The 56,802-nt window shown below is 59.7% G+C and carries 54 protein-coding genes and 3 pseudogenes (1 of these 57 only partly in view); 20 read left to right on the forward strand and 37 right to left on the reverse strand.

All coding sequences use genetic code 11. The features are described from left to right. Window positions 1-351 precede the first annotated feature (351 nt). On the forward strand, window positions 352-789 hold the full coding sequence (locus IB263_RS30685) for a DoxX family protein (RefSeq protein WP_192439450.1): 438 nt from the start codon (window positions 352-354) through the stop codon (window positions 787-789). Then, window positions 786-2,384: an MFS transporter gene (locus IB263_RS30690; RefSeq protein ID WP_192439451.1), complete on the forward strand. Its 1,599-nt coding sequence runs from the start codon at window positions 786-788 to the stop codon at window positions 2,382-2,384. Before IB263_RS30685 ends, IB263_RS30690 begins: the two co-directional genes overlap by 4 nt. 89 nt (window positions 2,385-2,473) lie before the next feature. Here the strand turns inward: IB263_RS30690 and IB263_RS30695 are convergent, their stop codons facing one another. The 14 genes from IB263_RS30695 to IB263_RS30760 all read right to left on the reverse strand — a co-directional run bounded on the left by IB263_RS30695 (window position 2,474) and on the right by IB263_RS30760 (window position 16,240). After that, window positions 2,474-2,725, reverse strand: a complete 252-nt coding sequence (locus tag IB263_RS30695) for a hypothetical protein (protein ID WP_234798841.1) — start codon at window positions 2,723-2,725, stop codon at window positions 2,474-2,476. Window positions 2,726-2,925: 200 nt separating this feature from the next. Then, window positions 2,926-3,309, reverse strand: a complete 384-nt coding sequence (locus IB263_RS30700; protein WP_029742663.1) for a RidA family protein — start codon at window positions 3,307-3,309, stop codon at window positions 2,926-2,928. Between the two features lie 11 nt (window positions 3,310-3,320). Further along, window positions 3,321-3,707 (reverse strand): RidA family protein, encoded by a 387-nt coding sequence (locus IB263_RS30705; RefSeq protein WP_029742662.1) that lies wholly within the window; start codon window positions 3,705-3,707, stop codon window positions 3,321-3,323. Window positions 3,708-3,733: 26 nt separating this feature from the next. After that, entirely contained in the window at window positions 3,734-5,194 is a 1,461-nt protein-coding gene (locus tag IB263_RS30710; protein WP_192439452.1) for an NAD-dependent succinate-semialdehyde dehydrogenase, read from the reverse strand. Window positions 5,195-5,208: 14 nt separating this feature from the next. Further along, entirely contained in the window at window positions 5,209-6,594 is a 1,386-nt protein-coding gene (locus IB263_RS30715) for an aspartate aminotransferase family protein (RefSeq protein ID WP_029742660.1), read from the reverse strand. 39 nt (window positions 6,595-6,633) lie between these two features. Continuing rightward, complete coding sequence (locus IB263_RS30720) at window positions 6,634-7,683, reverse strand: ABC transporter ATP-binding protein (RefSeq protein WP_029742659.1); 1,050 nt, start codon at window positions 7,681-7,683, stop codon at window positions 6,634-6,636. Window positions 7,684-7,698: 15 nt separating this feature from the next. After that, window positions 7,699-8,529, reverse strand: a complete 831-nt coding sequence (locus IB263_RS30725) for an ABC transporter permease (RefSeq protein WP_029742658.1) — start codon at window positions 8,527-8,529, stop codon at window positions 7,699-7,701. Next, window positions 8,526-9,377, reverse strand: coding sequence for an ABC transporter permease (locus IB263_RS30730; RefSeq protein ID WP_029742657.1), 852 nt, complete (start codon window positions 9,375-9,377; stop codon window positions 8,526-8,528). Before IB263_RS30730 ends, IB263_RS30725 begins: the two co-directional genes overlap by 4 nt. 131 nt (window positions 9,378-9,508) lie before the next feature. After that, entirely contained in the window at window positions 9,509-10,582 is a 1,074-nt protein-coding gene (locus IB263_RS30735; RefSeq protein ID WP_029742656.1) for an extracellular solute-binding protein, read from the reverse strand. A gap of 104 nt (window positions 10,583-10,686) precedes the next feature. Beyond that, window positions 10,687-11,658, reverse strand: coding sequence for a membrane dipeptidase (locus IB263_RS30740; RefSeq protein ID WP_029742654.1), 972 nt, complete (start codon window positions 11,656-11,658; stop codon window positions 10,687-10,689). A gap of 11 nt (window positions 11,659-11,669) precedes the next feature. Then, the gene (locus IB263_RS30745) at window positions 11,670-12,386 is read right to left on the reverse strand and encodes a hypothetical protein (RefSeq protein ID WP_029742653.1); all 717 of its coding nucleotides are present in this window, start codon (window positions 12,384-12,386) and stop codon (window positions 11,670-11,672) included. After that, window positions 12,383-14,119, reverse strand: a complete 1,737-nt coding sequence (locus IB263_RS30750; protein ID WP_029742652.1) for a hypothetical protein — start codon at window positions 14,117-14,119, stop codon at window positions 12,383-12,385. Before IB263_RS30750 ends, IB263_RS30745 begins: the two co-directional genes overlap by 4 nt. Then, window positions 14,120-14,839 carry an IclR family transcriptional regulator gene (locus IB263_RS30755; protein WP_029742651.1) on the reverse strand — a complete coding sequence of 240 codons (720 nt, stop codon included), beginning with the start codon at window positions 14,837-14,839 and terminating at the stop codon, window positions 14,120-14,122. Between the two features lie 840 nt (window positions 14,840-15,679). Beyond that, window positions 15,680-16,240 (reverse strand): hypothetical protein, encoded by a 561-nt coding sequence (locus tag IB263_RS30760; RefSeq protein ID WP_029742650.1) that lies wholly within the window; start codon window positions 16,238-16,240, stop codon window positions 15,680-15,682. A 751-nt stretch (window positions 16,241-16,991) separates the two neighbouring features. Here IB263_RS30760 and IB263_RS34335 point away from each other — a divergent pair. After that, window positions 16,992-17,177, forward strand: coding sequence for an alpha-hydroxy-acid oxidizing protein (locus IB263_RS34335; RefSeq protein WP_256386731.1), 186 nt, complete (start codon window positions 16,992-16,994; stop codon window positions 17,175-17,177). 78 nt (window positions 17,178-17,255) lie between these two features. Here the strand turns inward: IB263_RS34335 and IB263_RS30770 are convergent, their stop codons facing one another. The 6 genes from IB263_RS30770 to IB263_RS30790 form a co-directional block, all read right to left on the reverse strand. Continuing rightward, the gene (locus IB263_RS30770; protein ID WP_127890887.1) at window positions 17,256-17,513 is read right to left on the reverse strand and encodes a hypothetical protein; all 258 of its coding nucleotides are present in this window, start codon (window positions 17,511-17,513) and stop codon (window positions 17,256-17,258) included. 138 nt (window positions 17,514-17,651) lie between these two features. Further along, window positions 17,652-23,582, reverse strand: coding sequence for a putative Ig domain-containing protein (locus IB263_RS30775; RefSeq protein ID WP_192439453.1), 5,931 nt, complete (start codon window positions 23,580-23,582; stop codon window positions 17,652-17,654). 318 nt (window positions 23,583-23,900) lie between these two features. Continuing rightward, entirely contained in the window at window positions 23,901-24,884 is a 984-nt protein-coding gene (locus tag IB263_RS30780; protein ID WP_162728757.1) for a helix-turn-helix domain-containing protein, read from the reverse strand. A gap of 1,292 nt (window positions 24,885-26,176) precedes the next feature. Next, window positions 26,177-27,955, reverse strand: coding sequence for an SLC13 family permease (locus IB263_RS30785; protein ID WP_029742646.1), 1,779 nt, complete (start codon window positions 27,953-27,955; stop codon window positions 26,177-26,179). Window positions 27,956-28,119: 164 nt separating this feature from the next. After that, the gene (locus IB263_RS34530; RefSeq protein ID WP_029742645.1) at window positions 28,120-28,242 is read right to left on the reverse strand and encodes a hypothetical protein; all 123 of its coding nucleotides are present in this window, start codon (window positions 28,240-28,242) and stop codon (window positions 28,120-28,122) included. A 50-nt stretch (window positions 28,243-28,292) separates the two neighbouring features. Then, window positions 28,293-28,634, reverse strand: coding sequence for a hypothetical protein (locus tag IB263_RS30790; RefSeq protein WP_029742644.1), 342 nt, complete (start codon window positions 28,632-28,634; stop codon window positions 28,293-28,295). 881 nt (window positions 28,635-29,515) lie between these two features. On the opposite strand from IB263_RS30790, the gene IB263_RS30795 reads away from it, so the two are divergent. Beyond that, window positions 29,516-29,776: a hypothetical protein gene (locus IB263_RS30795; protein ID WP_029742643.1), complete on the forward strand. Its 261-nt coding sequence runs from the start codon at window positions 29,516-29,518 to the stop codon at window positions 29,774-29,776. Between the two features lie 235 nt (window positions 29,777-30,011). On the opposite strand, the gene IB263_RS30800 is transcribed toward IB263_RS30795, so the two are convergent. Continuing rightward, window positions 30,012-30,746 (reverse strand): NYN domain-containing protein, encoded by a 735-nt coding sequence (locus IB263_RS30800; RefSeq protein ID WP_029742642.1) that lies wholly within the window; start codon window positions 30,744-30,746, stop codon window positions 30,012-30,014. Window positions 30,747-31,667: 921 nt separating this feature from the next. On the opposite strand from IB263_RS30800, the gene IB263_RS30805 reads away from it, so the two are divergent. Beyond that, window positions 31,668-32,774, forward strand: coding sequence for an AI-2E family transporter (locus IB263_RS30805; RefSeq protein WP_029742640.1), 1,107 nt, complete (start codon window positions 31,668-31,670; stop codon window positions 32,772-32,774). Between the two features lie 176 nt (window positions 32,775-32,950). Here IB263_RS30805 and IB263_RS30810 read toward each other — a convergent pair whose 3' ends face one another. The 4 genes and pseudogenes from IB263_RS30810 to IB263_RS30830 form a co-directional block, all read right to left on the reverse strand. Beyond that, entirely contained in the window at window positions 32,951-33,253 is a 303-nt protein-coding gene (locus IB263_RS30810; protein ID WP_029742639.1) for a hypothetical protein, read from the reverse strand. Window positions 33,254-33,521: 268 nt separating this feature from the next. Next, a pseudogene (locus tag IB263_RS30815) lies at window positions 33,522-33,814 on the reverse strand (DUF892 family protein); the annotation flags it as partial. Window positions 33,815-34,077: 263 nt separating this feature from the next. After that, on the reverse strand, window positions 34,078-34,392 hold the full coding sequence (locus IB263_RS30825) for a hypothetical protein (RefSeq protein WP_029742638.1): 315 nt from the start codon (window positions 34,390-34,392) through the stop codon (window positions 34,078-34,080). Window positions 34,393-34,578: 186 nt separating this feature from the next. Beyond that, window positions 34,579-34,872, reverse strand: coding sequence for a hypothetical protein (locus IB263_RS30830; RefSeq protein WP_162728758.1), 294 nt, complete (start codon window positions 34,870-34,872; stop codon window positions 34,579-34,581). Between the two features lie 404 nt (window positions 34,873-35,276). Here IB263_RS30830 and IB263_RS30835 point away from each other — a divergent pair, with 404 nt between their 5' ends. Further along, window positions 35,277-35,873 (forward strand): cysteine hydrolase family protein, encoded by a 597-nt coding sequence (locus IB263_RS30835; protein ID WP_112975838.1) that lies wholly within the window; start codon window positions 35,277-35,279, stop codon window positions 35,871-35,873. Window positions 35,874-35,948: 75 nt separating this feature from the next. Continuing rightward, a complete protein-coding gene (locus IB263_RS30840) occupies window positions 35,949-36,566 on the forward strand; it encodes a flavodoxin family protein (RefSeq protein WP_112975839.1) in 618 nt (205 codons plus the stop codon). Window positions 36,567-36,754: 188 nt separating this feature from the next. Here IB263_RS30840 and IB263_RS30845 read toward each other — a convergent pair whose 3' ends face one another. From IB263_RS30845 to IB263_RS30855, 3 genes are all read right to left on the reverse strand, one after another. Continuing rightward, window positions 36,755-37,282, reverse strand: a complete 528-nt coding sequence (locus IB263_RS30845; protein WP_029742773.1) for a DUF4142 domain-containing protein — start codon at window positions 37,280-37,282, stop codon at window positions 36,755-36,757. 135 nt (window positions 37,283-37,417) lie between these two features. Continuing rightward, on the reverse strand, window positions 37,418-37,807 hold the full coding sequence (locus tag IB263_RS30850) for a hypothetical protein (protein WP_029742772.1): 390 nt from the start codon (window positions 37,805-37,807) through the stop codon (window positions 37,418-37,420). A gap of 392 nt (window positions 37,808-38,199) precedes the next feature. Continuing rightward, window positions 38,200-38,394 (reverse strand): hypothetical protein, encoded by a 195-nt coding sequence (locus IB263_RS30855; RefSeq protein WP_029742771.1) that lies wholly within the window; start codon window positions 38,392-38,394, stop codon window positions 38,200-38,202. Between the two features lie 382 nt (window positions 38,395-38,776). Between IB263_RS30855 and IB263_RS30860 the strand changes: the two are divergent. Then, window positions 38,777-38,965: pseudogene (locus IB263_RS30860) on the forward strand (hypothetical protein); the annotation flags it as partial. A 189-nt stretch (window positions 38,966-39,154) separates the two neighbouring features. On the opposite strand, the gene IB263_RS34810 reads toward IB263_RS30860, so the two are convergent. From IB263_RS34810 to IB263_RS30880, 5 genes are all read right to left on the reverse strand, one after another. Then, complete coding sequence (locus IB263_RS34810) at window positions 39,155-39,493, reverse strand: DUF6766 family protein (RefSeq protein WP_371814284.1); 339 nt, start codon at window positions 39,491-39,493, stop codon at window positions 39,155-39,157. Between the two features lie 129 nt (window positions 39,494-39,622). Continuing rightward, window positions 39,623-39,877 (reverse strand): hypothetical protein, encoded by a 255-nt coding sequence (locus tag IB263_RS30865; protein ID WP_029742769.1) that lies wholly within the window; start codon window positions 39,875-39,877, stop codon window positions 39,623-39,625. A 785-nt stretch (window positions 39,878-40,662) separates the two neighbouring features. After that, on the reverse strand, window positions 40,663-41,046 hold the full coding sequence (locus IB263_RS34815) for a hypothetical protein (protein WP_371814282.1): 384 nt from the start codon (window positions 41,044-41,046) through the stop codon (window positions 40,663-40,665). A 54-nt stretch (window positions 41,047-41,100) separates the two neighbouring features. Then, window positions 41,101-41,289, reverse strand: a complete 189-nt coding sequence (locus IB263_RS30875; RefSeq protein WP_060520213.1) for a hypothetical protein — start codon at window positions 41,287-41,289, stop codon at window positions 41,101-41,103. A 26-nt stretch (window positions 41,290-41,315) separates the two neighbouring features. Further along, the gene (locus IB263_RS30880; RefSeq protein ID WP_029742765.1) at window positions 41,316-41,498 is read right to left on the reverse strand and encodes a hypothetical protein; all 183 of its coding nucleotides are present in this window, start codon (window positions 41,496-41,498) and stop codon (window positions 41,316-41,318) included. Window positions 41,499-42,551: 1,053 nt separating this feature from the next. Between IB263_RS30880 and IB263_RS30885 the strand changes: the two genes are divergently transcribed. Beyond that, window positions 42,552-43,211 (forward strand): hypothetical protein, encoded by a 660-nt coding sequence (locus IB263_RS30885; protein ID WP_049810985.1) that lies wholly within the window; start codon window positions 42,552-42,554, stop codon window positions 43,209-43,211. A 91-nt stretch (window positions 43,212-43,302) separates the two neighbouring features. Here IB263_RS30885 and IB263_RS30890 read toward each other — a convergent pair whose 3' ends face one another. After that, a complete protein-coding gene (locus IB263_RS30890; RefSeq protein ID WP_029742764.1) occupies window positions 43,303-43,506 on the reverse strand; it encodes a CsbD family protein in 204 nt (67 codons plus the stop codon). 518 nt (window positions 43,507-44,024) lie between these two features. On the opposite strand from IB263_RS30890, the gene IB263_RS30895 reads away from it, so the two are divergent. Both IB263_RS30895 and IB263_RS30900 read left to right on the forward strand, forming a co-directional pair. Beyond that, complete coding sequence (locus IB263_RS30895; protein ID WP_049810984.1) at window positions 44,025-44,327, forward strand: DUF982 domain-containing protein; 303 nt, start codon at window positions 44,025-44,027, stop codon at window positions 44,325-44,327. Between the two features lie 255 nt (window positions 44,328-44,582). Then, entirely contained in the window at window positions 44,583-45,503 is a 921-nt protein-coding gene (locus tag IB263_RS30900; RefSeq protein WP_029742762.1) for an adenylate/guanylate cyclase domain-containing protein, read from the forward strand. A 204-nt stretch (window positions 45,504-45,707) separates the two neighbouring features. Here the strand turns inward: IB263_RS30900 and IB263_RS30905 are convergent, their stop codons facing one another. Further along, on the reverse strand, window positions 45,708-46,244 hold the full coding sequence (locus IB263_RS30905) for a YidB family protein (RefSeq protein WP_112975844.1): 537 nt from the start codon (window positions 46,242-46,244) through the stop codon (window positions 45,708-45,710). 825 nt (window positions 46,245-47,069) lie between these two features. After that, window positions 47,070-47,256: pseudogene (locus IB263_RS34820) on the reverse strand (cold-shock protein). Window positions 47,257-47,470: 214 nt separating this feature from the next. On the opposite strand from IB263_RS34820, the gene IB263_RS30915 reads away from it, so the two are divergent. Genes IB263_RS30915 through IB263_RS30925 form a run of 3 tightly spaced genes read left to right on the forward strand, consistent with a single transcriptional unit; the run spans window position 47,471 to window position 50,741 of the window. Beyond that, on the forward strand, window positions 47,471-47,929 hold the full coding sequence (locus tag IB263_RS30915; protein ID WP_029742759.1) for a (2Fe-2S)-binding protein: 459 nt from the start codon (window positions 47,471-47,473) through the stop codon (window positions 47,927-47,929). Between the two features lie 3 nt (window positions 47,930-47,932). After that, window positions 47,933-50,086 (forward strand): xanthine dehydrogenase family protein molybdopterin-binding subunit, encoded by a 2,154-nt coding sequence (locus tag IB263_RS30920; protein ID WP_029742758.1) that lies wholly within the window; start codon window positions 47,933-47,935, stop codon window positions 50,084-50,086. Between the two features lie 13 nt (window positions 50,087-50,099). After that, complete coding sequence (locus IB263_RS30925; protein WP_029742757.1) at window positions 50,100-50,741, forward strand: hypothetical protein; 642 nt, start codon at window positions 50,100-50,102, stop codon at window positions 50,739-50,741. A 234-nt stretch (window positions 50,742-50,975) separates the two neighbouring features. Here the strand turns inward: IB263_RS30925 and IB263_RS30930 are convergent, their stop codons facing one another. Further along, a complete protein-coding gene (locus IB263_RS30930) occupies window positions 50,976-52,004 on the reverse strand; it encodes a LacI family DNA-binding transcriptional regulator (protein ID WP_029742756.1) in 1,029 nt (342 codons plus the stop codon). A 286-nt stretch (window positions 52,005-52,290) separates the two neighbouring features. Here IB263_RS30930 and IB263_RS30935 point away from each other — a divergent pair, with 286 nt between their 5' ends. From IB263_RS30935 to IB263_RS30960, 6 genes are all read left to right on the forward strand, one after another. Beyond that, window positions 52,291-53,313, forward strand: a complete 1,023-nt coding sequence (locus IB263_RS30935; RefSeq protein ID WP_029742755.1) for a sterol desaturase family protein — start codon at window positions 52,291-52,293, stop codon at window positions 53,311-53,313. 119 nt (window positions 53,314-53,432) lie between these two features. Beyond that, entirely contained in the window at window positions 53,433-54,407 is a 975-nt protein-coding gene (locus IB263_RS30940) for a substrate-binding domain-containing protein (protein WP_029742754.1), read from the forward strand. A gap of 117 nt (window positions 54,408-54,524) precedes the next feature. Beyond that, window positions 54,525-55,547 carry an ABC transporter permease gene (locus tag IB263_RS30945; RefSeq protein ID WP_029742753.1) on the forward strand — a complete coding sequence of 341 codons (1,023 nt, stop codon included), beginning with the start codon at window positions 54,525-54,527 and terminating at the stop codon, window positions 55,545-55,547. Between the two features lie 8 nt (window positions 55,548-55,555). Then, on the forward strand, window positions 55,556-56,383 hold the full coding sequence (locus tag IB263_RS30950; protein WP_029742752.1) for an ATP-binding cassette domain-containing protein: 828 nt from the start codon (window positions 55,556-55,558) through the stop codon (window positions 56,381-56,383). 54 nt (window positions 56,384-56,437) lie between these two features. After that, window positions 56,438-56,749, forward strand: coding sequence for a MocE family 2Fe-2S type ferredoxin (locus IB263_RS30955; protein ID WP_029742751.1), 312 nt, complete (start codon window positions 56,438-56,440; stop codon window positions 56,747-56,749). A 4-nt stretch (window positions 56,750-56,753) separates the two neighbouring features. Continuing rightward, window positions 56,754-56,802: the 5' end (the start) of a TIM barrel protein gene (locus IB263_RS30960; RefSeq protein ID WP_029742750.1), read on the forward strand. It continues 731 nt past the right edge of the window; the window shows 49 of its 780 coding nt (coding positions 1-49); the start codon lies at window positions 56,754-56,756; the stop codon falls past the right edge of the window.

Raw genomic sequence — 56,802 nt, forward strand, 5'->3', positions numbered from 1 at the left:
GCGGCTGCGCCAGCGATTGCGGCGTCCATGGCCACGATCATGCCGGCGCCTGGACGTCGAAACTGCCGATCGCCGACCTTAAGGGTTTCTTCGGCGCGCTTGGATGCTCCTGCTGGGCGGTGTGACGGCACGCAAACCATGCATGAACACCAAAACGGGCAGCTCGGTCGCTGCCCGATTTGGTGTTTGGCTGGCTGGAGCACATGCAACGCAAGCTTCTGCTGTTGCGAAAAATGCAATTAAATAGCAAATATTGATGCAATTGTTGGTGGGGAACTTCCAGGTCAATATCGCTCTATCAGACGAACCACATAGCCGGTTTCAGAGACGGCGACGATTACAGGAGCTAAAATGATCCATCACCCGACCTCTTCAATCCGTGGGCTTTTTGCAGAAGTCATTGCGGCTCCCGCCATGCGGACCGCGGCGCTGCTTGCCCTTTGCGCCGCCTACATTCAGGGGCCGTTTGCCAAGATCTTCGACTTTGATGGCGCGATCGCCGAGATGGCACATTTCGGTCTTCATCCGCCGGCGTTCTTCGCGGTCGCTGTCATCGGCTTTGAGCTTGCGGCTTCGGCCATGGTGGTGTCAGGCGTCCTGCGTTGGGCTGGCGCGCTGTCACTCGCGGGCTTCACACTTCTTGCAACCTTCATTGCCCTTCGCTTCTGGGAAATGACACCTGGCATGGATCGCCTGATGGCCGGCAATGCCTTCTTCGAGCATCTCGGCCTCGCCGGTGCATTCGTCATTGTCGCCGCAATCGATCTGACAAAAGGAGATCGCAAATGAGCGACAAAAAATCTGTCGGCGGAAGCTTTGCTCCCCTGGCTCAACCGGTATTCGCGGTCCTTTGGGCGGCCACAGTCCTGGGCAATACCGGCAGTTTCATGCGTGACGTTGCCAGCTCCTGGCTCATGACTGACCTGTCTGCTTCACCTGCCGCAGTCGCGATGGTGCAGGCGGCGGGAACCTTGCCTATTTTCCTGCTCGCCATCCCGGCCGGTGTGCTCACCGACATCCTCGACCGGCGCAAGTTCCTGATTGCTGTTCAGATCTTGCTTGCGTCCGTCAGTATCAGTTTGATGGTTCTGGCGCAGACCGGAATGCTCTCCGTCAGCGCACTGATTGGTCTGACCTTCCTCGGCGGCATCGGTGCGGCACTGATGGGGCCGACCTGGCAGGCGATCGTTCCAGAACTGGTCAAGCGAGAAGACGTCAAAAGCGCCGTGGCGCTGAACTCACTCGGGATCAATATCGCACGATCGATCGGCCCCGCGGCAGGCGGACTTTTGCTTGCCGCGTTTGGCGCAGGCGTCACTTATGGTGCCGACGTGGCCAGCTACATCATCGTCATCGCCGCGCTTCTCTGGTGGCCACGGGCAAAAAGCGCCAACGATGCGTTGTCTGAAAACTTCTTTGGCGCATTCCGTGCCGGTCTCCGCTACACCCGCGCCAGTCGTCCACTGCATGTCGTCCTGCTGCGTGCCGCGATCTTTTTTGCCTTTGCGAGCGCGGTCTGGGCACTTTTGCCGCTGGTCGCCCGCCAACTCCTGGGTGGGGACGCAAGCTTCTACGGCATTCTGCTCGGCGCTGTCGGTGCCGGTGCGATCGCAGGAGCATTGGTCATGCCGAAGCTGCGTGACCGGCTGAGCGCCGATGGACTGTTGCTCGGGGCGGCCGTTGTCACCGCGATCGTCATGGCCGTACTTTCGCTTTCCCTCCCGAAGTGGGTTGCCATCATCGCCCTTCTGTTCCTCGGTGGCGCATGGATCACCGCGCTGACAACCCTCAATGGCGCAGCACAGGCCGTTCTCCCCAACTGGGTGCGTGGTCGCGGTCTCGCGGTCTACCTCACCGTTTTCAACGGGGCGATGACCGCCGGCAGCCTTGGCTGGGGTGCAGTTGGCGAAGCAGCGGGTATCCAGGGGACGCTGCTGATCGGCGCTGCCGGACTGCTTGCCGCCGGCTTCATCATGCACCGACTGAAGCTGCCAGCCGGCGATGTGGATTTGGTGCCTTCGAACCATTGGCCGGAACCGCTTGTTGCCGAACCTGTCGCTCATGACCGTGGTCCCGTCCTGATCCTGATCGAGTACCAGGTCGAAAAACATCACCGCCGCGCCTTCCTCCATGCGCTCGACACGCTCTCCCAGGAACGTCGCCGCGATGGTGCCTATGGCTGGGGCGTGACCGAAGACTCCGCTGACCCGGAAAAGATGGTTGAGTGGTTCATGGTGGAATCCTGGGCGGAACACCTTCGCCAGCATCAGCGGGTTTCCAACGCCGACGCAGACTTGCAGGGCAAGGTTCTGACCTATCACAAAGGCCCGGAGAAGCCAGTGGTTCGACACTTCCTGAGCATCAATCGGCCTGGTCAGGCCTGATGTGACGACATCGGGGAGGGGAGCGCAATGCTCCCCTCGTGTTCGTGGGGAACCGTTTGGTTCGGAGCGGCCGCCGCAAGACCCCTTGCTCAAAACCTCAGCCCACCTGTTCTGCGGCGCAACCGCACCGTCAAAGGTTTGAGCCGGCTTCCGTCGAGGGCATAGATCACGTCTAGCGCCTCTCGCACTGAGTTGCCGTAGGTGCCGCCTTGCGCCGCCCCGGCGCGGACCCTGAACTTGCCCTTCATGAATTCTGGCGTGTCGAATGACTTGGACGAACCGGTCACCCGAGCCGCCTCGTCTCCAATCTCCTTCTCGGTCGCCACCGGCACATCACGCATGAGCGCTCTGTGGTGGAAGCCAATCAACGGATGAAGAAGGAACGGAAGGCGGCGTTTCCACATACGTTCGTGGCATGTCTGTCATTGTTAAAAAGACTTGGTTAGGGACCAGGTCCCTTTTCTCGGTAGAGGCCGGTGCCGCCGGTTGCCGTCTTCTATCTCTTTTGGACAGACAGCGCCAAACAGGCGAGACACCATCGTCACGCCGAGGAGGAAAGGACAGCCGTTGCGAGTACCTCAAGGCGTATTCCGCTGGAGAGAAGATCGACTACGACGGTGGCACGAACCGGATAAGGTGCAGTAAAGAACTCCCGGTAAATCCTATTCATGCCGCCTGCATCCGCCTTATCCGTGAGATAGGCCTGGATCTGCACAACATCGGCAAGTGTTCCGCCGGCCGCTTCGAGCGCCTGTTGGAGGTTCAGGAACACCTGGCGTGCCTGTGTCTCGATGTCACCGGTAATGGGTTCGCCCGTCGTCGGATTCTTTGCAATATGCGCGGATCGCACGATGCGGCCTGCCTTGACCGTAGCGCTCAAAGGCGCCTTTGACGAAGCGATACCGGTTTCGACTTTCTCAAACATGATCGGCCACTTTAAGCTCTGTTGCCGAGAACGGCGTGGGCAAGGATTTCGATGCGAAGGCCTTCGGCCAAAAGCTCCTTTACCACCACGGTCGCACGCACCGGATAGGGCTCCTTGAAGAACTCGGCGTAGACCTTGTTCATTCCTGGTGCGTCCGATCTTTCAGTGAGGAAAACCTGAACCTGCACGACATCGGCCAGCGTGCCGCCCGCAGCACGGATCGCGATGTCGAGATTTCCAAGCGTTCGGCGCGTCTGGGTTTCGATGTCACCTGTGACGAGGTCGCCATTCACCGGGTCTTCGGAAATATGGACCGACCAGACGAGATTGCCGGCGCGCACGACCTCGCTGACTGGCGCGTCTGAGGGGTCTGATCCGGTATCGATGGCTTCAAACATTTTGTTCTCCAAGAAAGTAAGGCTGCTCATTCGGGCCGCGCGTCGAAGCGGGTCACGAATTTCGTGTTGAGATAGCCGTCAAAGGTTTCAGTCCCACCTTCGGTACCATAGCCGCTGTCCTTGATGCCACCGAAAGGCGTTTCGGGTAGCGCCAGGCCGAAGTGATTGATGCTGACCATCCCGGCGGCAAGCGCTTTTGCGGCGTGCTGGGCTTGACTGCTGGAGGCGGTGAACACGTAGGACGCAAGGCCGAAAGGAAGGCTGTTGGCGCGCCGCATCACGTCGTCAAAACCAGAAAAAGGCGTGACGACCGCAATGGGTCCAAAGGGCTCCTCGTTCATCAGCCGCAACGCGTCGGAACCACCGGCAACCACCGTCGGCGCATAGAAAAAGCCGGCGTCGCCGATGCGACTGCCGCCGGTCACGATCTCCGCTCCCCGTTCGCGGGCATCCTGTACGAAGCCTTCCATAGCCGTGACCCGGCGGGCGTGGCAGAGCGGACCCATCTGCACTCCTTCGGCAAAGCCATAGCCAACCTTCGTGGCGGCCACCTTGTCGGCGAAGCGCGCTAGGAAACGGTCATACGCTCCTGTTTGAACGTAGAAGCGGGTCGGCGAAACGCAGACCTGTCCGGCATTGCGGACCTTTTGCGCGGCAAGCGCGTCGGCAGATGCTTCAACGTCGGCATCGTCGAAGACGATAGCCGGAGCGTGGCCGCCAAGCTCCATCGTGGAGCGCTTCATATGGCGGCCTGCGAGCGAAGCAAGCAGCTTGCCGACTTCGACGGACCCCGTAAACGAGATCTTCTTCACCTCGGGCGCCGAAAGCAGCGTTTCGGAAATATGCGAAGACGATCCCCAGACGATATTGAGGCAACCGTCCGGCAGACCCGCCTCCTGCATAAGCCGGCCGATCGCGACCGTGGAGGAGGGCGATTCCGCCGGCCCTTTGAGGATTATCGTGCAGCCGCTTGCCAAGGCTGCCACGACCTTGCGCAGTGCCTGGCTAAACGGGAAATTCCAAGGGGTAAATGCGATGCAGACGCCGACGGGTTCGCGCGTGACCGCCTGCTGTACACGTGGATCTCGCGAAGGGATAAGGCGACCATAGATGCGCCGCGCTTCCTCCGCATGCCAATCGGCATGGTCGGCGGCAAATCGGATCTCACCGATTGCTTCCGTCAGCGGTTTGCCCTGGTCAAGCACCATGTTGCGGCCGACCTCCTCGGCGTGCGTGCGAGCAAGATCGGCGAAGCGCCGCAGGATCTGCCCGCGGTCGAGCGGTGAGCGATCCTTCCAGCTTCCGAACGCCCGCTGCGCGGAGGCGACGGCCGCCGCTAGGTCGGCGTCGGTGGCGCAGGGCAAATAGCCGATGACCGCTCCGCTTGCCGGGTCGATGACCGCGTCCTGCCGCTCCGTCTCATAGGTCCAGCGGCCGTCAATCAGCATGCCAAGCTGCCCATAGGAATGCGGCCGGGTGGTCGACATGGCGATCTCCGGCCTCACGCGACGTAGCCCCGGCTGCGCGCCCACGAAAGGGTGTCGTCGAGGGCAAGCTGCATGCGGGCCATGAGATCGTCGATCTGCTTCTCGTTGATGATCATGGCCGGGCACAGGCTCACCATGTCGCCAAGACCACGAGTAAGGACGCCGCGCTCGGTTGCGAACTTGCCGGCATGGTTGGCGACCTGCCAGGCCGGTGGAAAGTTCTCCTTCGTCACCTTGTCCTTGACGAACTCGAGGCCAGCGACAAGGCCGACACCGCGGGCTTCACCGATCAGCGGATGGTCTCCGAGCTTGGCGATGCCTTCTTGGAAGCGCACACTGACGGCGCGGACATGAGAGACGATGTCGGTTTCCTGATAGATCGTCAGGGCCTCCAGCGCGACAGCCGCCGCGACCGGATGACCGCCATAAGTATAACCATGCGAAAATGTGCCGATCTTGCGGCTCTGGTCGACGAGCACATTCGCGATCTTCTCGTTGATCATCAGCGCCGAGATCGGCATGTAGGCGGCCGAAAGCTGCTTGGCGCAACTGATCATGTCGGGCTTCATCCCGTAGGTTTCTGACCCGAACATGTTTCCGGTGCGCCCGAAACCACAGATAACTTCGTCGGCCACCAAAAGGATGTCGTACTTTTTCAGAACCGTCTGGAGCTTCTCGAAATAGGTCTTTGGCGGCGTGATCACTCCACCGGATACCATGACCGGTTCAGCGAAGAAGGCGGCCACCGTTTCCGGGCCTTCCTCAAGGATCATCTGTTCGAGGTTGCCGACTAGCCTGGTTGCGAAGTCTTCCTCGCTCTCTCCGGGTTCAGCAAACCGCCAGTAATGCGGGCAGTCCGTGTGCAGAATATTGGCGATCGGCAGATCGAAGTCGCGATGGTTGAACGGAAGGCCGGTGAGGCTTGCGGTCGCGACCGTCACACCGTGATAGGCCTTGCGGCGCGAAATGATCTTCTTCTTCTCAGGCCGTCCGACCGCGTTGTTGTAGTACCAGACCAGCTTGATCGCCGTGTCGTTCGCTTCGGAACCGGAACCGGCAAGGAAGACCTTCGACATGGGTACCGGCGCCATTTCGAGCAGCTTCTCTGCAAGGCGGATACCCGGTTCCGTCGATTTGTGGGCGAAGGAATGATAGAAGGGCATTGTCTTTAACTGGCGCGTCGCCGCTTCCACCAATCGCGGCTCGCTGAAGCCGAGCCCGGCGCAGAAGAGGCCGGCAAGACCTTCGATGTAACGCTTTCCCTGATCATCGACGACGTAGATCCCTTCGCCACCGGTAATGACATGCGGCCCCACCTCCTGGTGAACCGCAAGGTTGGTGTAGGGATGGATAAGGCTTTGCCGATCCAGGGCGTGAAGGGAGTTGGGACGGTCGTTCATGGCAGGCTCCAGGCTATGCTTGATTGCGCTTTGCGATTGTCAGGCGATGACGTGCACATCTTCGCTGCGCCAGGTGACGTGGCACTCGGAAGCACCGTCAAGCCTTCGTGCATCGACGCCGGGCACGCGCATGCGGATCGCTTGCGCGCCGAGTTTGCCGATGACCAGCAGGTTGTCACCATAGTTGATAGTGCTGTCGATCTTCATCGCCTGACGGCTTGGATCCGCTCCGTCGGCGAGGCGGATCATCTCCGGGCGCAACAGCAATTCAGCTTTGCTGTTGCGGTCACTGCCTGCGGCTTTGGTGTCGACGACGCCGACTGGCGTCTCGTAGCGGCCATCGCCAAGCGAGGAAGCGGCGAGGATGTTGCTGTCGCCGATGAAGGAGGCGACGAAGCGGGTCTTCGGCGCGAAGTAGATCTCGTTTGGGGTGCCGACCTGTTCGATGCGCCCCTCGTTGAAGACGGCGATCCGGTCCGACATTGTCATGGCTTCCGACTGGTCGTGGGTGACGTAGACCATGGTGACGCCGAGGTCGCGGTGGATGCGCTTCAACTCCACCTGCATGTGCTCGCGAAGCGCCTTGTCGAGCGCGCCGAGCGGTTCGTCGAGCAGAATGATGTCGGGCTCAAAGACGAGTGCGCGGGCAAGGGCCACACGCTGTTGCTGTCCGCCGGATAGTTCCGAGGGAATGCGCTTCTCGAAGCCCTGGAGGCCGACCTTCGCCAGTGCCTCCCGCGACCGCCGTTCTTTCTCGGCCTTTTCCACGCCGCGCATGCGCAGGGGAAAGGCGACGTTGTCGGCGATCGTCATGTGCGGGAAGAGGGCGTAGTTCTGGAAGACCATGCCGATATTGCGCTTGTGCGGCGGCAGCTTGTCGATGGCGCGTTCGCCGAGGCGGATTTCTCCGCTCGTCGGATGCTGGAAGCCGGCAATCATCATCAGCGTCGTGGTCTTGCCGGAGCCGGAGGGGCCAAGGAAGGAGACGAACTCGCCAGCCTTGATGTCGAGCGACACGTTGTCGGCCGCCATATGCTTGCCGTCGTAGCTCTTGTTGACGTTGCGGAGTGTGAGAGAACGGGCGTTCATGGCTGTGCTCCTTGATCAGGATGCCGCCGCAGCGGTGTTGGTGGCGCCGTTTTCGAGCGGCTGACGTGTGGTCCCGGACCGGCGACGCACAAATTGCGGCGCAAGCCAGACGCAGACGCCAGCCAGAACGAGGAGAAACAGGAAAGAGGATGCTGCCGAGATGGTCGGGTCTGCCTCCTGGCGGACGGCGTTGAACATCTGGCGCGGCAAGGTCGCCCTGTCGCGGCCGGAGATAAACAGCGCGATCACCGCTTCGTCGAAGGAAGCGATAAAGGCAAAGAGGCCGGCTACGGTGAAGGCGGGACGCAGGATTGGGAAGGTCACCAACCGGAATGTCGTGAAGGGCGACGCGCCGAGGTTCATGGCAGCCCGCTCGACGGACCGGTCGAACCCTTTGAGTGCCGCCGTCAGGATCAGGGTCGCCATCGGCATGGCGATGCAGCTATGGGCAAGGATGACGCCAAGGTAGCTCTGCACGAGGCGAAGTTGACCGAAGTACATGTAGTAGCCGAGCGCCATGACGATGGTCGGCACGATCATTGGCAGCATGATCAGGAGATTGAACAATTCACGGCCGAGGAAGATATGCCGCACCAGTGCGAAGGACGCGGGGATGGCAAGGCAGAGCGTCACCAGTACCGTTCCAAGACCGATGATGACGCTGTTGATGAGCGGCTCAGTCCAGTTGGGGTCCGAGAAGAAGTTGATGTAGTTGGCAAGCGTGTAGCCGGGCGGCGGGAAGGTTAGCGACGCAGCCGAGCTGAACGACATTGGGATGACGATGAACATCGGTGCAGCGACAAAAAAAGCGATGAGGAGCGCAAGCGCGCGAACGAACGGGTTCATCGGCCACCTCCTGCCCATAGCCGGTCAAGTCCGAAGAAGCGGTTGTAGAGCGCGTAAACTGCGAGCGTCAGACCGAGCAACACGATCGAGATTGCCGAGCCAAGCCCGAAGTCGAGTGTCTGTTCGATCTGGTCGCCGATGATACCTGCGATCATCTGGTCGCGCGGGCTGCCGAGCAGCACGGGCATCACATAGAAGCCGAGGCAGGAGATGAAGACGAGCGTGCAACCGTTGACGATGCCCGGTGCCGAAAGCGGCAGATAGACTGCGAGGAAGGCACGAAGCGGGCTCGCGCCGAGGCTTTCCGCAGCGCGAACATAGAGAGGATCGATGCGCTTCATGACCGAGAACAGCGACATGGTCATGAAAGGAATGAGCGCGTGGGTCATGGCAAGCGTTGCGCTGAACGTGGTGAAGAGTAGCTTCGGCGCAGGATCGAAGCCGAGCCAGGTAAGGAGTGCCGTGACCGGCCCCTGGTTGCCGAGAATGACCATCCAGGCATAGGTGCGCACGAGATAGCTCGTCCAGAAAGAAAGGGCGACCACGGTCAGGAGAAAGGTGGCGAAGCGTTTGGATCCGTTGGCGGCAGCATAGGCGAGCGGATAGGCGAAGAGGAGCGCAAGAGCGGTGACCAGGAAGGCGGTCCTGAACGTCTGATAGAGCACGGACGCAAACAGGCTCGAATGCAGAAGCCGTGCGAAGTTCTGCAGGCCGACCACCGGCTGCGAGATGCTCATCCAGCCGACATAGGCAAGCGGCACCAGGAAGAATACCGCAAGGAAGACCGCTGCCGGGGCCATCAGCGGTATCGGCCCCTCCGCAATGGGCGAAAACGATCTCTGTTTCATGTCAATGCTCCCTCAGTACCCTGATCGGTAAACCCCGATCTTCATGCCCGTGGCGTCGGGACGCCCCCGTGGCAATGCACCTGTCTTAAGATCCTCCCGGTTCCGTTTCTCACGGAACCGGGAGGCTTGCATCAAAGACCGACCCAGCTTTCGAACCGGCTGCTCAACTCGTCGATCTGTGCCGTCAGCTTGGCGCCATCAAGCATGACGGCGCGGGCGAGGTGATCGGGATAAGTCGGCATGGTCTTGGCCACCTCAGCTGGGATGAAATCGAACGATTTCGGGTTCATCGGGCCATTTTGGTCGGCGATGCAGAACTTCGCGAGGCCTTCGGCATTCTGGCCGATATGGCTGATCAGCTTGAAGCCGTTTTCGGCACGCGGGCTATCCTTGGCGACGATCCAGCACGCCTGATCGACGATCGCCTGGTCCCAGACGATCTCGATCGGCTCTTTCGAAGCCTTCTTCGCGCCGGCGGCATCGCTGTCCCAAAGGCCGGCCATGTCGACCTCGCCGTCGGTCAGGATCTGGCGGGCCTGCGGGCCTGCCGTCCACCAGACACGCACGTTGTCCTTGACCTTGTCGAGCGATGCGAAGGCGCGGTCGAGATCATACGGGAACAGCTGGTCGGGGGAAACGCCGTCGGCGAGCAACGCGATGGCGAGAACGCGGGCGGCGTGGCGCTGCAGGCTGCGGTTGCCCGGGAATTTCTCGACGTTGAAGAAGTCGGCCCAGTTCTTCAAACCATCCGGGTACTTCGTCTTGTTGAACGCGAGCTGCGTGGCAAAGCCGTGGGTCGAGAGGCCGTTCTCATAGATGGCGCCCTGCCAAAGTTTGGACGCATCGACATGGTCTCCGAGCGTTTCCAAGAGGCCGGCTGCATTCGCACGGGCGACGTCGGCCACGCCCAGTGTCGTGACGTCGAATTCGAAGACGCCGGTCGTCTTTTGCGCAGCAAGCTTGGCGAACGAGATCGGCGAGACCGTGCGGATCTCGATGCCGGTGTCGGCCGTGAACGGATCGAAGAGGAACTTCTTGACGGAAACTTCCCAGTCGCCACCCCAGGTGTTGACATAAAGTACATTGTCCGCAGCACTTGCGCGGCGCACGAGGGGTGAGGCAAGCATGGCGGCCCCAAAAAGGCCAGCACCGAGCACTGCGCGTCGCGACATCGGTATTACCGACGCTTTCTTGAACGTGTCCATTCGTTGTTCTCCTTAGTCGAACGGTCGTTGATTGCTGTTCCCCGTGGCCGCTCGCGAGCCTGGCGGCGGCCCTTCTTTCGTTGGAATTTCGTTTCCCTAATCGGTCAGTCGGCGCGGAAGACCTCACCGTAAAGACGCAGCCAGTTGCCTCTGAGGATCTTGTTCGCCTCTTCCTGATTGAAACCGACCCGAAGGAGCGCCGGCGCCACGTCCTGAAGGTTTTCCGGTTTGAGTAGCCATTCCGGCTTCGGCACCGCACCAGGCGTGGCCGCCGAACCCGCGCCGTACTGAACGGATCGTGTCCAGCGGCCCTTTCGCATCCAGTCGTAGTCACGCTGGGTGTGGTTGTGGGAAATGTCGGTGCCGATACCAACATGGTCGATGCCGGCGATATCGACCGTTCGCGCCACCATCTCGCACCAGCCGTCGACCGTGGCGCAGGCGCTGGCGGGCGTGATGTTGCGGTAGGCTACGCAACCGATCACACCACCGCGGGCGGCAAGCGCCTTGATTACGCGGTCGGACTTGTTGCGCTTGTGCTCAAAGAGCGAGGCGGCGTTGGCATGAGTGATGGCCACGGGCTTTTGCGACCATTCGATCGCGTCCAGCGTCGTCATGTCGCCGACATGCGACAGATCGACCAGTATGCCGACCCGGTTCATTTCGCGCACGACGTCCCGGCCGAACCGGGCCAGGCCGCTGTCATTTTCCTCGTAGCAGGACCCACCGAGTTCGTTCTGGTTGTTGTAGGTGAGCTGGACAACGCGCACACCAAGTTCGGCAAAGAACTCCACATAGGCGATGCGGTCTTCGAAGAGATTGGAGTTCTGATAGCCGAGCACGACAGCGAGCTTTCCTTCCTGCTCGGCGCGCTCGATATCGGCGGCGGTGCGGGCGATCAGGATGATGTCGGCGTTCTCACGCTCCATGTCGCGCCAGCGGGCAAGGGAATCGAGCGATTCCATTGTCCCCTCCCAGAAGCCGAGCGTCGGGGTGACGGCGCTGTAGCCGCCGCGTTTCAGGGCCTGGAAGGACGAGCGGTCAAAGTGGCCGCATTGCAGAGCATCGATGATCATGGTTATTCCATTCAGTGTTCGCCGGAAGCAGCGCTCTTGGGCGCGCCGGCCAGAAGCAGGGAAAAATCGGTCTCGTCTTCGTCCTGGCGGCCGACGACCTTGCCGTCGGCCTCGACGATGATCGGGCCGGCATGGCGACGCGAAAGATAGCTGTCGGGCGCCAGGGCTTCCGCCGAGCGATGGTAGAGTTCCCACCAAGTCGCGGCGTCGACGGCAACGCCATTGCGGCGGATCTTGTCGAGAAGGGCGATTTCATCGGGATCAGGCGCTTGTGTGACGGCGATAGCCGCGCGGTCGACGTCGACGGCGACTGTTGCCTTCAGGTTGAAGCGCTGCGCCAGTGCCTCGACGACTTTGAGTTCGCCGATGTCTTTGGCGTTACGCACGGTGACAACGCCGCTGCCGCCTGTCTTCATGTTTTCGACCGCGAGCTCGAGCGCGGCATCGGCGGCGAGCCAGGCATGCTGGCCGCCGCAGTCGATGACGGGGTCGCCCGATACGTCGAGTGACAGGGCCTTTGGGGTGGCCTTGCTGATCGTCTCGAGCGTTGCGGTGAGACGCGAAAAGCCGCCAAGACCGAGGGCCGCAGAGTAGACGGCACAATCCCTAAGGGCCGGGACGAGGCCGCTTTCGATGCGCGTGACCTGGAGGAGACGCTCGAACACCATGCGCATCTCGCGCAGGCTCACAGTCATCGAGTTCGAAAGGTTGGACTGGCAGGTGCTCACAGGCTTGGCTCCGCAGGATAAAACCACAGCGCGTCGGCGTTTCCAGAAGCAATGTCTTCGGGAAGAGGCGCGCCATGAAACAGGACGCCGCGCAGGTTGCGGTCGAGGAAGTCGCGTGTCTTGTCGATGCCGTGAATGCCGACATTGAGAAGGCGGGTGATATGGGCTGGCGTAAACGAGCCGCTCATGATGTCGGCGTGCGGCGAATGCAGGCTGGTGCCGGCAAGCGCCTGGACGCGGGTGACGATGGCGCGGTGCTGCGGATGGGCGAACAGGAAGCGCGCCGTGCTGAGGTTGGGGTCAACCGCAGAAAGGTCGTGGTCCAGCGCCACCACGAGACGGGGCAGGTCGAGGCCGAGATTGACGACATCGTGACCGACCTCCGTTGCAAGGCCGCGACGCGGTTCTTCCGCGGTCACTGACTTGTACCAGACGTAGCGCTCGCCGGCGGGCACCTCGAGATTAAGATTGAACGCCCATGCATAGTCATTGCGAACCAGGTCGCGCAGCCGGTGGACCGGCATCTCCGGGCGCCCCGTCAATTCCTCATCGATGACCAGGCCCCCGACCAGGGCGTCGGCTTCATCGGGCACGAGTTCGATCAGCAGCGAATGAAGGGTTTCCATCGCCTCCGCGTGCACGCGGCCCTCAAGCGAGGCCGCAAGCTCTGCGAAGGGCTCTACCTCGAAGCGGTTGCCCGCCTGCCAGCGTTGCAGAAGGTCGGCGACAGCGCGCCGGATGGTTTGCAGCTCTTCAGCAAGCACATCGGAGCGCGTGAAGTTCTCGTAGGCCGCGCGGTCCTGGCTGCGGAAAGTGATCGCCTTGTCGACGAGGGCAAGCAGCTTGGCAATCTCAGAACCTTCTACGTCGGGAAGAACCGCCTTGGCTCGTGCAATGGCCTCTTCGCGAATGAAGAGCCAGCGTTCGATCAGCCGCGGATGATTGTTTACGAAAAGCATCAGGCCTAGTGCCGAGCCATTGCCGACGCCGAGGAAGCGGCGAAGATCCTTGGCCATGTCGGGTGCCTGCGGCGAGCCGAGGCGGACAAGATGCTGCAGCAGGTCCTGGGCAAAGACGCGCATCATGTAGGCGCACAGCATTTGCGCGGCGAGCGACCAGCGCAGGGGGTGATCTTTTTCAAAGGCAAGGAATGTCTTGGTTCCAAACGTGCCGTTGCCGTCGAGACCTGTGTTGCGCATGAGGTAGCAGGTCTGCGCCAGCTCAGCGACGTCCGGCTGCCTTCCTGACGCAAGCGCCTGGCGTGCACTCTCGAAGAAGCGACCGCTTCGGTTGGAGCGGCACCAAATGAGCGTGCCGGCTGTGGCGCGTCCCTCATAGAGCTTGGGAAGTTCAGCGCGCGTCGTCTCGAAATCGGCCCGGCTCATATCGCCTTCGACCAGCGCGCCCATCATGTCCCAGGCCCGGCCAATGATGCGGCCGGTGCGGCCGTGGGGTGAGGGCTCAAAGGAATAGACGGGAAAGCTGAAGCGCCATCCGCCAATATCGATGCGGTATTCAGCGACACCGTTGCCCTTCTCATCGATCTCGAAGCGCTTGCACTGGATTTGCCAGCGACCGCGGATTGCCTGGCTGAGCAATCCGCGCGATGCGCTGACACGCGACGGCTGGATCGCGGCCAGGCGTTCGGGCGCCATCATTTCTCCGGCTGAACGCATTAGCCGCGCGATGCGGTGGGTGTCCGATTCCGGAGCAGGATTTCTAAGGGCAGTCATTTATTGGTCTCCTCGCATGCGTCCAGAGCTCGCCGCCGCTGCCGCGACGACGATCCCAGCGCATTTTTCAGTGTCAAAACCTTGGAACGGGCCCGAAAGGGCCAGTGCTCCAATGCACTCGCCCTGCGCATCCAGGATCGGGGCGGCCACAGCCGAGACAGTGCGCGGGCCCTCGACTTCGGAAATTGCGTATCCCTGCTGGCGAACCAGCGTCATCATCTCGTCATCGGGCAGGCTCACGCCCTGCACCCGAAGGCGCTCGATGATTTCCGGGCGTGCATGCGAAGCGAGGACGCGGCCAAATGCCGTGCGATCGAGTCTCAGATGCGCACCAACCTTGAGGTCGGCCCGAAGAACACCGCGCGATTCCACCCGGCGAACGATGACCGCATCCTTGCCATCGAGGACAGCAAGCGAAGCCGTTTCACCGCTCTGCGTCACCATTTCCTCGAGAACCCCCGCAAAGCGCGCGCCGAGATTGGACTGCTCCAACGCCATCGCTGCGTGACTGACGACCCGCAGCGTCAGCCGGTAGCGACCGTCCTGCGTCTGCTCGATCCAGCCCGCTTCGACCAGCGTGACGAGGCGCTGGTGGGCAGCGCCTCGGGCTTCTCCGAGCTGCTTGGCGACCTCGGCCAGCCGCATCGGTTCCGCGGCGGCCGCGACACAGTCGAATGCAGCAAGTGTCTTCAGCACGGATGAAAGGGGGCGGACTGCCATTCGAAATTTCTTCCTTTTTCCTACTGTCCAACATTAGAAGACGTTGTATATTTATGTTGGACGATATGTTGATAACTGTCAACTTGGGAATCGTGTGGCTGGGTGAAAAAATATCTGCGCCCGAGCGCGCTCGCGGCTGACCAGGCGCTAACAGTTTGAATGTGGCAACATCTTCGGCGAACCCACGCAATGCACCGCTCGTTGCTGGGCCGGGAATTGGGGCTGGCTTGTAGGCGGACCACTTCTCATAGACATCTGGACCGGTACCCACATTGGCAAGGCAAAGGCCACCCGAACCACCAGGTAAACTTCTGCGGCCGGTTGCGCCGCTTCCGCTGGAGCGAACTCAAAACTGGCTAGGACATTGGGGCAAGGTCAATCGTCGATGATCGGTCGTGAGTGCCGGGTGCCGGCGGCATTTGGGGTGCGCCTTTTGACGCGATCACAAAAGCGGCTCCGTGATGAAAAGGGATCCACCGCAAAGTAGAAGGGATCGACGTCCCCTCAGCAGTTCTATTGAGCAGCGGCCCAGCTCGAACTGCGGACAGAAGCAAGCTCGGCGAGGGATCGGCCTATAGGGACTGACGCAAAACCTTCGTCAGGGACGTCGGCCCCCTATGGATGATTAAGCCTCCGCGACGGGCGGAGGCTTAATCAAGGTGCGCGTTCGATAAATGGAGGAATTGCGCGGCAATAAGACCAGCACGAATCTCATTTTTAACGTGTGCTTTGTGGTTGCGCAATTACAGGTATATTGTTGCAAGTGGGGTGCTCAAAAGCAATGGATTTTTAGGGGGCCTGGCTAAGCAATTCGAGTTACGCAGCAACCTCAGGGCTATTTCAAGATTTCACGATCGGCCGGCCGGCGTCCAGCGGAGTCGGCATCATCGGTGAACTCCCAGGGGATGGAGAGGGGCCTCTGACTTCGGCAACATACACCTCGTGGCCGAAGTGTGGATCCTGGCTCAGGTCCTGACCGTCAAACCGATCTATGAATTCTTCAAGGTCGGTCTGGTGCGAGAAGCCCATCGCAACGGCAGACATGTTTTCGATTTCGCCGCCTTGATCCTCATAAGTCGCGCTCACTTCGAGGACACCTAGCCGATCGAAGTTTGCTTGCATGTGAAATGAAAGCCAAACTAGATATTCTAGCGGATAGCCGGGATTCCCTGCATATGTAGCGACATAGGGATAAGCCAAACGAAATCGTTCGGCCAACGCTTCGCCATCGGAGGCAAAGACGAGAAGATCGCTTTCCTCGTCGACGTCGTGAAGTTCGATCGTCAGATCGTGTTTGCGCAAAGCGACGTACGCGCCAAGTCGGTCAGATGGTAAGGATGTGAATATGATGTCGCGCCATTTTTGAACGGCTTCATCGAGATCGGTGCGGATCAAAAACATGAAGCATCCTTAGCAAAGCCATCCCATGATCAAGAGCTTGGAGCCGTGCATAGTACAATTCCAGCTAGTAGATATTAGTTAGATCTAAACTTCAAGCTTGGCAGGTTGTTTCCAGAGTGTGGACATTCAACAGTCGCTAGCGAGGTCGTGAATCGTATAAAACGTTACAGAAGATCGGATAATCGATCGACCGGAACCGCCGCGCGACTATCCGCACAAACCGTTTGCAATGCGCGGAGATCGGAAGCGGACACCCAGGCCGGGAAATCGTCGCCATTCCGCCATTCAGCGGAGCGGCTTGCCGGCGGTGGTCCCAGTCCCAATCCCCCTCGGCTGGCCGGCGCTGTGCTGTCCTGCGGCGACCCTTTTGACCGGTCAAGCCGCGCGCGAACTGGTTCTGGCCGCGCGGCGCGGAGGACGCCTGGCGCTAAATCTGGGGGGAGCTACGCAATCCCGCGTTCGCCCATAAATCAGCCGCTGCGTTTGATCGAGCGACATCCGTCATCGAGTAAGCCGGAATTCCCCGCTGAAACTGACTAGGTGTTGGTGAAGCCGGTCGATGACCGCTGCTCGAGGACTGGCCCGGCGCTCTATAAGGCAGATCTGGCGGTAGATTGGCGGCTCGCCAAAGGGCACCGCGACCACCTCGCCGCCGGCTTCTTTTAAGGCGCTCCAGGGCGCGATTGAAAACTCCGAGTCCATCGACCACGCAGGCGACGACCGCTGTGATCGTGTCGATCTCGGCAATGACATTCGTGACGATCCTTTTGTCGGGCGGCCCTTCCTCTACGCAGCGGTTGTCGCCGGCAGTCCAGCTATCCGTAAAGCTATCGACATCCTAAAATCGGAAATCCATCAGGACATGGCGCTCCTCGGAGTCGTGGCGATAGATGACATCGATGGCTGTTTTGTCGTTCGCCGTGATCGCCTCGCGTGACGGTTAACGCGTGATTGCAGTAAGCGCTGTAGGTGGCGGTCGGGGTCTTGCCCAACGCAGCCAATGCCGCAGCTGGAGTCAATTGACGAAACGAGGGCTTATATTAGTGAGCAACGTCACCACCTCGTCTTCGATGGCCTGGCATTTGTCGGTGTATTCAGCCTTCAGCGGTTCATCAGACATGGCATGCTCGCTCAACTCATTGCGAGTGACTACAGCTAGGCCGTAGGCTTCGATCAGAGTGCTCAATGCCAGAAATCGCAATTCTGAGAGCTGTTTGCGGTGTCGTGGCAGCCGTATCATGAGGCGTGCTCGGCCGATTTTCTCGAAGTCCAATGGCTGTCGCCTCTCAGATCCAGGATCCGTCATTGTCCTCCACAAAATTGCCGATAGCAACGTCAATCCAAGCACGTGGACTAATGCTCGCCGATCGCTTCAAGAGATTGGATGCAGTAGCGATGCCTGATAGCTTATTCAGAAGCGTCCCCTGACGCCAACCTTTGCGCCCGCAGATGTCTCGCCGTCGCCTTCGATGTTGAATAGCAGACCGGTGTCAATCGACCAGCTCTCCCCAGTTTGCAGCGACAGGGCGGCCGAGAACGAACCGAAGAGGCCCGCCCCATCAAGGCCGGAGTATCCGAGCGTGCCGCCGAGTTTGGGTGTCAGGATCCTGTCGTTATCGAGGGTGAACGGCCGGGCGATCTCCGCCCCCAGGCTCACCCTCAGCTGCTCTTCGGTAAAGCCCTTGAGGTCGATCTCGTCGCCGGTGCCATTCCTCACCCCGTAGTCATCAACCGTTTCAGAGAAATAGACGGCCCGCAGCGCCGGCGTAAACACCGTTGCATCATCAAGCTGCCATTGCCCCTTGACCGCCGTGTCCAGCAGAAACCGGCGCGTGTCGAACGTGCCGTCAAGGGCAGTCGTGTCGATGGTGTTGGACGAGCCGCCATAGAGCAGGCTCGAATCCCAGAAGATGCCCTTGCCGAGTTCGAAGGAGGCATAGGGACCGGCCAGCCAGCCATCGCCGAACAGCTCCGCGTCCTCGTCGGTCGGGTCGGTCATCCGGTCGTAATGGAAGGACACGCCGAGCAGTGCTTTCTCCGACAGCAGATAGTCTGCGCCAAGCGAGACCATGCCGAAGTTGCCCCACCTGTCGTCGTCGTCCTTGCGGCGGTGCATCAGGAACGTGCTGTCGAGCCAGATGTTGAAGGGCGAGGCTTCAGCCTGGTCAACCCCATCGGCCCTGTCGCGCGCGGCCTCCATTTGGGCAAGGCTGGTGGAAAAGCCGAGTGTGACGCCATCGGTGGAAGGTGTCATGCGCGTGGTGACCGTGTCCGTTCCTACGGCCATCCGCCGCCGGTCGAGCAGACCCGGCACCTTGATGGTCGAGGCGATCAGGTTCTGCCGCGTCCGCACGAAGTCACGCACGAGCGCATCGATCTCCGCGGCATGCCCGGACGCATCGAAGGCGAGATTGTAGGTCACGGTCCCGGTGTTGGAAGTACCGAGCGCACTGACCATGCGGAAGCCGACGCGCACCTGGCCGGAGTAGGCCCTGTTGGGCGTGAATTTCAGATACCAGCCAACCGGGGCGGCGACCGGACCGACCTGTGCCAATTCGCCCTGGATGATGGATGCCGTTCCGGCTTGGGCCGGCTCGACAAAGATCGTCTCGGCCGCTGTGAACGGGCCGCCGGTGGCGCCGCGATTGAGATAGACATCAGGCGGTGCCGATCCGGCCGGGACATCGACCACTTTGTCGGCGACCGTGATGGTGCGAGCTTGGACTTTCACGGTATAGCTGGCCGTTCCCGTTGCGCCGTTGGTGTCACAAACCTCGATCGTGAACGAGTAACTGCCTCCGGCGTCGGCGGCCAACGGGCCGGTCAGCTGACCGGTTGAAACGTTGAGGACCATGCCGTTAGGCAAAGCGCCGGATGCAAGGCGATAGAGCATTGGGCCGGTTCCGCCTTTGGCGGCGATCGGCTGGCTGTAGTCCTCGCCGGCCATGGCTTCCGCGAGCGCTCCAGCGGGTGGCTCGAAGGTGAAATCGACTGGAGCCGCTGCAACCACGATCGCATAGCGCGCGGTTCCCGCAGCGTTGTTGGCATCTGTCGCCGTCACGGTGAAATCGTGGTTTCCGGCCCGGGTTGGAGTGCCGCCGATCGCGCCGGTCGCGCCGTCGAGCTCGAGGCCCGCAGGAAGCTGGCCCGATGTGATCGCATATCGATAGGGCGCGCCTCCGGCCGAGGCGGTGACGGTGATGCCGCTATAGGCGCTTCCGGCGGTTCCACTCGCCAGTCCACCAGCCGGCGGCGAGAAGGTGAGCGTCGGTGCTGTCACTGTGATCGCCACCGTTGCGGCAGGGGAGGTGCCGGTGGGGTTGGTGGCCACATAGGTGAAGCTGTCGGAACCGGAATAGCCCGGTGTCGGGGTGTAGGTGATCGCCAGTTCCGACACGGCGGCCGTGCCGTGCGCCGGCTGGGCGCCGACGGCCACGGAATTCGCTGGGCCGCCGGTGAGATCGAGCCTGATCGGGTTGGCTGCGGAGTTTGCTGCGACAGTCGCCCGCACATCGTTGGCTGTCGGAGCCTGGAGGACGATGGCGATCGAGTAGCTTGCGGTTCCCGTTGCGTTGTTGGCGTCGGTCGCCGTCACGGTGAAATTGTAGCTTCCGGCCGTCGTCGGCATCCCCGAAATGCGACCGGTGATGCCATCGAGCGCAAGGCCTGCAGGCAGTGCGCCTGAAGTCACGGCATAGCGATAGGGCGCGGTGCCGGCCGACGCGACGAGGGTGACGTCATAGGCTGTCGCGACGATACCCTCGGTCAACGTGCCCGCTGAGGGCGAGAAACTGAGGGTGGGGGCGGTGATGGTGATCGTCACCGTCGACGCCTTGGACGTGCCGGTGGCATTGGTGGCGGTGTAGGTGAACCTGTCGGAGCCGGAATAGCCCGGTGTCGGGGTGTAGGTGATCGCCAGTCCCGACACCGAAGCCGTGCCGTGCGTCGCCTGCGTGCCGATGGTCAGAGTATCGGCGATCCCGCCGCCGAGATCTGGTGTGACGGGGTTGGCCGTGGAGTTCGCTGCGACCGTTGCGCTCACATTGCCGGTGGTCGGCGCCTCGACCGCAATGGCGATCGAGTAGGCTGCCGTCCCCGTGGCGTTGTTGGCGTCGGTGGCCGTGATCGTGAACGGGTAGTCCCCGGCGGTCATCGGCGTTCCCGATATGAGGCCGGACGCTGGATCGAGCGTCAACCCGTCCGGCAGCGTGCCGTTGACGGCGTAGATGTAGGGGGCGGTGCCGGCTGATGCCGCGACCGTGACGCCGCTGTAGGCGGTTTTGGCGGTACCGCCGGGCAAGGCGCCGGCCACGGGCGAGAAGCTGAGGGTCGGCGCAGAAACGGTGATGGTCACAGTCGCCGCATTCGACGTACCGGTGGTGTTGGTGGCGGTGTAGGTGAAGCTGTCGGAGCCGGAATAGCCTGGTGTCGGTGTATAGCTGATCGCAAGTCCCGAAACTGAAGCTGTGCCGTGGGATGGCGACGTCCCGATGGCCAGCGTATCGGCAACCCCGCCGCCGAGATCGAGCGCTACCGCGTTCGCCGTGGAGTTTGCCGCGACCGTCGCGCTCACATCGCCGACGGTCGGCGCCTGGACCGCGATCGCGATCGAGTAGGCCGCTGTCCCCGTGGCGTTGTTGGCGTCGGTGGCCGTGACCGTAAAGGTGTAGTCTCCAGCGGCCGTCGGCGTTCCCGAGATAAGACCGGACGCTTGGTCGAGTGTCAGCCCATCGGGCAGCGTGCCGTTGACGGCGTAGGTGTAGGGCGCGGTGCCGGCTGCGGCCGTGACGGTGGCGCCACCATAAGCGGTCGCGGCCGTTCCGCCCGGTAGGGTGCCAGCCGGCGGCGAGAAGGTGAGGGTCGGCGCAGAAACGGTTATCGTCACGAGCGCGGCGGCGGACGTGCCGGTGGTGTTGGTGGCGGTATAGGTGAAGCTGTCGGAACCGGAGTACCCAGGTGTCGGAGTGTAGGTGATCGCGAGTCCCGATACCGAAACCGTGCCGTGCGTCGGCTGCGTGCCGATGGCCACTGCGTCCGCCGCACCGCCACTGAGGCTGAGCGCAATCGGGTTCGCCGAGGAGTTTGCTGCAACCGTCGCAGTCACAGCGTCGGCGATCGGCGCAGGCTTCGGTGTGACCGAATTGGACGCATTGGAGGCCGGACCGGGGCCGATGCTGTTCGTGGCCGTGACTTTGAATGTGTAGGCCGTGCCGTTGGTAAGGCCCTTCACGGTGATGGGACTTGATCCGCCGGTTGTTGCGGCACCACCCGGATCAGCCGTCACGGTATAGCTGCTAATCGGTGTGGTTCCGGTATTCACAGGGGCGGTGAAGCTGACCGTCGCCTCGCCGTCACCCGACGCAGCGCTGACGGCGGTAGGAGCATCCGGAACTGCGCCCGCGCGATTGACGACGATGTCGTATGTCTTCTTGGTGACGGCGTCCTGTGCCGTAACCAAGATGCTTATGGCGTTGTCGCCGACTTGTAGGTTGACGGGAAGGCTGCCCGGCGCCGTGATGACGGTCCCGTTGACCGAGACGACGGCGCCGGGATGTGCGTTGGCCGGCGTGACGGTGATGGCGGAAACGCTATTGCCCACCGCGACAGTATAGCTGGTGGTAGCGGCGTCGAAGACCGGCGTGAGCGTGCCGCTCGAAACGCTGATGCCCGAGAGGTTGGCGTCGCTGGAGGGTGGCGCGACGGTCATCGGCGTGCCGCCGGTAAACGCACTGGTCATCTCGTTGCCGGCGCTATCCTTTATGCCCGTGCTGGGGGACAGGCTGAGAGCCAAGGTGCCGTCTCCCGAAACATCCGCCACACGCACTTGATAGGTCGATCCCGATCCCGACACACTGTCAATCGTGCCTTGCGCCGTTCCTGTTTTCACCAGGTTGAACTTGCCAATGTCTACGGCCGTGACCGGTTCGGAGAATACCACGTCGAATACCGTGCCCGTTGCAGCGGGATTGATTGACGCGACCGTGGGCCGGACGCCATCGATCCTGATGCCTGATGTGTCGGCAATATTGCGAAGTGTGATATCTGCATCCACTAGGCGGTTGTAGTCCGTGATCGTTGCCCCCCCGCGCGCCATTGACGAGATTGCGATTCCGTCTTCGTCGAGGTCGTTTTCGGCAACCGTGTAGGAAAACGTCATGGTGTTAAAGACGGCGCCGATCAGGTTGATCCGCCGCTCGACAGCCCCAAAGACAGCCTTCACGTACGGCCCCCCGTTGCTAGCGATGTGCTGATCGAACTCCACGTCGAACATCAGCGTGGCGCCGATCGCGTAGGTTCGTGCGGGCGTATTGAGCGGCTTGACGGCGGTGACAACCGGCGCGGCGACATAGGTATAGCCGTTTGCGCGCGTCACGGAACTGTTGCCCACGGTCGTCACGGTCACATCGGCCGGGCCGGCCGCTCGTGCCGGTGCAGTGGCGGTAATCCGGGTGGCACTATCGACGGTGAACGTGGTGGCGGGAACGCCGCCGAATGCAACGGCACTCACGCCGATGAAGTTGGTGCCGGTGATGGTCACGGATTGTCCACCGGCGGTGCTTCCGATGTACGGCGCAACGCTCATGATCGTGGGCGGTGCGGCGCGGGTGACGACCACCAAATAGGTCCGCTTGATCGTGCGGTCCTCGGTCATGACAGTGACGGTGAGCGTATTATCGCCAACATTGAGTGGCACCGCGGACGATGCACCCGACACAGCGCTGGCCCCGTTGATCTTCAACGTCGCAGTGCTTCCAGGGGTGGACGGTGTCACGCCAAGGGTGGACACGCTGTTGGCCACGGTGGCCCTATAGGTCGTTGTCGCGGTGTTGAAGGCCGGCTCGAGATTGCCGCTCGACAGCGTGAGACCGGAAAGAACGGCGTCCAGCGGGTTGCTCTTCGTGACGCAGACGACGTCCATACGCCAGGGAGAGGTCGTCTGGCTATAGTTTATGGCTTCGACATAAATGCCGCCTAGGACAAGGTCCTGCCCGGAAAACGACGCGGATTCATTGCCAGTTACAACGCCGCCATCATAACTGGCCTCGATATATGGGGTTCCACTTCCCGCAAGCGCATTGAAATACGCGCTCTCCCAAAAGGATGGATTGCGGATCAGATCGATATGAAGCTGATCCGTCGCATGAAAATCGCTATTGGGATAGGCCTTCGTGAGAAATCCGACGTCCTTCCCGTTCAGATCAGCAACGATATTCTCGCACCCTTTCGACCCGGCGAACGCTTCTCCCGCAACCGCCACGAGGCCGGAAAAAAGGAAGATGAGGGCTGTCAGCAGCCGAATTTGATTGCGCCGAAACCCCTGCGTCTTTTCAGCCTTCGGCACAGCCTCCACCGGCGTGCCGATGCACTTTCGCTCGCGGCTGCCGTCAGACGGCATCGTATCGTGGGTGATGCCGCTTGCCACACGAACGGCTCGGTTGCAGGAGCGTGCGGACGTGGCCGATCGATAGCTTGGCATGACGGATTTCTCTCAACAAAAACCGCGCCATGGCAGGCGCGCTTCGTGTTAGCTCGGAGAAAGTGCCGCCTTCAATTGTCGGAGGCGGGCAGACGTGGAAATGCGCACCCCGTGCCAATGACCCTGCGTTTACTGCCAGATCGGCTGTCTCGCCACCACACCCAACGCTTGTCGCAGAGGTCCCTATCGCCCGATCAGGCCGATCCATTGTGACCAGTCGGTCGCCGACAATCCGGGTGAGGATTTCAGCAGGGCCGGATGGTGCGCCGAAAGATGGCGTAGCTCCCGCGGCGACAGGCCGAATTCGCGGCGAAATGCGCGGCTGAAATTTGCCGCGTTGGTAAAACCATGGGCCAAGGCGAGGTCCGCAATCGCGACATGTCTATAATCCGGCGATCGAAGGTTTACGAAGGCGCGCCGCAGGCGCTGCTGCGCCAGGAAAACCGAAAATCCCCCAACCTGTTCCAGAAGGCGGTAGACCGTTCGGCGCGACAGCCCGAATGCGGCCATGACACGCTCTACGGTCAGATCGGGTTCGAGCAACTGGTCAGTTATGTAGCGCCTGACCGCGATCGACAGCGCATGGCCGACGCTTGCTGCATTGCCTTCGCTCGTCTGGCTGTTTATCGCAGCGCCGGCAAGATCAAGCAGCGGAGACAGGACCGCTTCCGCGTCGCCGACGGAGATATGATCCAGCTGCTTGTGAAGGCTGCCGAGCGTGTCCCTTAACAACGAAACGAGCGGCATTTTCGCCGGCAGGACCAATTCATGACTGTCGTTCGGGCGCTTCAGACGGGGAGCTAGCATCTGGCGAGGGATGACGAGGCTGAGATGCTCGTGATCGATCGTGGATGTGGCGAGGGGCTGAGCCATATCGATCACATAGAGGTCGCCAGGGCGGGCGACACTGCCGGAGGTTCGACGGCTTCCACTCTCACCACTGAGATAGAACTGTACGAGATACCCATCCATGCCGTCCCGGGCGATTTTGTAACGGGATCGATCGAAATCCTGGCTTGTTGATCGGGTGCGTGCAACGCCGACGCCTCCGATCAGGGCCGCATCGACACTGGCAAAAAATGGGTCTTCGGTCGGCGCCCGAAGCCGCGTATCGAACAGTACGCCGATCGACTCACGCCACATCAGATGGGCGTCTTTCTGCCGCATGGTGGTGGTGTCGAATCGAGACCGTGGCAATCCCAAGTGCTCGGTATGGGCGACCTCAGAGCTTGCAGTCGTTTCAAATGACGGGTTCATAGACTTCATTCATTGCGGCGCGGGCTTGCGTGCAAGGATCTGCACGTTCCGACTGATTTCTAATGAAATCGCAAGTTATTGAAAACTTCCGGCAAAGCAACCGCAGGCGGTGGCATCGCGGCTTGAACTCAGAGAGGGTTGGGTCGGCGTTCGCGTGACCAAGGGGTCGGGAGCCACTGACGCGTCCGCACCAGCACATGTGCTTTCAACGCACGTTGGGATGGTAGCAAACTGTGATCATCCGTGAAGAACAGTCTGTTTTGATGTGATCAAGCTCGTAACCGCAACTGAGATGCGGAGGCGAGAGCGTCGAGTCGCGCTCCCGGGATGCGATATCAATGATCATCGCCAGGTCTGGAGCCTGCGGGTCCCCACGAAGAACCGATCGCCCTATGGCCTTGGGGAGGCGCGGCCGTTCGTTTCGTCGCAAGGCGGAATTCCAGTCGATACATTGTGCGATCTCTCGTAATCGCCGCACAAACAGGGATTGCCTGATGCCGAAAGAAGGGCCTCCGCGAAGTGCGCCGCGGCTGCTTCCAACGCCTCCGAAGGCCGTCTCTGAAACGATCAGTTGCACCGCCACGCTACCACAAGCGTCGCGACCTCGCCGCTTTCGTTAAGATCTACAGCCTCGCCAAGAGAGTCCGCCGGCCGATTGTGCGATGTCCTGAAGGTGGGCCAGCGAGCTTGTCGCGTCCACGCCGTTCTTCCCTTTATAGAACGCCATATTACGCCTTTCTCTGCCGGAAGGCGATTCCTTCGAAGGGAACCTGGGCATGTCCATCATCGCTGCTCTGTTCATCGCCGAGCTTCTGACTCCGTCAAGCTTGGCATCCTCGGCGCTTCCGTCATCTCCGCAGCCCTGGGTCTCCTGGCGCTGATCTGGCTGACGTCTCCTGGCAGATGGTAGTAGCTCGCTCCGTCGGCGCCGCTCGGCGTTTTCCTGTCTGGATCGGCGATTGCTGGCCCCCAACTCGCGATAGACGCGGCCGGGAATACTAGCAGGCCGTCTACGCGATTTTCGAACAGCCACCGCCCCTCGAGCGCGGGAGTATGAGCGCGGTTCATTCGGCTAAACCTCAAAGAACCTCATTGAAAAGCGGACTAGAATTCCGCGTCTGACGTGCTGGCCTCCCGTGCCACCGGCAGACCTTGGGTGCCACCACGGTGAACCTGAAAGTGGAATTGAAACGACGCTTGCGCTAAAGCGGTGGCCAAAACCATAGGATCAGAGGCACGCCCAGCACGACCACAATGAACGAGAGCGGCAGCCCCAACTTCCAATAATCGCTGAAACGATAACCGCCGGGTCCCAACACCAAGGTGTTGCACTGGTGTCCAACAGGCGTAAGAAAATCACAAGCCGCCCCCACTGCGACTGCCATCAAAAAGGCGTCCGGATTGTAGCCAAGGCGCTGAGCAAGCGTAACAGCGATCGGCGCGACGACGAGAACGGTGGCTGCATTGTTCAGGAACGGTGTTGCGGCCATTGCGACCACCATGATCATTGCAAGGGCCCCATAGGGAGGCAACGTGGTAGCAAGTTGAGCGAGGCCGCCGGCGATTAGGTCGGCACCACCGGTCGCACGGATCGACTCGCTGACCGGAATGAGAGCGCCCAGCATTATCAGTATGGGCCAATCGACAGCCTCGTAAGCTTCCCGAAGCGAAAGTGAACCGAGCATTACCGTCAGCACAGCAGCCGTAACGAAGGCCGTGGCGACGGGCAGCAGGCCGAATGCCGTTAGCACCATGGCGCCAGCCAGGACCACCACCGGCATCAGGCCTTTTCGGGGGTTCCCCAAGCGGATTTCGCGCCCGACCAACGGAAGAAGACCGAGTTCCATCAACCTGGTCGGGAGAAGCACGAGATCGCCCTTCAAAACGAGAACGTCGCCTGGTCTTAAAGCGATGTCGCGCAATCGATCAGTGAATCGTTCGCTGCTTCGGCTTACCGCGAGTAGATTGATATTGAAGCGATCATGCAGTGCCAAACGCTTGGCGGTTTGCCCGATCAAGACTGATTTCGGGCCGATCACTGCTTCAATTCCGGCAATCTCCTCATCGGCTCCCTTCGCTTCCGTCGGGCGGTCGTGCCCCTCAAGTTCCAAACGCGCACGACTGATGCCCCGTTCGAGCGCCTGAGGGTCTCCTTCCAACAAAACGATATCGCCTTGATGGAGAATGACCTCCGGCAGGGGCATCAGCGGTTCGACCCGATTGCGAATGAGGCCAGTGACCAGAACCTCCTCGTCCAACAAGATCGACAGGTGACGGATTGACTTGCCGATGACGGACGAAGTCGCAGTGATGCGGGCCTCTGTCATGTAGTCGTTAATGTTCAGCGCCTTCTCCATTGTCGCGGCCGCCTTGCGCTCCTTTGGAAGCAGCCGGTAACCAAACGCCAGAAAGATCACGCCCGCTGCGGCAAGCCCTACGCCGACGGGGGTGAAATCGAACATGTTGAAAGGGCGCCCCGTCAGTTCCTCGCGCATCCGGGAGACGACGATATTTGGCGATGTTCCGACGAGAGTCGTGAGACCGCCAAGCAAGGAACCGAACGCCATAGGCATCAGAAAAGACGACGGGGAGGCTTTCGAGCGGCGCGCCATCTGGAATGCGACTGGGATCATCATCGCCAAAGCGCCGATGTTCTTGATGAAGATGGAGAGAACCGAGACAGTCGTCACGAGAATGACAACCTGACCCTGGACAGAGGTCACGCTTGGCGCCGCCCGATGGAGGAGTGCCTCTATGACGCCACTTCGCTCAATCGCGGCGCTGACGACCAGCGCGCTGGCTACAATGATGACAATGTCGTCGCCGAAGCCGGAAAACGCTGCCTTGTGGGGCACTAGCCCGGTGAAAACTGCGGCAAGCAACGCGAGAACGGCAATCAGGTCATAGCGGAGCCGTCCCCAAATGAATGCGGCCATCAGGCCGATCAGAATGGCGAAGGCGAAAGCCTGAGCCTGTGTCATGGATAAAGTCCCGACCAACTCTTCCCAACGCCGGTTCCATTTTACTCGCCTGAAAGATCTAATGTCTGGATTGCTTACCAGCTTTTTTCAAAGGCGCGGCACCCCGAACGTCCATCCAGGACGTTTTCCCGCCTCGTAGCCCGGATGCACGCATGATCAGGCGACTACAGGATGCTTCCGAAGAGGACCGAATACACAATCACTGCAATCGCCAGCGTAAACGCAAGCGATACCAACAAGCGCGTGAAGTCGTACGTAGAGAAGCGGGCGGGGATGAGGTTTTTCATAACGATCTCCTATGTTTCGTCGAGATGCCCAACGAGCCGCGTACCGCGCTTCACGATAGTGCGCGACTGCAACTCGTGCTGACCTTGCTGACGACGTCAGCTGGAACTTGGATGTTGGCCATAATGCTCGCTACGAGTTCGTCACGCTTCGCACGATTGGCGTAGCCCTGAAGCGTTGCGAGATCCGTGCTGGTGGCAGTAGCCATTCGTCCAGCGGTGTCTGAACAGATGCCGGCAAAGGCGTCCACTCTGGCCGTTTCTGCCGCCAGATTGCTGGCAGTCGTAGTGGTGAGCCATCCCGCATTGAAGCCGATGATTGGGCTGAAGAAAAGCCCGACCACCAAACCAATGGCGTAGGGTTTTGCATGTTCAAGGATTTGTCCGAAGGTCATGGATTAATTCCCTTTAATCAGGTGATTATCGGGATCGTTGCGGGCCCGCGCTCCGACCAGGAGCCAATGGCAATCCAGATTTACTACAGTGCGCTTTAAAATATTTAATGTAAACAACCAATTGAAATGTTCATTCAAAAGTACGTTTCAAATAATTATCGTGCATAATTTTGAGCCTAAAACCACCGTATCTCGATTTATCAGTGCTCGTATATTTATAGAGTCTGAACGTATTTTTCGATAAAACAGATTCGCAATTAATAGACAAAGTAAAGCCGTATTCAAGGCATACAGACTTTTGATTGTTTTTGGCGACAGATTGGCTTTTTGCTTTACCAGGGTTATCGATCTAGATTTCGCATATTCACCTGCGGCCCCGTCGTTATGAGCTTCGTGCGAGTACGCTGAAGCGATGGGAGCTGTTTGCGCAGTGATTGGCGCCAAACGGCCGATCCCGGCTGAATCTCGCTCACGTATGCCGCAGAAAAGGAGGGCAGCGTGTTGCCCGGACGAAACATCGAACAGTCCATTTCGACCCACCATTTTGGATGCTAGACCTCGGCGAGATAGTGGCACCTGGCGAATAGCCGCAATCTTCCCGTCACCCTAACCGCATTGGCAACGTTAAAGTGTCACCATCGATCCCGACCGGTCTGTCAGTGCGCCATGGAGATCGCGCAAATATTTCACCCCGTGCGGCGGAAACGATCACATCGCTAAATCCGCTTCAGGTACATCTCGCCTCGGTATCGCATCCGCAATGATGAACTCGGCCACGAGCAAGAGAGCAACGAAAGACAATCCGCAGCCGATGAACAGGGCATGACGCCCGATAGCAGAGCAGTGTCGCCGTACATCGGCTGCCGCAAGGATGGCTGCAGATGAAAAGCAAACACGAAGAACACGCGTTCGTCATCAGCGAATGGGAATCCGAAGGGGGGGCGCCGAACAGGTCTGAACAGCTCGGTCAGTATAGTCGCCGTTTCGACGGAGACGGAACCTATTCGATCTATCACCTCTTCACGGGAAAGACCGCAGAAATAGGCACCTGGAAGATGGAAGGGCTCAGCCCTAAAAATGCAGCGCGAGCGCTGCGTATTCTCAATACCCCCAAGCTGGCCGGCAGTCGCCTCCGCCCCTGAAGAAACATTCGCAGCGTGCGTTGATAGAACGCGCTGCGGCCCGGCGCCTGCCCAGCCTTCCATCGGCCGAAGCCCTACTACGTTCGGAGATCGCTACTCCATGCTCAGAGCCCGCTGCGGACCGCTGCCGCCGGTTGCACTCCCAGGCGTTGCCGGAGCTCTGAACACGGCGACGTCACCGGCTGACTGTCTGTTGCGAGTCTTAGGTTGGAGGGGCTTATGCCTGCAATCGTTACTATGCCTTGGTGCCTTGCTTCAGGCGAATGCTGACGGGCCGGCCCTCCGCATGCTGAACCTCGAACTTGTTGGTCTTTCGGATGAGGTCGCTAAGCTTTCGAAACCCGAAGGTACGCGGATCAAAGTCTGGTGCCAAGTTGAGCAGTTGTTTGCCAACAGTACCGAGGTTTACCCACCCTTCTTCGGTTTCTTCTTGGGAAAGTACTTTTTTTATCAATGGCACGGCGGCGCTCGCCGGTTGCAAGGACTTTGCCGCTGATGCGGTATCCTGTTCGTCTTTCCCTGCGTCTGCGAGCAGGTTCTCAGTGTAAATGAATCGGCGGCAGGCCTGCCGGAAGCTCTCCGGAGTCTTTTGTTCGCCAAAGCCAAAAACGTCGATGCCCTGCTCGCGAATACGGGCGGCCAAACGCGTGAAATCGCTATCGGACGAAACGAGGCAGAAACCATCAAAACGACCACTATGCAGCAGGTCCATGGCGTCGATCACAAGCGTGATATCTGATGCGTTCTTGCCGGTCGTGTAGGCGAACTGCTGCTGAGGAATGATCGCGTGTTTCGCGAGCACATCCGCCCAGGCCTTGGAACGCGTGCCCGAGAAATCGCCGTAAATGCGGCGGACACTCGCCTCCCCGATCTTTGCCACCTCTTCGAACAACCCGTCGGCGATCTTTGCCGAGGTATTGTCCGCGTCGATAAGGACTGCCAGGCGTGGTGATCGAGGCTCAGACGGCATGCTTTGCTCCTCTTGTCCAATCATCAAAGCTTAGCAGCCGCTTCGCTATCGCACTATCCGGCTTTCCAGCCAGCACTCTTTTTCACCCGCATCAACGCCATCAGCATCGGGCCGAGGGAGAATTCTCCCGCCGCGCCTTGCCGATCAGATCCCTGAGATAGCCGGCTGGCGAAACTTATATTCCCCGCGCCAAGGGCGATCACGCTCTCATTTATGGAGGCGTAGTCCGGCAATTGGAGATTGCTGGTCCTTTAGAGACGCGAAAGGTCATCGAAGATGATTGTGCGGCTCCACAGAGGGCCTATGGCGGCAAGCCGCTAAGAGAAGACGGGAGACGTCATGGGCGATGGTCAACGGCGTCTGGCGTCGCGCCAAATAACAGCTCTGAACAATGGCGAGCGGGTTTACCGTCGCCCACCGCTGGGGCCGGAACGAACGCGCATTTGGCGCGTTACATCCTACGTTGGAGTACGGCAGGAAATAGCATCGTCAATCATCCTGATCGACGATAACCAGGTACTCCCAAGAGGCCCCGATGGATATCACCACACTACTCATCATCGTTCTCGTTGTTCTCTTGCTGGGGGGCGGCTGGTACGGTCGCGGTCGCTGGTATTGAGCCGTTCGTCACGGGCGGGCACTCCCCTATCCTGGACTGATCGAATTTCTCGAAGCGATCCCTTTGAGGCCCATCGTGACCGGATCGCAGCCTTATGGGTCAGTGAATTCCTCCTATTGCGGTCACGCGCATCCCTAGCTCCGAGAGTGTTTCAGCAACGCTCGTCGGAGCTACTCGTTCTGAACCTCTGACCGCTGCCAGGTTTCAGCGTTTCCGCAGTGTCCGTCCAATGCGACTTGCCATGCGAGGCGTCGCCCCGCTTTCTGGCAAAACGCGATCGGTCCAGAGGAGGCGGATCGGTAATGTTAGATCTTCGCAGCTGGATAGGCTCTTTACTCGCTCTCGGTGCGCTTACACTTCTATTTGTCGGCTGCGCGCTGGTCCTTTGGCCCTTCCTGTCGGCCTTGCTATGGGCTGCGGTTATCTGTTTTTCGACGTGGCCTCTCTACCGCCAATGCGAACGTGCCGTCGGAGGATACCGTGCCGCTGCCGCGGCGATAATGACGATGGTGGTGGTCTTTGCTTTGGCAGCACCGCTTGCATTCCTTGTGACCGCGCTCGTGGACGACATAGAGAACCTGGCAGAAGCGATTACGCAGGTCCTGGAGGAAGGGCCTTCGGCGCCACCCAACTGGGTCAACGGTCTACCCATCATCGGCGAAGGCGTCGCGGCCTACTGGGAGAACCTCGCTCACGATGCTCCAGCGTTCATAGCTGAGCTCAAGAAATTAACAGGCCCAATCACGGATATCGCGCTTTCAGGCGGAGCGGCCCTCGGCGGCGTCCTGATTGAACTTGCCCTCAGCATATTCATCACCTTCTTTCTGTTTCTGCATGGTCGTCGCATGATCGGCTTCATGCGCCAGATCAGCGAGCGCGTTGCTGGCCCGCGGTCCAAGAGGCTGCTGACGGTCATCGGTGCGACCGTAAAGGGGGTCGTCTACGGGATGATCGGAACCGCGCTTGCGCAGGGCTTGCTTGCCGGTACCGGCTTCTGGATCGCCGGTGTGCCCCAGCCCGTATTGTTGGGTTGCCTAACTTTTGCGCTGTCATTCGTGCCGGGTGGTCCACCGTTTCTTTGGGTGCCGGTGGGGCTTTGGCTTCTGCTCCAAGGTTCCATGGGCTGGGCGATTTTCGTCGGCTTGTGGGGTTTTCTTCTTGTCAGCAGCATCGACAATTTCCTGCGGCCGTACCTGCTCAACCAAAACACCAATCTGCCGGTGTTGCTCAGTTTGTTTGGACTGGTTGGCGGGGTGCTCGCCTTCGGGTTGATTGGGCTCTTTCTTGGACCCACATTGTTGGCGGTCGCGTACAATCTGTTTCTCGAGTGGGTGGCAGCCGAGATCGAGGGACGGGTCCAAGCAGCCTCCGGCTTGCCCGTGGATTTGGAAACCAACTCGAATAACTGAGCAACGTTGTAAATCTGGCCTTGCTGAAGTTCCTGTCTGGCTGGGCGCTTCTCACCGGCGGCCCGGCGATAGCAATGGCCTGGCAGTGACCTCATGCTTTGCCTGTCGAGGAGATAGCGGCTACCGGCACCAAAGTGAGCAATGCAGAAGAAAACGGCAATTGGTGCCCCATCCGATCAATGGACTGTCTCCGGCGCTGCAGCGAGATCAGGCTGTACGCCGCCACCTTCGTTTTCCCAGCGGTCGACATCTTCACACGGGAAAGGTGGCGAGAGCATTTCGATCTGGCTCATCAGAATGGTGACGAGAGCTGCTTCGGAGCAAGTGCCGCGTTGAAAAGCCGAGATCAGCAATCGAGCTGCGGCTCGTCTTTTCGCGCGGTGCCACGCACTCCCGACATCGAATATCCCGACGGTGTCGAGCACCCGTTTGAGCATATCGAGGGGAACGGGGACATGGGAGGCTACGTTGGAAGACATCTTGTCCTCCTTTGGTTGGAGGCATATCCGCAGACCGAACTTGAGGGCTGCTTAAGAGTTTGCCTGCCATCACTGTGATCCCGCTGCAAAGATATGGGAAGCACTTTCGTGATCGCAGTCTGATATCATGAGTTGGAGACGACAGACTGGACCCCCGGCTTTAGCCGGGAAGCTTTGCCAGAGTCCCGGTCCCGACGCCAAGCTTGAGCCCGGAGCCTTTGCCCGGCTCGATAAAAGGATCAAGCCGGGCTGGTGTTTGCGTCAGGCCGCTTTCGGCGGTCTGATTGACGACCTTGGTGGCGGTCGCGGTCAGGGCGATCTCCGTCGCCTGCTCTTCGTCAAGCGTCGTCATAAGCAGCTTGGCGTCTTTCATGCCCAGCTGCAGCGCCCAGGTCCTCAGCGAGCCCTTCGTAGTGTTCGACAGCCTGTGCGGCTGCAAGCAGTCCGGCGTCGAGCGCGGGCGAGCCTTGATACACTTCCATGATCGAGCCGCCTTCCCATGATTGCGCCACATCTTTTTTCAGGCTTTTTGCCGATGATCCTGAACACTTCGTCAAGCCGCTAGACATCCTCCTTCAGCAGGGGCTACGGGCTAACGATGTCAGGCTTGTTCGCAGTTCCGTAGTGGTCGTGAAGCCCCCACCACTTGTATGGATCTCCCTGCGTACGGCCGGACGGCACGTCCTGCCAGGTTTCCTGTCGGCCAAGTGGCGTGAGGTCCAGGAGCGTAAAGATCGGACCGATCGCTTTACGCGATCCCAGTCCATCATGTTTTCTCCTTGAACGTTACGTCCCACACCGGCACCCGCCGCCTGTGTCGTGGATCAATGATGGACGCTTTCCGCGTTGCGCTTACGGGTTGCAGCCGCCTTTTTTGCGGAGGCCGATCGCTCTGCTTTAGGTCTCGAAGCAGCGGCTTGTCCGCCTTTTCTTCCACCCTTTTCAGACGAGGCGTTGCTCTCCGGGTGCCCACGGCCCGAACCGGACTTGTTGCCGCCGCCGCTTTCCTTATTCACCGTGGCCCAGGCTCGACGCTCGGCCTCCTTTTTCGGAACGCCACGGTCTTCATAGCCCTCCTCAATATGCTCGGCCTTGCGCTTTTGCTTGTCGGTGTATGCGGACTTGTCACCTCGAGGCATGGTTTCGCTCCTTCTCGCTACCTCGCGTTCAAACTCTCGATAACAGGCAAGGTTCCGCTTAGGCGCGCCCTTGTCTGCCCACGTGGATCGCGGCCCCGCCGCGTGTTCTTCGCACCTTCGGTGTCGCTCACGACGACGGAGAAAATCCGGCCCTTGAGATGCCGCGGGTAAGCCCAGCCGTCCATCTCAGGGCCAATGACAAAGTGCTGGCGAGGTGGAGAAGCAAGCCGTGCGGGGGTGAATGCTTCGACCGTACTCAGAGGCTATCCGGTCGAGCGACAGGAATTCGACGTCAACATCGCCTCTTTCTTCAATCGACGCCTTAGCCAACTCCAGCATGCGATAGAACTTGGATTCTCCCCCGGACAGGTGTGCTCGCTTCGCGCGGATGCGTTGACCAACAGAATTCCAGATGGCCGACGTATTGTCGTCATGACGTACTTTCGCCTCATCGATCGCTTTTCGCGGCAATCCAGTCAACACAGAGTTCGTAGGCTGGATCTCTATAGCCGGGTCCCGCACTGCGGGTGTAGGGGCTCATTCTGGACTCATATAGGCATCCCATGCGGCGTTGGCGATGTCACTAAGCTGGGCCTTCAGGTGTTCAAACGCTGGGGGCCTCTCATTGTGTGAGATATCGTCGCGTGAATTCTCGTTTGTTGAGCCCAGGACTGGTCATGCCCGTTCGTGAGGTGAGAATCGGGTCGAAATCGGTGTGTCTGCTTGTGAGGCTATTGATGCTCTCGTGTCTCAGGAGAGAACGCGGAGCCTGCAAGAAGGTTCTGTGTGCCTGTGGTGATTGGCCTGTGGCAGAAAACTCCGGGCATCCGGGAACCAGTCACGCCGTTCGCGGGTTCGGTTGATCTTGAAGGAGGCACCGGGGCATGAAAGCAGTCGGCAAGTGGCGGCATATCTGCGTCGATGCCCAACGCATGTTTTTGGAGCAGACGCCCTGGCACGTGCCGTGGATGAAAAACGTACTACCGCAACTTTTCGAAATATCGGAACGCCATGCGAGCAACACAATCTTCACCCGATTTATGCCACCCCAGAATCCACGCGACGCGGCGGGAAGTTGGAGGGATTACTATCAAAAATGGTGGATGATGACCGGCGAGCACCTGCCTAAAGAAATGCTCGAGCTGCCGCCCTCGTTTCAAAACCTTGTGCCGCCAGCCCGCGTCTTCGACAAAACGACCTATTCGCCCTGGGTTGATGGCCGGTTGTTTTCGCACCTTCGACAAGAAGGCGTGGAAACCCTCGTCGTTACCGGCGGCGAGACGGATATCTGCGTCCTGGCGACCATCCTCGGCGCGATCGATCTCGGGTTTGGCGTCACCGTGCTTTGCGATGCGGTTTATAGCGGCGCCGACGAAACGCACGATGCCGCCATGGATCTGCTCAGCGATCGGTATTCAGTCCAGCTCGAACTCGTGAAGACCGAAGAATTCTTAGCGGCGACGCCTCGCCGTGAAGCGTAACGCAGTCCGGAGCGTCAACGACATCTGGTCGTTTGAACAACCCGGTTACCCGTCCCGAGTGAGAAGGATCCGTCGATGCCCCTGAAAGCGCTTGCCTTAAACTGCACCTTAAAATCCTCCGCAGCCACCGAGGCGTCGTCCACCGATAAAATCCTAAGTCTTATTGCGGCGGAATTCGAGAAGCATCGCGTCGACACTGAGACGGTCCGCCTGGCCGATCACAACGTAAAACCAGGCGTGACTTCCGATGAAGGTGAGGGGGATGATTGGCCCGATATACGCAAGAAGATCCTCGATGCCAACATCCTGCTCATCGGCACGCCCATCTGGCTCGGGCAGCCATCGAGTGTCTGCAAGCGTGCCCTGGAGAGGATGGACGCATTCCTTGATGAAACCGACGAAAAAGGGCGCATTGTTTCTTACGGCAAGATTGCCGTCGTTGCTGTCGTCGGCAACGAAGACGGCGCCCATCACGTTTCCGCTGAAGTTTTTCAGGCACTCAACGACGTCGGCTTCACCATTCCGGCAAATGCGGTCGCTTACTGGGTTGGCGAAGCGATGGGCTCTACCAACTTCGTCGATCTGAGAAAGACCCCTGAGCCGGTAAAAACGATGATTGCAATGCTTGCCCGCAATGCATCCCATGTTGCCACCCTGCTGAAGAACTCTGCATATCCGGGTGACGAGAACTAAGGCCCTCCAACAAGCGCCAAAGTAAGCCCCATCGGTACCGGGTTTAAAACCTGGATGATGCTGCGGCTCAATCGATCAAAGCGCAATTTTGCGCCCCGCCAGTTAGACCCGGACGCTCGCACCGCGATCCTCGTCACATCGAGCTTCATCTCGGATAGTCGCGGCCGTGCCCTCGAACCGCCATTGCGCTATTTGATAAGGTTCTCCGCCATTTCTAGATGGTGCTCCAGGGCCGGAAGCGTTTTTGCAGCCCAAGCCTTCAACTCAGCGTTTTCTCCGCCTTCGCTGTAGCGCTTGAACAGGTCCACCGCATCTTCATGCGCTTCCTGCTGATCGGAACGGTACTGTTTCCCAAAGTCTTCGCCCTTGAGATCGTTCAGCTTGGCGAGCATGTCCTTTTGAGCGGTCGTCATGGTCTTCGGCAGGGTCGCCTTGACCTTGCCACTGGAGACGAGGCCACTGAGGTCAGCAGTCGTCTTTTCGTGGTCTTGGACCATTTTCTGAGCGAAGGCCTTCGTTGCGGCATCGCCCTTTTCCAAAGCAAGCCTGCTGGACTGAACTTCGAACAGATCGCTTGTCGCCGCTTCCTGGACGAAATCCTGTGTTTTAGGTGCAGCGCCGATCAGCGAGTTTATGCCGGACTTTTCCATTGCGGACTGGGCGAGGGCCGAACCGGCCAGAGTGAGCACGAGTGAAGCAAGAACGAGCTGTTTCATGATAGGTCTCCTGTCGGCAGGTCCAACTGCCAAGTGGAAAGAGTTAAGCCGTATGCGGGATCCGGGGTGCAGCCGAGCGCCCGCTGGCAACGCGCTGGCGATCGAGCAAAGAAGACGTGCGCGCGGGCCGAGTGTCTAGCTTTCGTTCTTCGTGGGATCGGAGCGTCCGGTCGGAATAGAGCTGGTGGTCGCGGCAACCGGGTCGCTTGCGGGAAACGAACTCTCGAGACCTTCGTCGAGCTGTTCTTCCAGAGTGCCGGTATCCTTTGCGCTGCGCGCGCTTCTCAAAGACTCCACCGCCGGCGATCCCGTTTCATCGCCACCGACGATTTCGCGGTCATCCCCCTCTTCGAACGCGGCTACTTGCACCATCATAGCTTTGGCCTTGGTCACGGCCGCATCGACGCCAAGGTCTCCGCCAGTGCTTTGTAGGCGAACGGAAATCACATCTCCGCCTTCTGCAACCCATTCGACGGTCATCACGCCTCCGGGATCTGTGAGCACCTGTTGTGCGATGATGTTCATGGTTCCTGTCTCCTGTCTCGTTGGTACACGCCAACGCAAAACACGGTTCGGCGACCGGTGGTTCCGAAGATTGTCAACGCTTTCATGCAAAAAGGACCGCCCGCCGGGATGGCGGACGGTCATCATGCTAAACTAGGATGAGCCAGCCCGTCCGGTATGCTAAACCAGGATGAGCCAGCCCGTCCGGTTAGCGAGTGGACAAATCGGCACTCGCGACCTCGCCTGGAACCGGGCAGACAGTCCGCATTTCGTCCTCAGTCTCCAGACGGACTTCCGCGTCATCTGATCCCGGGAAGGGCTCGAGGCACTGTGACCTGCCGACTTCCCGAAACCTCTGGGTTCGGTCGACGTCATCGAGTCGTGCACGTCCTTGGCCGCCTTTCCATGGAACCTCAGCTCTTGCGGTCGGTGCCGCGACCGCCGCCCGTGGTGCCAGCGCCACTCTTAGCCCCGCCCGAACCGGCACTCTTGCCAGCCCCGGTTTCGCGACCGCCGGATTGTCGCTGCTTGTCGTCGTTCTTATGGCTTTGTTCGCCAGCCTTGCGATGCTGTTCGCTGCTGCCGCCCTGGCTGCGTTGATTTGCCATTGTCGTTCTCCTCGGTTGGTCCCGCCCTAGAGTCGGCGGGGACCAACAGAAGCGTGGGGGATCGATATGGTTCCCCGCCGAGCAAAAAATCGCCCCGCGACGTTGGGTGTCGAACCCGCATACGTGCAGCGCGCCTGCCTGTGCGGATGCATCCCGATGGGAACTTCAACGCGCATCGCCTGTTCGGCCTTTCGAAAAGGAGGCAGAAATGTCGATTACCAAACCGAACGATGGCGCGCCGGGCAGCGCTGACCAGTCACCGCGATGGGAAGGGCCGGAGAAAACGAGGCCGAATGATCCCGAAAAGGATCGGGATGCGGCCGGCGAAAACAATCGGGAACCCGCGAGAAATCGCCCTTCTGACGCGACCAAGACCAGGGCCGACGCGAAGGGCCAGTTTGCGGAGCCCCAAGGCAACCGCAAGAGCACGGGAGTATCGAGCGCCAAGCCGACCGTGATCACCGGGTCTGAGGATATGTCGGGTCACCGCAGTCCGCCAGGAGATAGGGAACCTCCGAAAGACTGGGACGTGGGGTTCGATCAGGCCGCACCGGACCGGTCGAAAGAATAGTTCGCTCGGCGAGTGGGCGCGGTTGGAGCGGTCGTGGGAACGACCGTCGCACCCGCGAGATTTTCCAAGACGAATATCCCGGCGCTCAATCAACGAAGCTCAAGAACATGCGTCAACTGCCGCAACAACCACGAGAATGTTCCTAACGCGTTGGTTGAGTTGGGAAATCAGAACCCGCTCCCGCGCCTCTCAGCGAGCAGCGTCGATGTCCTCTCCGGCCACGCTATAGGGGCCTGCCCTCCGGTCGCGGGCCAGTTGAGGTGCGCGGGCTTGCCGCTGTCGAATACGCCCTGGTAGCCATCTCCAAGGTGTCCTTATGCCCCATTGCGGGGGGCAGAAAGAGGAACCACGGACCCTAGGGAAGATCGAGAGAGTAACGAGAACGGCGGTCGATAGAAATGCACTTTGCCAGTTCTGAAGGACGCGAATCGGAACTGAGAGCTGGCGAGGTGATCGGTCACTGAAACAGAGGATCCCCGTGGCTCGAGACTTCCGCGTTCTCCGCCTGACTGCTTCGTGTTGGGCTATCGCCTTTCAGGTGGCGCGAGAGGAATTGATTCCGACCGTAACATCATCCCTCAAGCGGTGATGGCATTCGGTGTGAGCTTCGCTGAGGCGATCAGACGTATCACGTTTGTGAATGCAATTTGCGTCTGACTACCAGCTCTCCTCGTGCAGCCGGTCAAGCACGACGACGACCTCAGCCTGTAAATCCAGGCAAAGCTGCTGAAAATCATGGATTCGCTCCTCCCGTCGGGGCGTCTCGCGCTGAAGAGCATCGAGTCTATTTGCCGCCAACGCATATTTTTCGAAGAGGTCGTACAAACCATGATCTTTGACTGAACGCAATCGTTCGCGATGAGCGGGCAGAGCCATTGCCAAGCGCGCCCGTCCGAGGTGAACTAAACCCATGTAGCCTCCAGATTACTCATGTGCCGGGCCACGAACACGGGATATTTCACCCAGCCCACGACGAGACGAGAACTCCGATTGTCGCGTATCCCGCTTTGTGAACCAGAGAGCGCACTCCAGGAGGCAAGCCTCGTCGGTATGGCCGACACGGAACTCGTCAATCAGGAATCTTGCCAGTTGATTGCCTCGCTTGGAAAGTTTGGGAAATCCCGCTAAGAAGCAGGTCCTCTCAAATACTCGATGCAGCATTTCTACGTCTTTAGGGCCGAGAGCGCAGTTGAGATCATCCGAATGAAAGTACATTTGGGACCTCCCATGAAGGGCGGCAAAGCGTTCGTGGTATTCGCGTCCACAAAACGTCGGCAGGGCTTGCCTGGTTCCACCGGGGAAATACCCATTTCGGGCTATTCGGGCACGTGATGAAGGGGATTCTGGAGGGAGGTCGAGGGCGGGCAGTTGAGGACATATGAAATTATGGCGCCAGGGCTAGGGCGACCAGCCAACCTCCAAGGCGATCAAGACCCAGAGGCGTGCGTGCCTAAACCGTTCCCATATGGCCCTCTCCCAATGGTAGCTCAGGAAGCGAAACTTTTCATGTCGGCGGGAGCATGCACTTCCATTCGGGTGAATTGTCGCCCCGCCCTCCATCTGTAGCTTTTGAAGCGTGCTCCATCCGTTCAGACGAGCCGCTTGCACCAACGTGCTTTGGCCTCTGCCGATCCCGGCAGAGGCCTTTATTCTACCCGTAGCCTCGGCACTGTGTCTGCCCGCGGGAGTTTGCGAAACTAGTGACGGGTGATTTCGGACGCAAGCTCTAGGAACCGGCCAATCGACCAAAGGTAGGCGACGATCTCCCACCTCAGGGCGTCGCGATTGCCGTACTTCTCTACTATTCGGTCAAGCTTTTCCTTAGTTGCAGTCTGCTCCTCAATTTCGCTAATCACGTAGCTGTCATGCCCCACGGCGCAGATGTCGCAGCCTGCCTCGATGACGTCGTCGACGAAGGCCGGGATTTCACCGGGGTCCATCTGACGTCGATTGTTTTCAGTCGAGCCGCTCCTCCATTGAGGCCGTGAAGCCCTACTGCGACCCACTTCGCTATCAGGCGCAAAACTGTCTCCGCCCTTATCGGGGATACTGGGATAACGCTTGCGCTTGGCCATGCTCATGGAAATAGTAGCTCATCGGTTAGCGTGAGTAGGCGACGACTCTGCCTTGTCGGCCTAGATCTGTTGGCGTTCGGCAATCTGCTCTTTACGGGCCGGGTATTCCCGCAGAAGCTCGCGTTGAGGAGACGAACGCGTAAGCCTCGAAGAGATCGAGTAGGCAGCGCTCTCTGGCTTGGCGTCGCTGAGGGCGATATCGTGGCAGAGCATTTCAAGGCGGGTTCGCCCTAAGTGCATCAGTCTCATGGCTGCTTTCCTGTTTCAGTCGAGAACTACTTCGAGGATGCCAAAGGTGTCGGAAGGACGATGGCGACGGATTGTTGAGGTTCGTGCGATAACGCGCTGTTCACGACGAGGTATCCGCCGATGACGAGCATCGCCAAGAGCATCACGCCGATAAGAAACCCTGTCGAGAATTTTTTCGGTGGCCCGCCGTAGCGGTATTGTTCGTACATAGTCCATTCCTCCGGTCGGCAACGACACCAGAGCGAACCGAAGGGACGGGCAGGCTGCCCTGGTGTCGTTGTCGGCCTATGCCGAATAGTTCGCCATAGGCTGAGGTTTAGAAATAGCGTATCGGGGTCAGTTCTCCACGGGATTAGGACCATTGCGCCGGGGTTATGGGACTGAAGTCCCATGGTGGAACCGTTGGCGCTTTCCTACGTTCTAACGTGTTGCTCGACCGCCGCTTGGTGATCGAAAGCGCCTCTAGGCCCCACCTTCAACCTCAACTCCGCAGATGGGGCCTATCGAGCGCGGTTTGCCTGCGGACCGTTCAACAGAAGCGTCAGATGTTTTACCTCACGGCCCCAGCGATGGGGCTGTCTTTTTTAATGGACGCACGCAGGAAGCGACTAAAAAGGAAAAGGCCCCTTCCGTCGACAGAGCCAACAGGCTGTGTTGGAACGGGGTCCACTCCCACGGCGCCGCGCCGATCCTGCTCAATGCATTCGCCGCTAAATCGGGCGCCTTCGTCCACCCACGACGATAATCCTCATCGGCGACCGCGGGCCCCGTCGTGGTAATGGCCGCGGCGACTAGGGATCATAAAAGAAATGGCCCCGTCGGGACGAGGCCAGAGGCAATTATCGAGAGAGAGTACTTCACTTCCGGGCGGATTGTGAAGGTGTCACCCTGATCGGGGGCTCAGGGTCTCACGAAGCCAGAAACGTCGAGACTTCGTATCGGTTCCATTACACCGTAAGAAATGACCAGGCGGCGCGCTGGCGCGTGCGGCTCATCCGTCGGGCACCTAGTGGGCCAAAGCCATCGCAGGTCCGGGAATCCCCTGTCGATCAATTCATAAAGAAGTGGCCCCGTCGGGCGCGACGAGGCGAGGGGCTACTTCGGGGGACACTTGCATCAAGACAAGCGAAAAAACGCACGGGGCTGAACAGGTTCCTGTCGGCAGGGAGCGAACACAAAAAAATGGCCCCGAAAGGCGATAACGGGGCCAAGCGAGCGTGTACCTGGCGGGTTCCGCACGCCTTCGCGTCGCAGCCCGGTCGATGATCCGGCGTCGGGATCATCGGCAAATCACAAACGGCCATCGATCCGAAAAGTTCCCTATTCGTCCGCACCGCGTCGGGGTGCTCGAGCCACATGGCACTCTCGAACAGTGCACCCTCGTCGAGTACATCCACGATCGAACTGGATACACGACTGTTTTTGTCACGCACGACCAGGGGAAGGCGCTTGAGCTAGCCGACCGTATTGTGGTGCTGAACAACGGCTCAAACGAGCAGACGGGTACGCCGGACGAGATCTCCGCTCACCCGTCTCAGTTCGTTTACGGGTTCATTGGCCAGTCGAACTGCCTAAGCGTCAGTGTTTCCGGCCGCGAGATCTGGCTTGAGGGCCGATCTACGGGGCTACCGACAACTGAGCACGATGGTCAGGCGGCCCTCTACTTTCGGCCCACGATATACAACTCGTCATGGGATCCGAACACGGTCTTGTGGGGTCTATCACCGGAAGCCGGCGCGTGGCAGGCACTCGGGCATCTTGAGGTGAGGTTGGAGAAATTCGCTTCAGTTGTGCAGCTCGAACTGCCGCCCGATCGAGCACCCTTTCCCCCCGAGAGTCGTATCGCCTTCAAGACAAAATGGATGCTCTTTCGCGGCGAACAGCTAGCGAGTTTATCTGAAGCAAGTTTTCCCGACCGGTAGCTGGAGGGCAGTTTAGCGGCCCGACGCGCCGTAGCCGTCGGGCCGCTTGGGGCACACCAGATGCTCCGCCTGGGGCGGGGCGCTCTGAAGATTACCAGGTTTGCCGGCCGAACCAGTCATCCACGTCTTGTCGTGCCCGATCTTTTTCGAGGCCATACCGTTCCTGTATCTTGCCTTCGAGCTGATCGCGTTTGCCAGCGATTTGGTCCAAGTCGTCGTCGGTCAGTTTCCCCCACTGTTCCTTGATCTGTCCCTTGAATTGCTTCCAGTTACCTTCAACACGGTCCCAATCCATGTCATTTCCTCCTGTGAATTGTGGATAGCAGCTAAACGCCTTGGCTACGCATTTGTTCAAATGTGCCTGCTGCGATGGTTCCGGGGACAACGGTGCGACGACTCCACGGGCGGCCGATCCCGCCACGGGAAGAGTTTGCCCGTCGACGATCCCGCGCCCGTAGCTTTATGGCCTCAGCGGAGAGCAAAGCAGTGCTAAAGATACTCGGCGCCAACTGGACGCCGGCGAAATCCCGACATTCGTCACTCGGGGGATAGAAGCAGTCTGCGAGATCAGCGGTGGGCCACCTACAACGTCCTGACGCGTTGAAAGACGCCGCGTGAAAGTGCGGGGGGGGGGGCTGTCGCTTCGCGACCCCATCAACAGTTTCCGAACAAGGAGCCTTGCGGGGGCACCTCGATAACGGGAAGAAGGCAGACCGGCTAAAAAAGGGGGCGGATCCGTGCCCAACCTCGTTGCTCGAACTGGGAACACATTCCTGTTTTTCCGGTTTGAAGGTGTTCGAGAAGGAGAACGCCATGGCAGAGGATCGGTGGGAACGCGAGGAACGCTACGGACGCGATCTAGCGAAAGCAAAACAACCGGCACCCTGGAACGAAAGCGTTGTGATAAGCCTGCTCAATGCGGATCACGAGGTGTTGGTTGGATCAGCCAGTGAAGCGGTAGCGGTTTTGCGAAACGATTGGTCCGGATCCAGATCCGGTCCAGCATATCAGGCTGCTTTGACCACCTGTCTCGAAGCCATGAATGGTCACTTGCCTGGTTACATGGCCCGATTGGCCTTTGAAGAAGCTGCCCGTGAAGCAGGAGTCCTGCGCTGAGGCTTGTAGGACGTCAACTTTGAAGCCTTTCACCCTCTGGCCGATGCCTTGGTGCGAGGGGAAGCGGAGTGGAACTACCCTGTTAGAACCCTCGCGGCACTCCACCTCGAGGCAGATTTCGGTCGAGCAAAATTCGGCCTTTGGGTGATACGCCCGCGGATGAGATCAAACGTTTACGGAAGGAACAAAGCCGCGTGCTCATCGGTTGATGATCGACTGCACATCGAAACGCAGGCGTTGGATCGGATCGTTCACATGGAGGCGCCACCACTTGAAAGAAAGCTTGCAGCGATCCTGGCTGCCGATATCGAAGGTTACTCGCGGTTGATGAATGCCGACGAAGAGCAGACCCTGGCGACCTTGACATCACATCGTACTATCATCGACGGCCTTATTGAAAGTGCTCATGGAGAGATCTTCGGGACCGCGGGGGACAGCGTGTTGGCGGAATTCCCATCGATTGTGCATGCCTTCAACTGTGCGATCGCCATCCAGCAGGCCATGTGGCGTGCCAACCGGCCGCTTGCCGACAAACACAAGATGTACTTCCGCATCGGGATAAACGTCGGCGATGTTCTGGTGAAAGACGGCGATATCTTCGGGGATGGGGTCAACATCGCCGCTCGGCTTGAAGGCCTGGCCGATGCCGGCGGCATCTGTGTAACGCGAGGAGTACGAGATCATCTGCGCGATCGCGTCGACACCACCTTTGAGGATTTGGGCGAGCACCAGGTCAAGAACATTTCGCGCCCGCTCCGGGTGTTCCGTGTTCTGTTTGACCCGCAGTCCGAACCAAGCCCCAGTGCAGAGCTAACGTCCGTCCAACACCCGGAGCGATCCTCTTCGGTCGATCAGACCTTGCCGGAAGACCAAGACAAAGATGAAGCGCGCCGGGTTGAGGTGGCTTTTTGGGAGGCGGTACAGGAGAGCGATGACCCGGCCGAATATCTCCTATATCTGAAGAGATACCCTGCGGGCGAGTTCGCCGAACTCGCAGCCGCGCGCGTTGCTCAAGGTGGGTCTGGGGTGGGCGAGCCAGGTATCGAGGTTTCATTCTGGGAAACGGTGCGGGACACCGGTAACGCCGAGATGATTGAAGCGTATTTATCAAAGTATCCAACGGGTCAGTTCGTCGAACTCGCCAAGATCTTGTTGGCAGACATTCACGCCAAATAAAACACGCAACGATCCTCGTCACGACCAAATGGCTTGAAAAGCAGATGAGAGCGCCGACAGCGTCCGGAACGGGTGCGATGTTCCGGGTCGAGCCAAGTATGCAACGTGATTGTGGAGGTGCCGCTAGGGTAGCGCGTCTGATTCCTGTGCAACGCCCGCCTGAGAAACGCCAAAGAAGCGGCCGCCTTGCGGCGGCCTCTTCGACTATATGATTTGGGTCTTGGGTGGAGGAGTGATCTGCCCTTCGAAAGGGTCGTCCTCTTGAGGCAGGACGCCGTTGGGGGTCAGATCGTCAACCGCCTTTGGCAGATCTCGGCTGAGGCGGCTCAAAATCTCCTCAGGAGAAAGACCCGTCCGCGCGGAAAGATCCTCCAGGACTTCCGGCCCGAGCGCTTCCGATAACTGCCTATCATCAATCTCGCTGTTTGGACCGGTCTGCACCCAGGATTTTGCGGTCTCCCCGTGTCCGTTGTGCTCGAACTGTTTGAGGAGATCGCCGAGACCACCCCTCAACACGCCGCCGGTCGATGAACCGCCGAGCGAGCCCCCGAGGCCACCAGAGCCTCCAGTCAGACCGCCAAGCAGGTCACCCAAACCTCCTCCGGCCTCCTGCTGACCGGTTGGCCCTTGGTCTTGTCGGTTCTGGGTCAGACCTTTCAGAAGCTCCCCGATCTTCTCCCTGTTCTGGTATCCTGCCACCGCAAGGACACTTAGCAGGGCTTTAAGTGCAGTGCTTACCATGTGCTTCTCCTCTTCTGTCATATATTCCCGTTCAGGCATCTGCTGATTTACGACGGAGGTCGCGATCGCTGTTAACGCGAGGTCGGTGGCCTGCTCATCGTCGAATTTGTGGCGGATGGATCGCCAATGGCGCGGACCGAGGGTGGGTTGGTCATGGCTTTTCCTTTGGGTTAGAAGGAGCATCGGTAGACGCTTAAACTCCACCCGGCATCTCTTGTTCCGTTCAGCTGATGTTCCATGCCCCGATGGCACTGCGTATCAACTTTACTGACGAGCGAAAGTGGACTGGGGGCGGCCTCAAAATCGAGGCTCATGATGTTAACGCCAGTCTTCAGTCGAAAGAGGGGAACGATAGTCTGAGCACGGTGTTTTGATCTTATCCGCCGGGCCCGATCTGCTGCCGCGCCAGTACCTTAATCTCCAAACGAAAGAAAAGCCATGATTGAACGTCCAAATCAGCCCCCTGGGACGCTTGAGCGCAAGGTCGAACTCGAGCATACGGTGCACTATGCAATCCAGGTCCTTGTCGAGGAAGCTTGCCTTTTGGGTTGGACCCAGGCTGAATTTCTGACGAGCATATCGGACACCGCGATCGCCAGGCTGAGCCTTCTGGATGAGGACGAAGTAATTTCCCCACCCGCAGAGGGTGACTTATCGCGGACCATTTATCCAACCGATTAGCCGGGTTGCTGAGTGATCAAAAATGGGCTTGGAGCAGCGAAGCCTTTGTGCGGTGTCGGTCTCAAGATTTGTCCCGGCATCGCCTGGAACAATGAGGATCCGGCAACGTATCGCCTTGTGCTCGGTCCCGGGCGCGCGTTGAGTTCAGGCTGACTTGACGTTTTCGGCCCTTGATTTTCCGGGCTTGCGGTCCTGACCAAATTGATACCTGACCTTTTGACCGTCTCTCAAGCGCCGACACATGGACAACACGCCCGGTCCACCGTCGTCGGGCGTAATGAAACCGAAACCTTTGTCCTGGTTGAAAAAACTTAACGGTACCGGTTGCCAAAGCAGCCGCGTAGTATCGCCAGGAACAAATCCGGGACGCGTGCGTTCAACCGACGTTTAGGCGCGCTAGCTCCCAGTCGCGATCACGCACACTTGAATTGATCCGATAAAACGCATGGGGTTTGTCTAAGTTACCACGCCTGGCCGAGGGCTTTGGCCGGCCTATTCTTTGAGCATGAGCCGGTCCTGCCGGCTCCATTAGAGGACACCCAGCCATGGTGACGTTCACGCTCAACGGGGAACAACGCACGTTTGATGGCGATCCAGACACGCCTCTTCTTTGGGTTATCAGGGACTTCGAAAAACTGACTGGCACGAAGTACGGGTGCGGCGTGGCGCAATGCGGCGCTTGCACCGTGCATCTCGACGGCATGCCCCGACGCTCATGCATCACACCAATTGCCATGATCGACGGCGCCGACGTGGTCACGATCGAGGGCATTTCGGGCAAGGAGGCCGAAGCCGTGCAGGCAGCCTGGAAAGGGTTGGACGTTCCGCAATGCGGCTATTGTCAATCCGGGCAAATCATGTCGGCGGTGGCGCTCTTGCAGATCCTGCCCAAGCCCACGGACGACGAGATTGATGGCGCCATGGCCGGCAATCTCTGTCGGTGCGCCACCTACCATCGCATTCGAGCAGCGATCCATAATGCCGCCACGTCGATGGAGGGTTGAGCGATGACCATTCACGACATAAGACCGACCCGCCGTGCCTTCCTCGCCGGTGCCGGGCTCGTCATTGGTGTGGCAATTGCGCCAAGGTTCCTCTCGGCTGCGCCGACAGGTATTCCAGCCGGTGGTTCGGGCGAACTCAAGGCCTTGAACGCTTTCATCAAGGTTGGCCCCGACGACACCGTTACCGTGCTGTCAAAACATATTGAATTTGGCCAGGGGCCCTTCACGGGCCTTGCAACGCTGGTTGCTGAAGAGCTCGACGCCGACTGGAGCCAGATGCGTGCGGTGCACTCTCCGACCGACAACAAGGTTTACGCCAATCTCTCCTTCGGCCTGCAGGGCACCGGAGGATCGAGCTCAATTGCCAACGCCTATGAGCAGATGCGCAAGGCCGGCGCCACGGCGCGTGCCATGCTGGTCGCCGCGGCCGCGGCAGAGTGGAAGGTTCCGGTCGCGGAAATCACCGTCGAGAAGGGCCGGATAAAACATGCAGTCTCGGGAAAGGAAAGTGGCTTCGGTGCCTTTGCCGACAAGGCAGCGCAACAGGTTGCGCCTGCGGAACCGAAGTTGAAAGATCCCAAGGATTTCGTGCTGATCGGCACGGAACTGTCGAAACTTGATACTCAGGGCAAGACCGATGGGACCGCGGTTTTCACGCTCGACATCATGCCCGAGGGCCTTTTAACCGCCGTGGTTGCCCATCCCAGACATTTCGGCGCTGTCGTGAAGTCCTTCGACGACGGCGACGCGCGAAAGGTTCCCGGCGTGGTCGATATCAAGCAGGTGCCGCAGGGCGTCGCGGTTTACGCGGACAACACCTTTTCTGCGCTGAAGGGCCGTGACGCCCTGACGATCGAATGGGATCTCTCGAAAGCGGAAACCCGTTCATCGGAGGAGCTGACTGTCGAATACGTCCGGCACTTCGACAAGCCCGGTCTAGAGGCGGCGAACATAGGCAATGTCGATGAGGCCTTTCGGCAGAAGGGCCTTCAAACCGTCGAGGCTCAGATCGTTTTCCCGTTTTTAGCGCATGCGCCGATGGAGCCGCTCGACGCGGTGTTCATCAAGGCGGACGACGGGTCGGTCGACATTTACAACGGCGCGCAGTTTCCCGGCTTTGATCAGCAGGTGGCGGCAAAGATCCTGGCGCTCGACGAAGAGAAAGTTCGCGTCAACACGCAGATGGCAGGGGGCAGCTTCGGGCGCAAGGCACAGTTCGGTTCGCCCTACATGCAGGAGGCGGCGTCCGTCTATGCAGCAATCGGCGGCGACCGCCCGCTCAAGCACATGTGGACGCGCGAGGACGACATTCAGGGCGGTTTCTACCGCCCCATGTACGCCCACAAGATGCGTGGCGCGATAGATGCCACGGGCCAGATTGTGGCATGGGAGCAGATCATCGTCGGCCAGTCGATCATGGCCAAGGCGGATCTGGATTCAACCTCGGTCGAAGGTGCGTCGAACCTGCCCTATAAAATCCCCAACCTCAAGGTGACCTCCCACAACATCACACTGTCGATCCCGCCGCTCTGGTGGCGGTCGGTTGGCCATACCCACACGGGCTTTGCAGTCGAGACCTTTGTCGACGAGCTCTTTAGCCGCGTCGGTCGTGATCCCGTGGAAGGGCGGCTTGCACTGATTGACGCGTCCTCGCGTCATGCCGGCGTCCTACGCAAAGCTGCCGAGATGGCGGACTGGGGTGCAGCGCCACCCGCGGGGCGCGCCCGAGGCGTCGCGGTCGTCGAAAGCTTCGGCTCGTTTGTTGCGCAGGTCGCGGAGATTTCCGTCGGCTCCGATGGGGCGCCGCGAGTGCACAAGGTCTGGTGCGCGGTTGATTGCGGCGTTGCCGTCAATCCCAACATCATCAAGGCGCAGATGGAGGGCGGTATCGGTTACGGGTTGGGTGCCGTGCTTTTCGACGCGATCACCCTTGGAAAGGGCGGCAAGATCACGCAGTCGAACTTTCATGACTACCGTTCGATCCGGATAAACGAAATGCCAGACGTTGCGGTGGAAATCATCAAGTCTGCGGAAAAGCCGACCGGTGTCGGCGAGCCCGGCGTACCGCCCATCGGTCCGGCGGTAGCCAACGCATGGAGAAAACTGACCGGTGCGCCGGTGCGCCAACTCCCTATCGTCAGCGTCATTTCCTCGTGAGGACACCGTCAAGATGAAGATCAAGCTCCTGTTCTCAGGAATTGCCGCAAACTGTCTTGTCGTCGCAGCGGGCGCCATGCTGACGCCGGTTTCCATAGCGCAGACCAGCAACTCGCTCCGTTCAGTGGAGTCGTTTCAGTCAATTTCCGACGAGCGGGCGCGGTCCGTTGCGCTCTTTGTGGAGGCCGGAAAAGTGATCCAGCATCCCCGATGCGTCAATTGTCATCCGGCCACAGAACGACCGCTGCAGGGCATGACCATGCATCTGCATCAGCCGCCCGTTTTCCGGGGCGAGGGCGGTATGGGTTTGGTGGGCATGCAGTGCAACACCTGCCACAGTGAACAGAACACGCCGGTGATTGGCCAGGCCGATACGCTGAAAAGCATCCCGGGTAATCCCGCCTGGCATCTCGCGCCGATCGAGATGGCCTGGGAGGGTAAGACACTTGGGCAGATTTGCGTGCAACTGAAAGATCCGAAACGCAACGGCGACAAAACCATGGAAGAGATAGTCGAGCATATGGCGCACGACGATCTGGTCGGCTGGGGATGGCAGCCCGGAGATGGACGTGAGCCGGTTCCAGGCACTCAGGAAGAGTTTGGCAAGCTCATCCAGGCGTGGGTGAACACCGGCGCTGCCTGTCCATCGTCATAAAGCTTGCACGCACCGCAATTTCGCGCGAGGGTCGTACCCGTTCTGAAACCGGAGGGAAACCACCCGTGTGGCCGGTGATTGCTTCCCGATTATCGACGACGAGAAGGGAAAGTGGCCTGTCATCGCCTTCCCGAACGTCTCGATCAGCATCCTGAAATGAACGCTCTAATCTAAGTACGGCAGTTAATGCGTCGTGAGGAACCGCGCTAGGGCAATTGCTTGCATGGTGCGTTGTCAGAGGTTCTCGCGCGTGTACATCTCGAAAGGGACAATTTTCGTGTAGCTCGCCTTCGCGCCCTTCGATGCCACGGCCGCGATCATGCCTTTGACCGCCTCGTTCGCGAGACGTTCCAGGGGATGGGCAATCGACAGGGTCAGAGCGCCGTCGAGTAGGGCGCTCTTGACGTTGTCCATGAGTTCGTAGCCGACGACGACCAGGGTGCCGGCCCGTTCGGTGGTGCGAAGGGCTGCAAGCACGCCGCTGATGCCACCGCCCGCCACGTAGAGGCCGGCAAGATCGTTGTGTTGGTCAAGCAGTCGTTCAGTCATTTCCTGCGCGACTGCCGAGGATTCGAAGGTCGACAACGGCTCAAGCAACATGAACTCGGGAGCGTGTTCCCTAAAATACGAGCGGAAGCCGGTTTCGTTCATTTCCTGATTTCGATAACGCGGGTTGCCCATCAGCAGGCCTATTTTTCCCGGCTTCTTGCAGATGTGGTCGAAGGCCCAGGCTGCCGTTCGCCCGACTTTCCAGTTGTCGAGCCCGATGTAATGGATCTGACCGGTCGCCGCGAGCTGCGAGATCAATGCAAAAACCGGTATCCCCCGGCTCTGGATTTCTTCAAGCGCTTGAGTGACGACAGGATGCACCGCGGTGGTGATGCAGAGCGCGTCGCATTCGCTAGCGAGTGCCAAGGCACGCTCCGCGGTGTTCTGCGGCGCCAGGTCTTCGAGGTACTCGATCTTCAGCTCGACATCTACCGCCTCGATCGCGGCCGCCACTTGTAACAAGGCGCGCGCAACGAGTTGATAGAAGGGTCTGTGAGGCTGGAGAAGGATTACACCAAAACAGTACTTCGGGCGCGCGGCTGCATTCCGTGCCTGGATTGCACCCAATCCGTAAAACCCGATGCTCTCGGCGGCCGCTTGAACCTTTTCCCTCGTAGGTGTCCGAACATTTTCCGCGCCTGACAGGACCCGGTTTGCTGTCGCAATCGATACGCCCGCAGTGTCTGCGAGATCACGGATCGTCGGTCTCTTCATCGGTCCCTCATGATATAAATCGTGTCATTTAGCTGGTCAGATGAGACGAATGATACGATCATCTAATGTAGGAGATTTGCGCCTTGATTTAACACCCGTCAAGTCGCCATTGTTGGTTCAAAGATTGGCGGGTGAGCGAGCAAGAACCCCACCAGCCTGGGAGAGAAACGCAATCGACATCGCGGGTTTTTACGCTTCTGGCCTTTGCCCGAAGGGAGCAGTTCTGCGCCCTGCAAACGTTGACGCCTTTTTTCCTTGCGAGCGGCGAGATCCGGGAGGCATGACCATGGATGATCTAAACTACGGAACCCGAAACAAGCGCGGCGACTGGGCGCCCAACGGGCGGATTGAGGTCGCGCCATTCTGGGCCTGGCCCCCGAAGATTCCGTCCGTTCTCAAATGGTTGCCCGAATACATCTGGCCGTGGAACGCTTTCCACATGGCAACGGCGCTCCTCTATTGGTTCTATGTCGTTCCGGACGTCGAGGCGATGAAGTCGCTGGATTGGCGGTGGGCGCTCTGGCTCTACGCGGTGAACGCCTCTGCCATCTTCGTCTTCTACGGTTCGATCGAGCTCTTTTTCTACGTGAAGCGCAAGCAGGGCAACCGCTTCAAGTACAATGTGAAATTTCCAAGCGAGCAGCCCTCGGACGTCTTCTGGTTCAAGAGCCAGAACATCGACAACTTCCTGCGGTCATTCTTTCTGTCGATCCCGCTGTGGACGCTGGTTGAGGTGTTGTTCCTGTGGGTCTTCGCGAACGGCTGGGTGCCGTGGCTGAGCTGGTCTGAGAACCCATACTACCTCGCGTTTCTCGTCGCGGCCGCCCCCATGATCCACGAGGTGCATTTCTTCGTCATCCACCGACTGATCCATTGGGGGCCGCTCTATCGCTGGATCCACTCGGTCCACCACAATTCGGTGAACCCTTCGCCGTGGTCCTCGCTCTCCATGCATCCGGTCGAGGGCTTTCTCTACCATGCTGTCGCCTTCTGGCACCTGGTGATCCCTTCCAACCCGATCGTGGCGATGTTCCAGCTTCATATCGCCGGCTTCGGAGCAGTCAACGGGCACATCGGCTTCGACAAGCTCGAGGTTACCGACGCGACGCCGCTCGATACCCATGCCTACGCCCACTACCTGCACCACAAGTACTTCGAGGTGAACTATGGCGGGGACGGTCTCATTCCGCTCGATAAGTGGTTCGGCACCTGGCACGACGGCACCAAAGATGGCGACGTCCAGATGCAGGCCCGCTTCGCGAAGAAGAGGGACCGCATGAACGCCAAGACGGCGCGCGCGAATTCATGAATTCACATGAGTGCCGGGGATCCGCGAGGAGGCGGCTCCCTGGGACGTGAAGGGTCACAGCGACCCAGGCCTTCAAGCTTTTTAACCGCCATCCGGCGCAAACGGGGGAGGAAAACCCGATGACAATGCTGATCACCATGACCAAGGCTCTTGCAGCCTCAGTTGCTATCTGTCTCACCGCAAGCGTTGCACTCGCTGCCGACATCGCGGTCGTCGGCGGCAAGACCGACGATCCCTTCTGGAGCAAGATCAAGAAGGGGGTCGACGACAGCCGCTTCGTGGTCGAGGCGAATGGCGGCAAGGTCACCTACCTGCAGCTCCAGACGTACGACAACCTCGGACCCGATGCGGCAGGCCTGGTGCGCACCGCCATCAGCCAGGGCGTCACGGGTCTTGTGGTTCCCAATTGGGTTCCGGAAGCCGAGGACGAGGCGATCAAGGCCGCTGCCGACAGCGGCATCAAGATCATCCTCATGAATGCCGGTTCGCTCGACAAGGCGAAGGAGCTCGGCGCGATCAACTACGTTGGTTCGGACGAATATCTCGCCGGTATCGCCGGCGGCGAATACTTCGGCAAGAGCGGCCAGAAGAATGTGCTCTGCGTCAATACGCTTCCGGGCAGCGCCAATCAGGAAGCCCGTTGCAAGGGCGTGATCGACGGGATCACCAAGGCAGGCGGGACCGGCAAGCAGCTGCCGCTGCCGGCGACGAGCTTCGGCGATCCCACCGCCATCGCCGAAGCGATCAAGGCGACGCTGACACAGGACGGCTCGATCGACGGCGTCATCACCATTGGTGCCGGCGACGCAGACGCGGCGGCGAGCGGCATCCAGCAGGCTGGCAAGGTCGAGAGCGTCAAGCTTGGCTCGTTCGACTTCAACGAAGCCGGTTTGGACCGCATCAAGAACAGCGCGCAGCTCTTCGCAGTCGACCAGCAGCCATATCTTCAGTCGCTGCTTTCAGTCTCGTTGCTCGCGTCCCACATCGACTTCGGCACGGACCTGCCGGTCAAGCCCGTGCTGACCGGTCCGGGCATCGTCGATGCATCGAACATCGAGTCGACGCTCTCCGGCGTCTCCAAGGGCGCACGCTAACTCGAGCGCTCGCCGGCCGCTCCCTGCACCTCCTCCAGGGAGCGGCCCCGTTTCAACACGGCAAAGCCGGGAAGGGGAACCATCATGAACTCGAAAACCGCAAGCCAACCGCTCGCCATGACCAAGACGCCGACATCAACAAACGCTGCAGGCTTTTCCGTCGGCGGACTTTTCCGCAGGCCGGAAGCCGGCGCCTTTCTCGGCCTTTTCGGCGTCTTCGCCTTTTTCCTCGTCTTCGGAAGCATCGATTTCCTGAGGCCGGCGGGTGCCGCAAGCTGGCTGAACGTCGCGGCCAATCTTGGCATCGTCGCCTTCCCGATCGGTCTTCTGATGATCGCCGGTGAACTGGACATCTCCATCGGCTCGATGATCCCGGCCGGCTCCATGACGGTCGCAATCATCTCAGGCTACTACGGCTTGCCGATCTGGATCGGTATCGCTGCCTCGCTCGCCCTCGGCGCGTTTGTCGGCCTGGTGAACGGGATCCTCGTGGTCCGCACCAACGTGCCGTCGCTGATCGTAACGCTCGGCACCCTGTTTGCGGTCGCTGGCCTCGTTCTTGGCCTGTCCGTGCTCCTGACCGGTACCACCAGCGTCGCCCTCAAGGCGCCCGAGCTCGCGAAATTCTTCTTCGGCCAGTTCGTCGCCAACACCTTCCAGGTGATCATCTTCTGGTGGCTGGCACTGACCGCACTCTATGTCTACGTGGTTCACTACTCTCCCTGGGGCAACTGGATCTTCGCCATGGGCGGCGACAAGATCAGCGCGCGCAATGCCGGCATCCCGACGGCTCGCCTGACGATCGCACTCTTCGTGCTGTCGTCCACCAGCGCCGCCTTTGTCGGCATGTGCCAGGCGATCCTCTTCAATTCCGCTCAGGTCTCGGCCGGCATGTCCTTCATCTTCAACTCGATCATTTCGGTGGTCGTCGGCGGTGTGCTGCTCACAGGTGGCTTCGGCTCCATCATCGGCATCTTCTTCGGTACCATCACCTTCGCCGTCGTCAACCAGGGCATCTATTTCACGTCCTTCGACCGCAACTGGTCGAGCCTCATCATCGGCGTGATGCTGCTTCTGGCCGTGCTGATGAACAACACCTTCCGCAGCATGGCGCTCTCCTACTCGCCGAAGAAGAAGTGAGGTCCGACATGTCCACGACCATCCTCAAGCTCAGAAATATCTGCAAGTCCTTCGGTCCGATCGATGTCCTCAACGACATCTCGCTCGACATCTGTCCTGGCGAAGTGTTGTGCCTGCTCGGCGACAACGGCGCCGGCAAGTCCACGCTGATCAAGACGCTTTCAGGTGTTTATCGTCCGACATCGGGCACGATGGAGATGGACGGTCAGCCCGTCGAGTTCAGCGGTCCGCGCGATGCCAGCAGCCGCGGCATTGCGACGGTCCACCAGTTCGGCGGCACGTTCCCGCTGATGAGCATCGGTCGCAGCTTCTTCGTCGGCGTGGAGCCGACCAAGGGCTGGGGGCCATTCAAGGTATTCGACCGGAAGAAAGCAAACGAGATCGCCGTCCATGCCATCCAGGACTTCGGGATCACCCGGATCGATGATGGCGACCGATTGGTCGGTGGCCTGTCGGGTGGCGAGCGACAATCGCTCGCAATTGCCCGCGCCGTACATTTCGGCGCGAAGGTCCTGATCCTCGACGAGCCGACCGCCGCCCTCGGCGTGAAGCAGGCAACGCATGTGCTCAGGATCGTCAACGAGGCGAAACGCCGGGGCCTCGCTGTCGTCTTCATCACCCACCAGGTCATGCATGCGATGGCGGTGGGTGACCACTTCGCGGTGCTGATCCGCGGCGCGGTCGCCGCCGATTTCCGCAAGGGCGAGAAGACACGCGAGGAGATCACCGACCTGATGGCGGGAGGCGAGACCATGGCGGAGCTCGAAGCCCAGATCGACGGCTACATGACCGCCCATGGCGGGCACGCGCCCCAGATCGCCGGTGCGGCGGTCTAGCCGCGCAGTCCGAAGAACCGAAACGCACTGAATGAAATGCCAAAGGATGAAGACATGGGGACTTGGACCCGCGCCTGCGCAACCGACGATGTCGAGCTTGAGGATCTACTCCGTTTCGATCATGGCGGACGCTCATTTCTGGTGATCCGCAGCCCGGAAGACGAGTACTTCTGCATTGACGGGATCTGCACGCATGAACGTGTGCATCTGGCCGATGGACTCGTCATGGACGGCATCATCGAGTGTCCGAAGCACAACGCGCATTTTGACTACAAGACCGGCGAGGCGACGCGTGCGCCTGCCTGCATCAACCTGAAGTCCTGGCCGGTGAAGGTCGAAAACGGCGACGTATTCATAGAGATCTGACGATATGACACAATTCGCATTGGCCGCTTGCGCGGAAATGATCTGGCGGGATC

It is taken from the genome of Ensifer sp. ENS03 (assembly GCF_014852035.1).
Lineage (GTDB): Bacteria > Pseudomonadota > Alphaproteobacteria > Rhizobiales > Rhizobiaceae > Ensifer > Ensifer adhaerens.

Bases quoted from the DNA above. Each gene is read 5' to 3' on its own strand.
- IB263_RS30865 (WP_029742769.1), bottom strand. From the start codon at position 39,877: ATGGGTTTAGTTCACCTCGGACGGGCGCGCTTGGCAATGGCTCTGCCC.
- IB263_RS30730 (WP_029742657.1), bottom strand. From the start codon at position 9,377: ATGAAACAGAGATCGTTTTCGCCCATTGCGGAGGGGCCGATACCGCTG.
- IB263_RS30685 (WP_192439450.1), top strand. From the start codon at position 352: ATGATCCATCACCCGACCTCTTCAATCCGTGGGCTTTTTGCAGAAGTC.
- IB263_RS30780 (WP_162728757.1), bottom strand. From the start codon at position 24,884: ATGCGGCAGAAAGACGCCCATCTGATGTGGCGTGAGTCGATCGGCGTA.
- IB263_RS30690 (WP_192439451.1), top strand. From the start codon at position 786: ATGAGCGACAAAAAATCTGTCGGCGGAAGCTTTGCTCCCCTGGCTCAA.
- IB263_RS30760 (WP_029742650.1), bottom strand. From the start codon at position 16,240: ATGTTTTTGATCCGCACCGATCTCGATGAAGCCGTTCAAAAATGGCGC.
- IB263_RS30875 (WP_060520213.1), bottom strand. From the start codon at position 41,289: ATGAGACTGATGCACTTAGGGCGAACCCGCCTTGAAATGCTCTGCCAC.
- IB263_RS30845 (WP_029742773.1), bottom strand. From the start codon at position 37,282: ATGAAACAGCTCGTTCTTGCTTCACTCGTGCTCACTCTGGCCGGTTCG.
- IB263_RS30855 (WP_029742771.1), bottom strand. From the start codon at position 38,394: ATGGCAAATCAACGCAGCCAGGGCGGCAGCAGCGAACAGCATCGCAAG.
- IB263_RS30805 (WP_029742640.1), top strand. From the start codon at position 31,668: ATGTTAGATCTTCGCAGCTGGATAGGCTCTTTACTCGCTCTCGGTGCG.
- IB263_RS30795 (WP_029742643.1), top strand. From the start codon at position 29,516: ATGAAAAGCAAACACGAAGAACACGCGTTCGTCATCAGCGAATGGGAA.
- IB263_RS30705 (WP_029742662.1), bottom strand. From the start codon at position 3,707: ATGTTTGAAGCCATCGATACCGGATCAGACCCCTCAGACGCGCCAGTC.
- IB263_RS30700 (WP_029742663.1), bottom strand. From the start codon at position 3,309: ATGTTTGAGAAAGTCGAAACCGGTATCGCTTCGTCAAAGGCGCCTTTG.
- IB263_RS30935 (WP_029742755.1), top strand. From the start codon at position 52,291: ATGGATGATCTAAACTACGGAACCCGAAACAAGCGCGGCGACTGGGCG.
- IB263_RS30945 (WP_029742753.1), top strand. From the start codon at position 54,525: ATGACCAAGACGCCGACATCAACAAACGCTGCAGGCTTTTCCGTCGGC.
- IB263_RS30750 (WP_029742652.1), bottom strand. From the start codon at position 14,119: ATGACTGCCCTTAGAAATCCTGCTCCGGAATCGGACACCCACCGCATC.
- IB263_RS30740 (WP_029742654.1), bottom strand. From the start codon at position 11,658: ATGATCATCGATGCTCTGCAATGCGGCCACTTTGACCGCTCGTCCTTC.
- IB263_RS30950 (WP_029742752.1), top strand. From the start codon at position 55,556: ATGTCCACGACCATCCTCAAGCTCAGAAATATCTGCAAGTCCTTCGGT.
- IB263_RS30930 (WP_029742756.1), bottom strand. From the start codon at position 52,004: ATGAAGAGACCGACGATCCGTGATCTCGCAGACACTGCGGGCGTATCG.
- IB263_RS34530 (WP_029742645.1), bottom strand. From the start codon at position 28,242: ATGAAAAACCTCATCCCCGCCCGCTTCTCTACGTACGACTTCACGCGC.
- IB263_RS30940 (WP_029742754.1), top strand. From the start codon at position 53,433: ATGACAATGCTGATCACCATGACCAAGGCTCTTGCAGCCTCAGTTGCT.
- IB263_RS30695 (WP_234798841.1), bottom strand. From the start codon at position 2,725: ATGCGTGATGTGCCGGTGGCGACCGAGAAGGAGATTGGAGACGAGGCG.
- IB263_RS30735 (WP_029742656.1), bottom strand. From the start codon at position 10,582: ATGGACACGTTCAAGAAAGCGTCGGTAATACCGATGTCGCGACGCGCA.
- IB263_RS30810 (WP_029742639.1), bottom strand. From the start codon at position 33,253: ATGTCTTCCAACGTAGCCTCCCATGTCCCCGTTCCCCTCGATATGCTC.
- IB263_RS34815 (WP_371814282.1), bottom strand. From the start codon at position 41,046: ATGAGCATGGCCAAGCGCAAGCGTTATCCCAGTATCCCCGATAAGGGC.
- IB263_RS30915 (WP_029742759.1), top strand. From the start codon at position 47,471: ATGGTGACGTTCACGCTCAACGGGGAACAACGCACGTTTGATGGCGAT.
- IB263_RS30905 (WP_112975844.1), bottom strand. From the start codon at position 46,244: ATGGTAAGCACTGCACTTAAAGCCCTGCTAAGTGTCCTTGCGGTGGCA.
- IB263_RS30825 (WP_029742638.1), bottom strand. From the start codon at position 34,392: ATGCCTCGAGGTGACAAGTCCGCATACACCGACAAGCAAAAGCGCAAG.
- IB263_RS30920 (WP_029742758.1), top strand. From the start codon at position 47,933: ATGACCATTCACGACATAAGACCGACCCGCCGTGCCTTCCTCGCCGGT.
- IB263_RS30890 (WP_029742764.1), bottom strand. From the start codon at position 43,506: ATGGATTGGGACCGTGTTGAAGGTAACTGGAAGCAATTCAAGGGACAG.
- IB263_RS30790 (WP_029742644.1), bottom strand. From the start codon at position 28,634: ATGACCTTCGGACAAATCCTTGAACATGCAAAACCCTACGCCATTGGT.
- IB263_RS30850 (WP_029742772.1), bottom strand. From the start codon at position 37,807: ATGAACATCATCGCACAACAGGTGCTCACAGATCCCGGAGGCGTGATG.
- IB263_RS30720 (WP_029742659.1), bottom strand. From the start codon at position 7,683: ATGAACGCCCGTTCTCTCACACTCCGCAACGTCAACAAGAGCTACGAC.
- IB263_RS30840 (WP_112975839.1), top strand. From the start codon at position 35,949: ATGCCCCTGAAAGCGCTTGCCTTAAACTGCACCTTAAAATCCTCCGCA.
- IB263_RS30725 (WP_029742658.1), bottom strand. From the start codon at position 8,529: ATGAACCCGTTCGTTCGCGCGCTTGCGCTCCTCATCGCTTTTTTTGTC.
- IB263_RS30715 (WP_029742660.1), bottom strand. From the start codon at position 6,594: ATGAACGACCGTCCCAACTCCCTTCACGCCCTGGATCGGCAAAGCCTT.
- IB263_RS30710 (WP_192439452.1), bottom strand. From the start codon at position 5,194: ATGTCGACCACCCGGCCGCATTCCTATGGGCAGCTTGGCATGCTGATT.
- IB263_RS30900 (WP_029742762.1), top strand. From the start codon at position 44,583: ATGGAGGCGCCACCACTTGAAAGAAAGCTTGCAGCGATCCTGGCTGCC.
- IB263_RS30835 (WP_112975838.1), top strand. From the start codon at position 35,277: ATGAAAGCAGTCGGCAAGTGGCGGCATATCTGCGTCGATGCCCAACGC.
- IB263_RS30925 (WP_029742757.1), top strand. From the start codon at position 50,100: ATGAAGATCAAGCTCCTGTTCTCAGGAATTGCCGCAAACTGTCTTGTC.
- IB263_RS30955 (WP_029742751.1), top strand. From the start codon at position 56,438: ATGGGGACTTGGACCCGCGCCTGCGCAACCGACGATGTCGAGCTTGAG.
- IB263_RS30880 (WP_029742765.1), bottom strand. From the start codon at position 41,498: ATGTACGAACAATACCGCTACGGCGGGCCACCGAAAAAATTCTCGACA.
- IB263_RS30885 (WP_049810985.1), top strand. From the start codon at position 42,552: ATGATCCGGCGTCGGGATCATCGGCAAATCACAAACGGCCATCGATCC.
- IB263_RS30800 (WP_029742642.1), bottom strand. From the start codon at position 30,746: ATGCCGTCTGAGCCTCGATCACCACGCCTGGCAGTCCTTATCGACGCG.
- IB263_RS30785 (WP_029742646.1), bottom strand. From the start codon at position 27,955: ATGACACAGGCTCAGGCTTTCGCCTTCGCCATTCTGATCGGCCTGATG.
- IB263_RS30895 (WP_049810984.1), top strand. From the start codon at position 44,025: ATGGCAGAGGATCGGTGGGAACGCGAGGAACGCTACGGACGCGATCTA.
- IB263_RS30755 (WP_029742651.1), bottom strand. From the start codon at position 14,839: ATGGCAGTCCGCCCCCTTTCATCCGTGCTGAAGACACTTGCTGCATTC.